Annotated in this window: 55 protein-coding genes, 1 pseudogene and 1 other annotated feature (1 of these 57 cut by a window edge); of the genes and pseudogenes, 29 read left to right on the top strand and 27 right to left on the bottom strand. The window is 53.4% G+C overall.

Translation table 11 applies throughout. The features are described from left to right. The 5 genes in view from VI01_RS06330 to pspA are tightly spaced (at most 60 nt apart) and all read right to left on the bottom strand, a layout consistent with a single transcriptional unit that may run on beyond the window. A protein-coding gene (locus tag VI01_RS06330) for a YcjX family protein (protein ID WP_045814420.1) crosses the window boundary here: on the bottom strand, positions 1-716 show its 5' portion. Its footprint begins 682 nt before the window's first position; 716 of the gene's 1,398 nt are visible here — the first part of the coding sequence; the start codon lies at positions 714-716; the stop codon falls past the left edge of the window. Then, a complete protein-coding gene (gene pspD, locus VI01_RS06325) occupies positions 697-945 on the bottom strand; it encodes a phage shock protein PspD (RefSeq protein WP_045814419.1) in 249 nt (82 codons plus the stop codon). Before pspD ends, VI01_RS06330 begins: the two co-directional genes overlap by 20 nt. 57 nt (positions 946-1,002) lie before the next feature. Then, positions 1,003-1,350 (bottom strand): envelope stress response membrane protein PspC, encoded by a 348-nt coding sequence (gene pspC, locus VI01_RS06320; protein ID WP_045814418.1) that lies wholly within the window; start codon positions 1,348-1,350, stop codon positions 1,003-1,005. Next, on the bottom strand, positions 1,347-1,574 hold the full coding sequence (gene pspB / locus VI01_RS06315; protein WP_034821383.1) for an envelope stress response membrane protein PspB: 228 nt from the start codon (positions 1,572-1,574) through the stop codon (positions 1,347-1,349). The genes pspC and pspB overlap by 4 nt, the downstream gene beginning before the upstream one ends. Positions 1,575-1,634: 60 nt before the next feature. Continuing rightward, on the bottom strand, positions 1,635-2,300 hold the full coding sequence (pspA, locus tag VI01_RS06310; protein WP_045814417.1) for a phage shock protein PspA: 666 nt from the start codon (positions 2,298-2,300) through the stop codon (positions 1,635-1,637). 163 nt (positions 2,301-2,463) lie between these two features. Here pspA and pspF point away from each other — a divergent pair, with 163 nt between their 5' ends. From pspF to VI01_RS06265, 8 genes are all read left to right on the top strand, one after another. Then, positions 2,464-3,462 (top strand): phage shock protein operon transcriptional activator, encoded by a 999-nt coding sequence (gene pspF, locus VI01_RS06305; RefSeq protein ID WP_045814435.1) that lies wholly within the window; start codon positions 2,464-2,466, stop codon positions 3,460-3,462. Positions 3,463-4,003: 541 nt separating this feature from the next. Beyond that, complete coding sequence (gene sapA / locus VI01_RS06295; RefSeq protein WP_045814415.1) at positions 4,004-5,626, top strand: ABC transporter substrate-binding protein SapA; 1,623 nt, start codon at positions 4,004-4,006, stop codon at positions 5,624-5,626. Between the two features lie 2 nt (positions 5,627-5,628). Next, entirely contained in the window at positions 5,629-6,594 is a 966-nt protein-coding gene (gene sapB, locus VI01_RS06290; RefSeq protein ID WP_045814414.1) for a putrescine export ABC transporter permease SapB, read from the top strand. Then, entirely contained in the window at positions 6,581-7,471 is an 891-nt protein-coding gene (gene sapC, locus VI01_RS06285; protein ID WP_045814413.1) for a putrescine export ABC transporter permease SapC, read from the top strand. The genes sapB and sapC overlap by 14 nt, the downstream gene beginning before the upstream one ends. Then, positions 7,471-8,466 carry a putrescine export ABC transporter ATP-binding protein SapD gene (gene sapD, locus VI01_RS06280; RefSeq protein WP_045814412.1) on the top strand — a complete coding sequence of 332 codons (996 nt, stop codon included), beginning with the start codon at positions 7,471-7,473 and terminating at the stop codon, positions 8,464-8,466. The genes sapC and sapD overlap by 1 nt, the downstream gene beginning before the upstream one ends. Positions 8,467-8,468: 2 nt before the next feature. Beyond that, positions 8,469-9,272 (top strand): putrescine export ABC transporter ATP-binding protein SapF, encoded by an 804-nt coding sequence (gene sapF / locus VI01_RS06275; protein WP_038650074.1) that lies wholly within the window; start codon positions 8,469-8,471, stop codon positions 9,270-9,272. Positions 9,273-9,412: 140 nt separating this feature from the next. After that, positions 9,413-10,201 (top strand): enoyl-ACP reductase FabI, encoded by a 789-nt coding sequence (gene fabI / locus VI01_RS06270; protein WP_007892455.1) that lies wholly within the window; start codon positions 9,413-9,415, stop codon positions 10,199-10,201. A 287-nt stretch (positions 10,202-10,488) separates the two neighbouring features. After that, positions 10,489-11,610, top strand: coding sequence for an oxidoreductase (locus VI01_RS06265; RefSeq protein WP_045814411.1), 1,122 nt, complete (start codon positions 10,489-10,491; stop codon positions 11,608-11,610). Here the strand turns inward: VI01_RS06265 and VI01_RS06260 are convergent. Together VI01_RS06260 and VI01_RS06255 are read right to left on the bottom strand one after the other, a co-directional pair. Then, on the bottom strand, positions 11,607-12,503 hold the full coding sequence (locus VI01_RS06260; RefSeq protein ID WP_045814434.1) for a LysR family transcriptional regulator: 897 nt from the start codon (positions 12,501-12,503) through the stop codon (positions 11,607-11,609). The genes VI01_RS06265 and VI01_RS06260 overlap by 4 nt on opposite strands. Before the next feature lie 252 nt (positions 12,504-12,755). Further along, positions 12,756-14,345, bottom strand: a complete 1,590-nt coding sequence (locus tag VI01_RS06255) for a PTS transporter subunit EIIC (RefSeq protein WP_045814410.1) — start codon at positions 14,343-14,345, stop codon at positions 12,756-12,758. A gap of 248 nt (positions 14,346-14,593) precedes the next feature. Between VI01_RS06255 and VI01_RS06250 the strand changes: the two genes are divergently transcribed. The 5 genes from VI01_RS06250 (at position 14,594) to pdeR (ending at position 23,646) form a co-directional block, all read left to right on the top strand. Beyond that, complete coding sequence (locus VI01_RS06250; RefSeq protein WP_045814409.1) at positions 14,594-16,903, top strand: FdhF/YdeP family oxidoreductase; 2,310 nt, start codon at positions 14,594-14,596, stop codon at positions 16,901-16,903. 126 nt (positions 16,904-17,029) lie between these two features. Beyond that, entirely contained in the window at positions 17,030-18,964 is a 1,935-nt protein-coding gene (locus VI01_RS06245) for an exoribonuclease II (RefSeq protein WP_045814408.1), read from the top strand. A 184-nt stretch (positions 18,965-19,148) separates the two neighbouring features. Then, on the top strand, positions 19,149-21,215 hold the full coding sequence (locus VI01_RS06240) for a carbon starvation CstA family protein (protein WP_045814407.1): 2,067 nt from the start codon (positions 19,149-19,151) through the stop codon (positions 21,213-21,215). Beyond that, on the top strand, positions 21,208-21,504 hold the full coding sequence (locus VI01_RS06235) for a YbdD/YjiX family protein (RefSeq protein ID WP_038646713.1): 297 nt from the start codon (positions 21,208-21,210) through the stop codon (positions 21,502-21,504). Before VI01_RS06240 ends, VI01_RS06235 begins: the two co-directional genes overlap by 8 nt. A gap of 156 nt (positions 21,505-21,660) precedes the next feature. Further along, positions 21,661-23,646, top strand: coding sequence for a cyclic di-GMP phosphodiesterase (gene pdeR, locus VI01_RS06230; protein WP_045814406.1), 1,986 nt, complete (start codon positions 21,661-21,663; stop codon positions 23,644-23,646). Between the two features lie 12 nt (positions 23,647-23,658). On the opposite strand, the gene VI01_RS06225 is transcribed toward pdeR, so the two are convergent. The 3 genes from VI01_RS06225 to araD all read right to left on the bottom strand — a co-directional run bounded on the left by VI01_RS06225 (position 23,659) and on the right by araD (position 26,578). Then, the gene (locus VI01_RS06225; protein WP_034821448.1) at positions 23,659-24,525 is read right to left on the bottom strand and encodes a crotonase/enoyl-CoA hydratase family protein; all 867 of its coding nucleotides are present in this window, start codon (positions 24,523-24,525) and stop codon (positions 23,659-23,661) included. Positions 24,526-24,665: 140 nt separating this feature from the next. Continuing rightward, entirely contained in the window at positions 24,666-25,649 is a 984-nt protein-coding gene (gene kdgT / locus VI01_RS06220) for a 2-keto-3-deoxygluconate transporter (RefSeq protein ID WP_038646709.1), read from the bottom strand. Between the two features lie 230 nt (positions 25,650-25,879). After that, on the bottom strand, positions 25,880-26,578 hold the full coding sequence (gene araD / locus VI01_RS06215) for an L-ribulose-5-phosphate 4-epimerase (protein WP_038646707.1): 699 nt from the start codon (positions 26,576-26,578) through the stop codon (positions 25,880-25,882). Positions 26,579-26,906: 328 nt separating this feature from the next. Here araD and osmB point away from each other — a divergent pair, with 328 nt between their 5' ends. Further along, positions 26,907-27,125 (top strand): osmotically-inducible lipoprotein OsmB, encoded by a 219-nt coding sequence (osmB, locus tag VI01_RS06210; protein WP_034821457.1) that lies wholly within the window; start codon positions 26,907-26,909, stop codon positions 27,123-27,125. A gap of 68 nt (positions 27,126-27,193) precedes the next feature. On the opposite strand, the gene yciH is transcribed toward osmB, so the two are convergent. The 5 genes from yciH to pgpB all read right to left on the bottom strand — a co-directional run bounded on the left by yciH (position 27,194) and on the right by pgpB (position 30,798). After that, positions 27,194-27,517 carry a stress response translation initiation inhibitor YciH gene (gene yciH / locus VI01_RS06205; RefSeq protein WP_045814405.1) on the bottom strand — a complete coding sequence of 108 codons (324 nt, stop codon included), beginning with the start codon at positions 27,515-27,517 and terminating at the stop codon, positions 27,194-27,196. Next, positions 27,517-28,224: an orotidine-5'-phosphate decarboxylase gene (gene pyrF / locus VI01_RS06200; RefSeq protein WP_045814404.1), complete on the bottom strand. Its 708-nt coding sequence runs from the start codon at positions 28,222-28,224 to the stop codon at positions 27,517-27,519. Before pyrF ends, yciH begins: the two co-directional genes overlap by 1 nt. Before the next feature lie 200 nt (positions 28,225-28,424). After that, on the bottom strand, positions 28,425-29,594 hold the full coding sequence (gene lapB / locus VI01_RS06195; RefSeq protein ID WP_038646700.1) for a lipopolysaccharide assembly protein LapB: 1,170 nt from the start codon (positions 29,592-29,594) through the stop codon (positions 28,425-28,427). Positions 29,595-29,600: 6 nt separating this feature from the next. Further along, entirely contained in the window at positions 29,601-29,906 is a 306-nt protein-coding gene (locus tag VI01_RS06190; protein ID WP_038646699.1) for a LapA family protein, read from the bottom strand. 127 nt (positions 29,907-30,033) lie between these two features. Next, a complete protein-coding gene (pgpB, locus tag VI01_RS06185) occupies positions 30,034-30,798 on the bottom strand; it encodes a phosphatidylglycerophosphatase B (protein ID WP_045814403.1) in 765 nt (254 codons plus the stop codon). Between the two features lie 229 nt (positions 30,799-31,027). On the opposite strand from pgpB, the gene ribA reads away from it, so the two are divergent. Beyond that, positions 31,028-31,621: a GTP cyclohydrolase II gene (ribA, locus tag VI01_RS06180; protein WP_034821474.1), complete on the top strand. Its 594-nt coding sequence runs from the start codon at positions 31,028-31,030 to the stop codon at positions 31,619-31,621. Positions 31,622-31,661: 40 nt separating this feature from the next. On the opposite strand, the gene acnA is transcribed toward ribA, so the two are convergent. From acnA to topA, 5 genes are all read right to left on the bottom strand, one after another. After that, positions 31,662-34,343: an aconitate hydratase AcnA gene (gene acnA, locus VI01_RS06175; RefSeq protein ID WP_045814402.1), complete on the bottom strand. Its 2,682-nt coding sequence runs from the start codon at positions 34,341-34,343 to the stop codon at positions 31,662-31,664. Between the two features lie 438 nt (positions 34,344-34,781). Beyond that, positions 34,782-34,961: a hypothetical protein gene (locus VI01_RS06170; RefSeq protein WP_034821480.1), complete on the bottom strand. Its 180-nt coding sequence runs from the start codon at positions 34,959-34,961 to the stop codon at positions 34,782-34,784. A gap of 3 nt (positions 34,962-34,964) precedes the next feature. Beyond that, positions 34,965-35,123 (bottom strand): YmiA family putative membrane protein, encoded by a 159-nt coding sequence (locus tag VI01_RS24695; protein WP_071845610.1) that lies wholly within the window; start codon positions 35,121-35,123, stop codon positions 34,965-34,967. A 493-nt stretch (positions 35,124-35,616) separates the two neighbouring features. Next, positions 35,617-36,591 carry an HTH-type transcriptional regulator CysB gene (gene cysB / locus VI01_RS06165; protein WP_034821485.1) on the bottom strand — a complete coding sequence of 325 codons (975 nt, stop codon included), beginning with the start codon at positions 36,589-36,591 and terminating at the stop codon, positions 35,617-35,619. A gap of 191 nt (positions 36,592-36,782) precedes the next feature. Continuing rightward, entirely contained in the window at positions 36,783-39,380 is a 2,598-nt protein-coding gene (gene topA / locus VI01_RS06160; RefSeq protein WP_045814401.1) for a type I DNA topoisomerase, read from the bottom strand. A gap of 370 nt (positions 39,381-39,750) precedes the next feature. On the opposite strand from topA, the gene VI01_RS06155 reads away from it, so the two are divergent. Continuing rightward, the gene (locus VI01_RS06155) at positions 39,751-39,999 is read left to right on the top strand and encodes a YciN family protein (protein ID WP_045814400.1); all 249 of its coding nucleotides are present in this window, start codon (positions 39,751-39,753) and stop codon (positions 39,997-39,999) included. Between the two features lie 26 nt (positions 40,000-40,025). Here VI01_RS06155 and sohB read toward each other — a convergent pair whose 3' ends face one another. Next, complete coding sequence (sohB, locus tag VI01_RS06150) at positions 40,026-41,072, bottom strand: protease SohB (RefSeq protein ID WP_045814399.1); 1,047 nt, start codon at positions 41,070-41,072, stop codon at positions 40,026-40,028. Between the two features lie 174 nt (positions 41,073-41,246). Between sohB and VI01_RS06145 the strand changes: the two genes are divergently transcribed. Next, on the top strand, positions 41,247-42,011 hold the full coding sequence (locus VI01_RS06145) for a YciK family oxidoreductase (protein WP_045814398.1): 765 nt from the start codon (positions 41,247-41,249) through the stop codon (positions 42,009-42,011). After that, positions 42,008-42,595 carry a cob(I)yrinic acid a,c-diamide adenosyltransferase gene (gene cobO / locus VI01_RS06140; RefSeq protein WP_045814397.1) on the top strand — a complete coding sequence of 196 codons (588 nt, stop codon included), beginning with the start codon at positions 42,008-42,010 and terminating at the stop codon, positions 42,593-42,595. The genes VI01_RS06145 and cobO overlap by 4 nt, the downstream gene beginning before the upstream one ends. Before the next feature lie 36 nt (positions 42,596-42,631). On the opposite strand, the gene rluB is transcribed toward cobO, so the two are convergent. After that, positions 42,632-43,549 carry a 23S rRNA pseudouridine(2605) synthase RluB gene (gene rluB / locus VI01_RS06135; RefSeq protein ID WP_045814396.1) on the bottom strand — a complete coding sequence of 306 codons (918 nt, stop codon included), beginning with the start codon at positions 43,547-43,549 and terminating at the stop codon, positions 42,632-42,634. Positions 43,550-43,652: 103 nt separating this feature from the next. Here rluB and VI01_RS25335 point away from each other — a divergent pair, with 103 nt between their 5' ends. Beyond that, positions 43,653-43,892 (top strand): hypothetical protein, encoded by a 240-nt coding sequence (locus VI01_RS25335; protein ID WP_156149337.1) that lies wholly within the window; start codon positions 43,653-43,655, stop codon positions 43,890-43,892. A gap of 476 nt (positions 43,893-44,368) precedes the next feature. Beyond that, complete coding sequence (locus VI01_RS06130) at positions 44,369-45,025, top strand: serine protease (protein ID WP_034821503.1); 657 nt, start codon at positions 44,369-44,371, stop codon at positions 45,023-45,025. Here the strand turns inward: VI01_RS06130 and VI01_RS06125 are convergent, their stop codons facing one another. Together VI01_RS06125 and VI01_RS06120 are read right to left on the bottom strand one after the other, a co-directional pair. Beyond that, positions 45,026-45,646, bottom strand: coding sequence for an L-threonylcarbamoyladenylate synthase (locus VI01_RS06125; protein WP_045814395.1), 621 nt, complete (start codon positions 45,644-45,646; stop codon positions 45,026-45,028). A gap of 12 nt (positions 45,647-45,658) precedes the next feature. Further along, complete coding sequence (locus VI01_RS06120; RefSeq protein ID WP_045814394.1) at positions 45,659-46,543, bottom strand: PHP domain-containing protein; 885 nt, start codon at positions 46,541-46,543, stop codon at positions 45,659-45,661. Positions 46,544-46,697: 154 nt separating this feature from the next. Further along, positions 46,698-46,802 (top strand) — a sequence feature (Trp leader region). A 24-nt stretch (positions 46,803-46,826) separates the two neighbouring features. On the opposite strand from VI01_RS06120, the gene VI01_RS06115 reads away from it, so the two are divergent. The 5 genes and pseudogenes from VI01_RS06115 (at position 46,827) to trpA (ending at position 53,393) form a co-directional block, all read left to right on the top strand. Then, positions 46,827-48,389, top strand: a complete 1,563-nt coding sequence (locus tag VI01_RS06115) for an anthranilate synthase component 1 (protein ID WP_045814393.1) — start codon at positions 46,827-46,829, stop codon at positions 48,387-48,389. Continuing rightward, positions 48,389-49,982: pseudogene (gene trpD, locus VI01_RS25670) on the top strand (bifunctional anthranilate synthase glutamate amidotransferase component TrpG/anthranilate phosphoribosyltransferase TrpD). Before VI01_RS06115 ends, trpD begins: the two are co-directional and overlap by 1 nt. Position 49,983: 1 nt before the next feature. Further along, entirely contained in the window at positions 49,984-51,351 is a 1,368-nt protein-coding gene (gene trpCF, locus VI01_RS06100) for a bifunctional indole-3-glycerol-phosphate synthase TrpC/phosphoribosylanthranilate isomerase TrpF (RefSeq protein ID WP_045814392.1), read from the top strand. Positions 51,352-51,396: 45 nt separating this feature from the next. Then, a complete protein-coding gene (gene trpB / locus VI01_RS06095) occupies positions 51,397-52,590 on the top strand; it encodes a tryptophan synthase subunit beta (RefSeq protein ID WP_045814391.1) in 1,194 nt (397 codons plus the stop codon). Then, on the top strand, positions 52,590-53,393 hold the full coding sequence (gene trpA, locus VI01_RS06090) for a tryptophan synthase subunit alpha (protein WP_045814390.1): 804 nt from the start codon (positions 52,590-52,592) through the stop codon (positions 53,391-53,393). Before trpB ends, trpA begins: the two co-directional genes overlap by 1 nt. Before the next feature lie 45 nt (positions 53,394-53,438). Here trpA and VI01_RS06085 read toward each other — a convergent pair whose 3' ends face one another. Together VI01_RS06085 and VI01_RS25330 are read right to left on the bottom strand one after the other, a co-directional pair. Continuing rightward, the gene (locus VI01_RS06085) at positions 53,439-53,876 is read right to left on the bottom strand and encodes a hypothetical protein (RefSeq protein ID WP_052059399.1); all 438 of its coding nucleotides are present in this window, start codon (positions 53,874-53,876) and stop codon (positions 53,439-53,441) included. A 23-nt stretch (positions 53,877-53,899) separates the two neighbouring features. Further along, positions 53,900-54,181: a hypothetical protein gene (locus VI01_RS25330; protein ID WP_197079571.1), complete on the bottom strand. Its 282-nt coding sequence runs from the start codon at positions 54,179-54,181 to the stop codon at positions 53,900-53,902. On the opposite strand from VI01_RS25330, the gene VI01_RS06080 reads away from it, so the two are divergent. Then, positions 54,126-54,440, top strand: coding sequence for a BON domain-containing protein (locus VI01_RS06080; RefSeq protein ID WP_034828856.1), 315 nt, complete (start codon positions 54,126-54,128; stop codon positions 54,438-54,440). The two genes, VI01_RS25330 and VI01_RS06080, sit on opposite strands and share 56 nt — an antisense overlap. Before the next feature lie 60 nt (positions 54,441-54,500). Here VI01_RS06080 and ompW read toward each other — a convergent pair whose 3' ends face one another. Continuing rightward, positions 54,501-55,133 (bottom strand): outer membrane protein OmpW, encoded by a 633-nt coding sequence (gene ompW, locus VI01_RS06075; protein WP_038646668.1) that lies wholly within the window; start codon positions 55,131-55,133, stop codon positions 54,501-54,503. Between the two features lie 340 nt (positions 55,134-55,473). On the opposite strand from ompW, the gene VI01_RS06070 reads away from it, so the two are divergent. Genes VI01_RS06070 through yciA form a run of 3 tightly spaced genes read left to right on the top strand, consistent with a single transcriptional unit; the run spans position 55,474 to position 57,277 of the window. After that, positions 55,474-56,208, top strand: coding sequence for a YciC family protein (locus tag VI01_RS06070; protein WP_034828852.1), 735 nt, complete (start codon positions 55,474-55,476; stop codon positions 56,206-56,208). A 59-nt stretch (positions 56,209-56,267) separates the two neighbouring features. After that, positions 56,268-56,807, top strand: coding sequence for a septation protein A (locus VI01_RS06065; protein ID WP_045814389.1), 540 nt, complete (start codon positions 56,268-56,270; stop codon positions 56,805-56,807). 53 nt (positions 56,808-56,860) lie between these two features. Further along, the gene (yciA, locus tag VI01_RS06060) at positions 56,861-57,277 is read left to right on the top strand and encodes an acyl-CoA thioester hydrolase YciA (RefSeq protein WP_038646664.1); all 417 of its coding nucleotides are present in this window, start codon (positions 56,861-56,863) and stop codon (positions 57,275-57,277) included. Positions 57,278-57,328: the final 51 nt, after the last annotated feature.

Below are 57,328 nucleotides of genomic sequence, written 5' to 3'. Positions count from 1 at the left end.
ATCTCATCGACCTGTGGCCAAGGGAAGAATTGCAGCGCCGGGGCGCCTGCCATATCGCCCGGCAGCACAAAGCGGCCTGGCTGGATAAAGTGCAATCCCTCGGTTTTGCATTGATGCAGATAATCAGTCCAGGCAGCAGCGATCTCCGCCAGACGATTTTCATCCGCGGGGGCAAAGGGATCGAGACCCTGTGACAAGCTGTGCCAGTGTGACGCCCACTGCTGACGATCGCCCTGCAGCAACCCCATCATCTGTCGCGACCAGCTGAGATAATCCTGCGCCAGCATCGGCAGATCGAGCAACCATTCACCAGGGTAATCGACGATTTCCAGATACAGCGTGGCGGTATCTTTGAAATGGCGCAAAAGCGATTGTTCAGGCCGATAGCGCAGCGCCAGACGCATTTCGCTGACACCACGTGTCGGCGTTGGCCAGACGGGAGGCGTACCGTAGAGTTGCGCAAGCCCTTCGTCATAGGTAAAACGCGGCGTGCCCAGTTCCCGCTGAGGCACCCGTTTGACGCCGAGCAGGCGCTCTTCACGCACCACGGAAAACAGCGGCAAACGGGCGCCGCTGTGTACATTGAGAAGTTGGTTCACCAGCGTGGTGATAAACGCGGTTTTTCCGCTACGGCTCAGACCGGTTACGGCAAGGCGTAAGTGGCGGTCAACACCGCGGTTCATCAACGCGGCCAGTTCATTTTGCAGTCTTTTCATCCATCTCCCTGACGAAACGTGCGGACAGGCGTTTGAATGCCTTACTCAGCAACGGTTCCAGGGCGGCCGCCAGAAGCAGGCGCAACGGGCGACGCGCCACCGATTTCACTGCCCAGCCAGCTAACCCGCCGGGACCATAGGTTACTGCACTGATGATGATGAATTTCCCCGCCGACTTCAACGCAGGTGTTGCGCGGCGGCGCAGAGCAGTCATACGCGGATTGTACATCTCCACTCCTTAAGAATATGCGATGAAGCGGACCCGCTGTGGGCCCGGCGGAAATAATCAGATTTGGCGGAAGCGACTGCGCACGCTGAAGGTCTCTGAAGTGACGTAACGCTCTATATCTCGCACGTTGCGCTCATCACTTTTCAACGATGTTTCCAGCTCATCCAGCAAATCACGTGCCGTTGGCGTGTGTTGATCCGGCGCATCCGCGGGCTTTTCATCCAGCACAAAGCCCAGGATGAAGTACGCCAGCACGGTGAACATAAACAGCCCAAAGAACAGTGACAGCACCACAATCACACGCAACAGGCGCACCGGAATATCGAGATACTCGGCCAGACCGGCGCAAACACCGCGAATTTTCCCCTGCTGCGGGATGCGCCACAATTTGCGGCCATTCATCATGGTTGCCTCCAGTTCGGATGTTCTGCATCCAGAATCGCTTCGAGTGCTTCCACGCGTTCACGCATGCGGCGCGCGTCCTGGGTCAACTGTTGCAGACGCTGCATATCGCCTGATGACAATTCCGCGCCACCGTTGCGTTTGTTGCTGTAGTGCAGCCATAACCAGATCGGCGCTACAAAGAGCACGAAGATCGTCAGGGGTATGGCGAGAAAAAGTGCGCTCATTGACTCTCCTTAATCATTAACACCCTGGTCACGGGGCTCAGCGTAGAGCCCCACGCCCATTTACTCGCTGCGGTTCATTTTGGCTTTCAGCGCCGCCAGCTGCTGGCTGATTTCGTCGTCAGCTTTCAGCTCGGCGAACTCCTGGTCAAGACCTTTTGGCTTACCAAAACGCTGGCTTTCCGCTTCCGCTTCCATGTGGTCAATGCGGCGTTCGAACGATTCGAAGCGCGCCATGGCTTCATCCAGCTTGCCGCTGTCCAACTGACGGCGCACATCGCGGGATGAGGACGCTGCCTGATGACGCAGCATCAATGCCTGCTGGCGTGCGCGGGTTTCGCTGAGTTTATTCTCCAGCTCACCGATCTCACCTTTCATGCGATCTAATGTTTCTTCAACCTGAATGGCTTCTTGCTTGAGTGCTGCAATCAGATCGGTCAGTTTCTGTTTTTCAATCAGCGCAGAGCGCGCCAAATCTTCTTTTTCTTTGCTGATAGCCAACTCGGCTTTTTCCTGCCATTCAGCCTGCTGAACTTCGGCCTGCTCAATTCGGCGCAGCAACTGTTTCCTTTCTGCCAGCGCGCGCGCTGACGTGGAGCGAACTTCCACCAGCGTGTCTTCCATTTCCTGAATCATCAGGCGTACCAGTTTCTGCGGATCTTCGGCGCGTTCCAGCAGGGAATTGATGTTAGCGTTCACGATGTCGGCGAAACGAGAAAAAATACCCATAATGATGTTCCTCTGATTGTCATGTGGTTGTGCGGTGCACGGTTTCTTAATACAAATGGCGTGCCAACTTTTAATTTATTGATTTTACACAGTTTGCACATTTTACATTCGAGTAAGCATCCATTAATGTAGTGAAATTGATTAACCAGTGGCGAAATTCATCATGGCAAATGGCAGTGACAACCTGTTGGGCGAATCAAACAACTTTCTGGAGGTGCTGGAGCAGGTTTCCCGTCTCGCGCCGCTGGAAAAACCGGTATTGGTGATTGGCGAGCGAGGAACCGGTAAAGAGTTGATTGCCAGTCGCTTGCACTATCTCTCCGATCGCTGGCAAGGGCCTTTTGTGTCGCTTAACTGCGCGGCACTGAATGAAAACCTGCTGGATTCTGAACTGTTTGGCCACGAGGCCGGTGCGTTTACCGGCGCGCAAAAACGTCATCTTGGCCGCTTTGAGCGTGCTGACGCCGGCACATTATTCCTCGATGAGTTGGCGACCGCGCCGATGCTGGTGCAGGAGAAATTGCTACGCGTCATTGAATACGGTCAGCTGGAACGTGTGGGGGGCAATCAGTCCTTGCAGGTCAATGTGCGTCTGGTGTGTGCAACCAATGAAGATTTGCCCGCACTGGCTGCGGCAGGAAAATTCCGCGCGGATCTACTCGATCGTCTCGCCTTTGATGTGGTGCAACTCCCACCGTTACGCGAACGTCGCAGCGATATTCTGGTGATGGCCGAGCATTTTGCTATCCAGATGTGCCGCGAACTCGGCCTGCCGCTGTTTCCCGGCTTCAGCGAGCGCGCTCAGCTCACGCTACTCACCCACAGTTGGCCCGGTAATGTACGTGAATTGAAGAATGTGGTGGAACGCTCGGTGTATCGCCATCACAGCGCAGAGCAGGAACTGGATAATATCATCATCAACCCGTTCGCCCCGCGCAGCGCCGTGCCTGAAAGCCCCTCCGAACCCAACACCAGCGGCTTACCCGCCCTGCCACTCGATCTGCGCCAGTGGCAAAACCAGCAGGAGCGCGATTTGGTCGAAGCCAGCTTGCAACAGGCAAAATACAACCAACGCCGTGCCGCCGAGTTACTGCGGGTCACCTACCATCAATTACGCGCCATGATGAAAAAGCACGGCATCCAGGCACGTGATGAGGATTAGCCTAAAAAAAACGCAGTCTGGTGATTATCTGGGAGCACATCGTTGCTTCGCTGCTAACAGATAACTCACCACATCATGGTCTTACCTATCGAAGTGCTTTTAAAGACAGCTCAGGTGTGGGTTGGTTTTCCCGATAGCTTTTGTGCTGATGCAAGGCGGCAAGTGCGCTAATCCCCGGGAGCATACATCAGTATGTGACCGGGGTTAGCGCGCGCAGCTAACGCAGCAGCAGCGCAAAAGATGACGGGAAAAACGACACACAAAAAAAAGCCCGCATTAGATGCGGGCAACTTAATACTGGAAGCAATGTGAGCAATGTCGTGCTCTTCTTCAGTAGAGCCACCGTCGAAGCGCAGAAGAATAATAATCATTCTTATTATCATCTGTAAAGCCCTAATTGAGAATTTTTCTCATTTCCACACTAACATTGTGATTACCTCCTCGCCAGATTGGCGAAAAACAACGCAGAACCATCATGAATTTGGGGAGTGCGTGACGTTTGCGATACACTCACGCTATTGCCTCAGAATCGTTGAGTTCTATGCCAAAATTATTCTCCTCGCTGCTGCTCGGTCTCAGCGTATTGAGTGCGTCTGCGCTGGCCGCGCCAACCAATAACATCCGTAATAGCGGTTTTGTTTATTGCGTCAATGGCACGGTCAATACCTTTAACCCACAAATGGTCAGTAGCGGCCTTGTGGTGGATACGCTGGCGGCACAGCTCTATGACCGCCTGCTGGATGTGGACCCTTACACTTATCGCCTGATTCCTGACCTGGCACAGAGTTGGGAAGTGCGCGATAACGGCGCCACTTACCGTTTTCATCTGCGCAAAGATGTCTCTTTCCAGCACACCAACTGGTTTAAACCCACACGCAAAATGAATGCCGATGACGTGGTGTTCAGCTTTGCGCGCATGTTTGATCGCCAGCATCCGTGGCATAACGTCAACGGTGGCAGCTACCCCTATTTCGATAGTTTGCAGTTCTCTGACTCGGTACAAAGCGTTAAAAAACTCGACAACGACACGGTAGAAATCCGTCTCAATAGTCCGGATGCCTCTTTCCTCTGGCACATTGCTACGCATTACGCGCCGATATTGTCGCAGGAATACGCCGACAAGTTGACGGCGAAAGGCCAGCAGGAGCGCCTGGATCGCGAGCCGGTGGGCACCGGGCCGTTTCAGCTGAGCGAGTACCGTACCGGGCAATATCTGCGCCTGGCGCGTAATCCGCAGTACTGGAAAGGTGTGCCGCGGCTGCAACAGGTGGTGATCGATCTTGGCGTGGGTGGAACAGGACGTCTTTCGAAGTTGCTCACAGGTGAATGTGATGTGCTGGCTTATCCGGCGGCCAGCCAGCTCTCGATTTTGCGTGATGACCCGCGTCTGCGCATGACGCTGCGTCCTGGCATGAACATCGCCTATTTAGCGTTTAATACGCGTAAACCGCCACTGGATCGCCCGGAAGTGCGTCACGCGCTGGCACTGGCCATAAATAACGAACGCCTGATGGAATCGATCTATTACGGCACCGCTGAAACCGCCGCCTCCATTTTACCGCGAGCGTCCTGGGCGTATGATAATGATGCGCGGGTCACCGAATACAATCCGGCGAAAGCCCGTGAAGCGCTGAAAGCGCTCGGGCTGGAAGATCTGCACTTGCGACTGGTGGTGCCTACCACCTCACAATCCTGGAACCCCAGCCCACTGAAAACCGCTGAACTGCTGCAAGCCGATTTGGCTCAGGTTGGCGTGCGCGTCACCATCGCTCCGGTGGAGGGCCGTTTCCAGGAAGCGCAGTTGATGGCGATGAATCATGATCTGACGCTGACCGGCTGGGCGACAGACAGTAACGACCCGGATAGTTTCTTCCGGCCGCTGTTGAGCTGTGCAGCCATCCGCTCGCAAACCAACTTTGCGCACTGGTGTTCACCGGCCTTTGATGAATCATTGCAACGGGCGTTGTTGTCGCAGCAACTTTCGGCGCGCATCGACAGCTACGATCACGCGCAGCAAATTCTGGCACAGGAATTACCGGTGTTGCCGCTGGCGTCATCGTTGCGTTTACAGGCATATCGCCATGATATTAAAGGTCTGGTGCTCAGTCCGTTTGGGAATGCCTCGTTTGCCGGGGTTTACCGTGATGAGAGCAGCGAGGAATAAGCATGATTATCTATATACTGCGTCGCCTGCTGTTGTTGCTGATCACCCTGTTATTATTGTCACTGGTGAGTTTCAGTCTGAGCTACTTTACGCCGAATGCGCCGCTGGAAGGTGCCTCGCTGTTCGATGCATGGTGGTTCTGGTTTAGAGGCCTGCTGCAATTCGACTTCGGTGTTTCCAGCACCAACGGCCAGCTGATCGACCTGCAACTGCGCGAGGTGTTCCCCGCCACGCTAGAGCTTTGCATACTGGCCTTTATGCTGGCGCTGCTGGTGGGTATCCCGCTGGGAATTTGCGCGGGCGTGATGCGCAAAAAATGGCAGGATAAAGCCATCAGCGCACTGGCTCTGCTCGGCTTCTCGATGCCGGTGTTCTGGCTGGCACTGCTGTTCACCCTGTTCTTCTCCCTGACGCTGGGCTGGCTGCCGGTTTCCGGACGCTTTGATCTGCTCTACCCGGTACAAAACGTGACAGGCTTTGCACTGATTGATGCCTGGCTGAGCCCTTCACCGTGGCGCCATGAGATGTTGATGAGTGCCCTGACTCATATGATTTTGCCGGTGGTGGTACTGGCCGTCGCACCGACCACTGAGGTGATTCGTTTACTGCGCAGCAGCACCAGCGATGTGATGGATAAAAACTATGTGAAAGCGGCGGCCACGCGCGGATTATCTCGCTTCACCGTGATTCGCCGCCATGTACTGCACAACGCGCTGCCGCCCGTGATCCCGCGTCTGGGTTTACAGTTTTCCACCATGCTGACGCTGGCGATGATTACGGAAGTGGTGTTCAACTGGCCGGGCATTGGCCGCTGGTTGATCAACGCCATTCGTCAGCAGGATTATGCGGCCATCTCTGCAGGTGTGATGGTGGTAGGCGGTCTGGTGATTCTGGTCAGCGTGCTGTCAGATATTTTGGGTGCGGCGCTTAATCCGTTGAAACACAAGGAATGGTATGCCTTACGATAATATCTATGCAGAGAAGCGGCTGCCCAGCCCGTTTCGTCTGTTCTGGCAGCGTTTTTATCGTGATACCAGCGGCATGATCGGATTGTACGGCTTTGGTACCCTGCTATTCCTGTGCCTGTTTGGCGGCTTATTGTCGCCCTATGGCATCGATCAGCAGTTCCTCGGCTATCAGCTGTTGCCCCCTTCATGGTCGCGTTACGGGGATGTCTCCTTCTTCCTCGGTACCGATGATTTGGGCCGCGATGTATTGAGCCGCCTGCTGAGCGGCGTCGCGCCTACTGTCGGTTCGGCCATCATGGTGACGGTTTTAGCCGCGATTTGCGCCCTGATCCTGGGTGTGTTGGCTGGCGTTACCCACGGTTTGCGATCTGCGGTCATGAACCACGTGCTGGATACCTTGCTCTCCATCCCTTCGCTGCTGCTGGCAATCATTGTGGTGGCCTTTTTAGGCCCACGCCTTGAACACGCCATGCTGGCGGTATTGCTGGCGATCATTCCGCGCCTGGTGCGGGAGATCTATACTGCGGTACATAACGAGATGGAAAAAGAGTATGTGGTGGCGCTGCGTCTGGATGGCGCGCGCAATCTGAATATTCTGTGGAACGCCGTGCTGCCCAATGTCCTGCCGCTGCTGGTCGGGGAATTTACGCGTTCACTCTCCATGGCCATTCTCGACATTGCCGCACTCGGTTTCCTCGATTTAGGGGCACAGCTGCCCTCACCTGAATGGGGAGCGATGCTGGGCGATGCGCTGGAGCTGATTTATGTTGCGCCCTGGACCGTGATGCTGCCCGGCGTCGCGCTGATGGTCAGTGTGTTGATCGTTAACCTGCTGGGCGATGGCATCCGTCGCGCCGTAGAAGCGGGAGCTGAATAATGCCGTTACTGGATATTCGTAATCTCACTATCGAGTTCATGACCTCAGAAGGTCCGGTGAAAGCCGTTGATCGCATTAACCTGACGCTCAGTGAAGGTGAAGTGCGTGGGTTAGTGGGTGAGTCCGGCTCTGGCAAAAGCCTGATTGCGAAAGCGATTTGCGGCGTAACCAAAGATAACTGGCGCGTCACCGCCGATCGTATGGTGTTCGATGATATCGATTTGCTGCGTTTGTCGCCGCGCGAACGACGCCGCATTGTCGGCCATAACGTGTCGATGATTTTCCAGGAACCGCAATCCTGTCTGGATCCCTCTGAAAGCATCGGCCGCCAGTTGATGCAGGCGATCCCACGCTGGACTTTTAAAGGGCGCTGGTATCAGCGTTTGTGGTTCTGGCGCAAAGCGCGTGCCATCGAGCTGTTGCACCGCGTGGGCATTAAAGACCACAAAGACATCATGCGCAGTTTCCCGTATGAATTGACGGAAGGTGAATGCCAGAAAGTGATGATCGCCATTGCGCTGGCCAATCAGCCGCGTCTGCTGATCGCCGATGAGCCGACCAATGCTATGGAACCGACCACGCAGGCACAAATATTCCGCTTGTTGAGCCGACTCAACCAAAATAACAACACCACGATTTTGCTGATCAGTCATGACCTTCGCACCATGAGCCAGTGGGCGGATCGCATTAACGTGATGTACTGCGGACAGACCGTTGAAACCGCGCAGAGTGAAGATTTAATGGATACGCCGCACCATCCCTATACCCAGGCGCTGATCCGCGCAATGCCCGACTTTGGCAGTGCACTGCCGCATAAAAGCCGCCTGAACACACTGTCCGGTGCCATTCCTTCGCTTGAACATCTGCCGATTGGCTGTCGACTAGGGCCACGCTGTCCCTATGCGCAGCGTAAGTGTATTGAGACGCCGCGTCTCACCGGTACCAAATCGCATCTGTTTGCCTGTCACTTCCCGTTAAATGTTGAGGGGCAATGAGCATGGAAACCCTGCTGGAAGTGCGCAACCTGAGTAAAACCTATCGCTATCGCACCGGTCTGTTTCGCAGACAGCATGTTGAGGCGGTGAAAGGGGTAAGCTTCACCTTGCGTGAGAAGCAGACCTTGGCGGTCATTGGTGAGAACGGCTCAGGGAAATCCACGCTGGCGAAAATGTTGAGCGGCATGGTGGCCCCGACGGAAGGTGAGATGCTGATTGACGATCATCCGCTGGAGTATGGCGATTACGGTTATCGCAGTCAGCGTATTCGCATGATTTTTCAGGATCCATCGACCTCACTCAACCCGCGTCAGCGCGTCAGTCAGATTCTCGACTTTCCGCTGCGCCTGAATACCGATCTGGATGATGAAGCGCGGGAGAAGCGCATTATTGCCACGCTGCGTCAGGTGGGCTTGCTGCGCGATCACGCCGGTTACTATCCGCATATGCTGGCCCCCGGCCAGAAACAACGTCTGGCGCTGGCTCGCGCACTCATCCTGCAGCCGAAGGTCATTGTCGCGGATGAAGCGCTCGCCTCACTGGATATGACGATGCGTTCGCAGCTGGTGAATCTGATGCTGGAACTGCAGGAGAAGCACGGCATCGCCTATATTTATGTGACGCAACATATCGGCATGATGAAGCACATTAGCGATCAGGTACTGGTGATGCATCAGGGTGAAGTGGTGGAACGCGGCGGCACGGCTGATGTGTTGGCCTCGCCACTGCATGATCTCACAAAACGGCTGATCACCAGCCATTTTGGCGAAGCCTTAACCGCCGAAGCCTGGCGCAAAGTTCGTTGATTGTTCATCACATCGCGAAAACGCGGTGCGATTTACCGCATTTGAGAGAGACGTGCTAGAATCCGCACGTCGATTAACGTCGGTCGCCTACTATTTAATCATTGCGACCGCCAACAACAATGACCATAAGGATTACAGCTATGGGTTTTCTTTCCGGTAAGCGCATTCTGATTACTGGCGTTGCCAGTAAACTCTCCATTGCCTACGGTATTGCACAGGCGATGCACAAACAGGGCGCAGAACTGGCTTTCACCTACCAGAACGACAAATTGAAAAGTCGTGTGGAAGAGTTCGCTAAAGATTTGGGTTCTGACATTGTTCTGCCTTGCGATGTGGCAGAAGACGAGAGCATCACTGCGCTGTTCACCGAACTGGCAAAAACCTGGCCAAAATTTGACGGCTTTGTTCACTCAATTGGTTTCGCACCTGGCGATCAGCTGGATGGTGACTACGTGAACGCCGTGACCCGTGAAGGCTTCAAAATCGCTCACGACATCTCTGCCTACAGCTTCGTTGCGATGGCGAAAGAGTGCCGTGCGATGCTGAACCCGAATTCAGCCCTGTTGACCCTGTCTTATCTGGGTGCAGAGCGCGCGATCCCGAACTACAACGTGATGGGTCTGGCTAAAGCGTCTCTGGAAGCCAACGTGCGTTACATGGCGAACGCGATGGGTCCTGAAGGTACGCGTGTTAACGCCGTATCCGCGGGTCCAATCCGTACCCTGGCAGCTTCAGGCATCAAAGATTTCCGTAAGATGCTGGCTCACTGTGAAGCCGTTACCCCGATTCGCCGTACCGTCACCATCGAAGACGTAGGTAACTCTGCGGCCTTCCTGTGCTCTGATCTGGCGGGTGGTATCACCGGTGAAGTGGTTCACGTTGATGGCGGCTTCAGCATTGCCGCGATGAACGAGCTGGAACTGAAATAAGTTCTGAAGGCGAGCCTGGTGCTCGCCTTTTTTCTTAGCGAAGTCTCGGCTGTCCTGACCGATTTTCGCCCTGTTCACTTTCGCCTGACTGCTCCCGCAAACTCACCTCTTCCTGCTAGCTACCGCTTGAAATTTCAGGCGTATAGATTCATTCGATCTTAATTATTCCCCTTCATTCTTTTGCCACAGCCAGTGCTTCAGCGACGATAAGCTAGCCTTTTGGTGGCGATGCGCTTTTCAGATTTGCCCGTCGCGTACCCAGACCGTTTTTTGCGCAAGGAATGACCATGGAACAACGCCGTTCTCCCGGCCATGACCACTGGTTTTATGAAAGCCAGACTCGCCCGCACACCCAGGCCACCGCGCCATTAGTGCCCGAAGCCGCCTATCTCGAAGATCGGTTTTTATTAGGTCTGCAACAGGAAGCCACTGCTCTTCAGCCCCTGTTTACTCGCTTCCAGCCGGCGTTACTGGCCGCGCGCGATCTGAGCCAGATTTTGCTGCCGGATACGCTGAGCAACTCGCTCACGCATACCTTAACGCTCTACGATCGCCTCAGTACCGCGCTGACGGTGGCGCAGGTTGCCGGTGTGCAGCGCCTGTGTAATCACTACTCCGCGCGCCTCAATCCACTGCCGGGCCCGGATTCCTCCCGCGAGAGTAACAACCGCCTGACGCAAATCACCCAGTACGCGCGTCAGTTGGCGATGCAACCGGCACTGATCAATGCCACGGGTATCAGCGCCCTGGATGCCGTCGGGCTCACAGAGCCAGATATCGTCACTCTTAATCAACTGGTGGGATTCGTCAGCTATCAGGCGCGAGTCGTCGCTGCACTGCAGGCCATGATGGGCTTGCCGGTACGCTGGATACCCGGCGTATCACCACCCGCGGATGCCGATCCGGCGCTTTTTAACGAAGACACCGCATGGCAGCACGCGCTCAAACCGGTTGAGTTGCGCTATGCCAGTGCCGATCAACTGGCGGCGATAACCTTTTGTCAGGGCATCGAAGGATTAGAGGACGCGATTTGGTTGCTGGTGCATGACGCGCAGGCGCTGTATGGCTTGGCGACTTTGCAACAGCGCATCGGCGAACATCATGACGAGCAATCCGCGTTGGCGCTGGCAACCAGCGCGCGCATCCTGGGTTGTCAGCGCCCGTTCACGCGCCATGCCGCTAGCCAGCGCGAAGCGTTGCTTGCAGATGTCGATAAAGCGGGAGAAGTGCAGCCGGTGATTGGCGTTAGCGCTCAGCTGGTACGTATGCCAGAGCGCTTTAGCGCAGCACACCTGCAGCCATTGCTGAATGCGGGATGGGGAACCGAGCGCATTTTCACGCTGTTGCAGACAGTGGCGTTTGCCAGCTGGCAGGATCGGTTATGGATGGCGCTGGGTGAAACACGTTAATCCGGCAGATGGCGCCGCGCTTCGTCAAAGAAATGTTGAGCCAGCGGCGATGCCCTGCCCGGCTCAGCAATCACTAACGCGGCCTGGCGTCCCATGGGCGCCATCTCAATCGGCCTCCGCGCCAGATTTTGCAGCATCTCCGGCAGTAAATGTCCGCGCGGCGACACCATCACGCCTAATCCCACCTGCGCGCTCTGTAATAGCTGCATAATCGAGGCACTTTCCACAATCACTCGCGGTAACAAACCGGTTTCGCGTAGTTGGCTATCCACGTAACGACGGAAATAGCGCGTGGGTTCGGCAAGGCACAGCGGTTGCTGCGCCAGTTGCGAAAGTGAAACCGTTTCTTGTTGAAGTAAATCCGGGAAGTGCTGAGGATTAAAAATCGCCTCCACGCCGGGGTCTTTTAACAGCGCGGTCTGAAAGTGTAATTCTCGCAGAGCGGTGAGTTCGAAGAAGCCAATGCCACCGTCCACCGTATGGCTATTGAGTGCTTCCAGCAGTTGGTCCGCACTCATGGCGGAGACGCGATAATCCAGCTGCGGATAACGCGTTTCAACCGCTTTTAATAACGCCGGCAAGGCGACACTGCACTGTGGCATCACGCCCAGGCGCAGTGTGCCGTTGACGCCATGCTTCAGCGATTCGACTTCCAGCTTCAGGCCCGAGTAGACCGAAACGATCTCACGCGCCCAGGTCAGCACGCGTTCCCCTTCTGGCGTAAAGCCGTCAAAGTTATTGCTGCGGTTAATCAGCGATAAACCCAGCTCACGCTCAAGGTTTTTTAACCGCATGGATAAGGTCGGCTGGCTGACAAAACTGGCCTCTGCCGCGCGGCCAAAATGGCGCTCACGCTCTAAATTACAGAGATATATCAATTGCTTGATGTCGATTTTGGCATCCACCTTAAAGTCACGATCGCGCTATGGTAGCAAACCCGCACCGCTTTATCCTGTTAACGGCGCAAAAAGCACGAAGGCCGCCCTGCGGCAGCCTTCGATTGAAAGTTAATGCCCCACCCGGCGCTTATCTCCGGCACTCTTAATGGCTTAGCTCTTGAAGGGGCAAATGCATCTTCGCAAATTATGGCGAACTGGATTTAACATTGATTGCTCATTTTATTATTAGCCTGGTAACTAAATGTGTTACGCCACGCCTAATGCGCTTTTCACTTCGTTAGCAATTTTCTCCACCTGCGGACCATAAATCACCTGGACATCGTGCTCGCTGACACGGTTGATCCCGTTAGCGCCGGTGGTCAGCAGCGTTTGATCCACCACCTCTTTCATCTCTTTCACGCGCACCCGCAGGCGTGTGAAACAGCAATCGACGTCCTCTATATTGGCCTCGCCGCCCAACCCGCTGATGATCACCTGAGTGCGTTCATCCGCTGTCACCTGCGCGGTTTGCGGCTCCTCATCCGATTCTCGTCCAGGCGTTTCCACTCGCATGCGCGTGATGACAAAACGGAAGCCGTAGTAATAGATCGGTGCATATATCACCCCCAGCGCTACCGTCCACCACCATTGGGTTTTACTGCCGCCGAGAATACCGAACACCACCAGATCGATCGCGCCGCCCTGCACGTTACCGATCATTAAATGCAGCATCGACATCAGCATAAATGACAGGCCGGTCAACAACGCATGCAGGATATAAAGCACCGGTGACACAAAGATAAAACAGAACTCCAGCGGTTCAGTGATGCCGGTGGTGAAGGAGGTCAACGCACCTGCCATCACTAGCGCTTTGACCCGCTGTTTATGCTCCGGGCGCGCGGTGTGGTAGATCGCCAGCGCAGCCGCAGGTAAGCCGAACATCATCACCGGGATTTTACCCTGAGCCAGGAATTGGGTGGCGCTACGCACCGTCTCATCAGGTATAGCGCCCGGATTGGTGAGCGAAGTGTTGAAGATATTCAGTGCACCGACAATGGTTTGCCCGTCCACCGTCGCCATGCCACCGATGGGGGTGAAACGCACCGTTTCATTGAGGATATGGTGCAAACCCGTGGGGATAAGCAGGCGTTCGCCGGTTCCCAGCAGAAACGCGCCGTACTGGCCGCTTTTCCCAATCATCTTGCCGACCCAGGCAATGCCTTCGCCGATCGTGGGCCAGATCAGCGCCAGCAGCACGCCAATCAGCGGCAAAACGATAACGGTGACGATGGGTACAAAGCGCCGCCCGCCGAAAAAGCTAATCGCCGTCGGCAATTGTTGCGTGTAAAAGCGATTATGCAGTGCCACGGTGACCAGCCCGGCAATCACGCCGCCAAGCACACTCATGTTGTAAGTAAAGATGCCCAGCATTTCGATGTACTCTGCCGAGGTCATCATCGCCGTGGTTTGATCCAGACCTGCTTGCTGCAAGGCCTCTGGGGTAGTGGTAGCCGCCGTCAGCCCTTTGGCCGCCAGCGTAGCACTGATGCCCACATTCATCACGACATAGCCAATGACTGCCGCAAAAGCCGCAGTAGGCTTCTCCGCTTTCGCCAGACCAATGGCGCTGGCAACGGCGAAGAACACGGGCAGATTGGCAAATAAGGCCGCCGCCACTTTGCGGATAAAGCCAATAATCAGTTGTGGTACCTGCAGATGGGCAAAGGCATCGCCGGTGACCGCGGGGTTCTGCATCGCGGCAGCCAGGCCGAGAAAGATACCGGCAGCGGCAATAACGGAGATCGGCATCATTAATGCTTTACCGAAGGCATGAATTTGGCTGGCAAGATTCTTCATGGTGCGCGCCCTTTCATCGATGGAAAGAGCAATTATTAGCCAGTTATTGGATTCTCACGTCGCCGCCCGGTCCTGCCAGCGGGTAAAATTTGAACTGCATCACGCTTCTGCCAGCTTGAGCGCGATAGACGCCGCCTATCGCACCATTAAACCAATCAATTAGACAACTTTTGCTGTCAGTCGCACACTTTCCCACAACAGAAGTCATATTCTGATAACAATTCATAAACAATAAGCCTGCAACGACTATGAAATTTAAACGTAAAATTCAGCCTTATCGTGCCGCTGCTGGCGGCTGGGGCTCTTTGGAAGCAACCACCCGTTTCGTCCTTGATAGTAAAGCCGCCCTGAAAAACATGCGCAATTTGATGCGCATGAACAAAGCGCGTGGCTTTGACTGCCCAGGTTGTGCGTGGGGTGATGACAATAAAAGTACCTTCAGCTTCTGTGAGAACGGCGCCAAAGCGGTGACCTGGGAAGCGACCCGCCGCGTAGTGGAACCTGAATTCTTTGCCCAACACAGCGTGAGCACCCTGTATCAACAGAGCGACTATTTCCTGGAGTATCAGGGTCGCCTGACCCATCCGATGCGCTATAACAGCACCACCGATCACTATGAACCGATCAGCTGGGACGATGCGCTAGCGATGATTGCTCGTCATCTCAAGGCGATGGATCATCCCGACCAGATGGAACTTTATACTTCCGGGCGCGCCAGTAACGAAGCCTCATGGCTCTATCAACTGTTTGGCCGTGTGATGGGCACCAATAACTTCCCTGACTGTTCCAACATGTGCCATGAAGCCAGCGGTACCGGCTTGAAGCGCAGTATCGGCGTCGGGAAAGGCACCATTCGTCTCGATGATTTTGACCACGCCAATGCGATTTTCGTTATCGGTCAAAATCCGGGAACTAACCATCCACGTATGCTGCACAGCCTGCGCCACGCGGCCGATCACGGTGCGAAAATCGTGACATTCAACACGCTGCGCGAGCGCGGGTTGGAACGTTTTGCCGATCCGCAAAAACCGCTGGAAATCGTCACCTCTAAAGCCGGTACGATTAGTTCTGCCTATTACCAGCCCAATCTTGGCGGTGACATGGCGGCCATTCGCGGCATGGTGAAAACCCTGCTGGAAGTCCAGCGTGAGCGTCTGGCGGCCGGTGAACCGGGGATCTTCGACCAGGCGTTTATTGATGCTAATACCCATGGCATTGAGGGTTATCTGGCTGCCGTGGATAACACGCGCTGGGAAGATATCGTGCGTCAATCCGGACTGAGCGAAGCGCAGATTCGGGAAGCGGCAGCGATCTACCAGAGTGCTGAGCGCGTCATCATTACCTGGGCGATGGGTGTGACCCAGCATAAGCATTCTGTTGATACCGTACGTGAAATCACCAACCTGCAACTGCTGTTTGGCCAACTGGGTAAAAAAGGCGCCGGCCTGTGTCCAGTGCGCGGCCACAGTAACGTGCAGGGTAACCGCACCATGGGTATCGATGAGAAACCCAATAAGCCATTCCTCGATGCACTGGGCGCACATTTCGGTTTTGAACCGCCGCGTGAACACGGCCATAACACCGTTGAAGCACTCAGCGCGATGTTGCGTGATGAAGTGAAAGTGCTGATCGCCCTGGGTGGCAATCTTGCTGCTGCTGCACCCGACTCACCGGTGACAGAGGAAGCATTGCAGCATTGCGGTCTGACCGTGCACATCAGCACCAAACTCAATCGCAGCCATTTAGTGCCGGGCCACGAGGGGTTGATTCTGCCAACGCTGGGCCGTACAGAGCGCGATCGTCAGGCCAGCGGTAACCAGTTCATCACCGTTGAGGACTCTTTCAGCATGGTGCATGCCTCAGAAGGTGTGGGCATTCCATTGGCAGACACCCAACGCTCCGAAACGGCGATTGTGGCAGGCATTGCACACGCCACGCTGGGCAGTGACAAGATTGACTGGCTGGGCATGGCCGATGATTACAATGTGATCCGCGATCACATCGGCGCCACCATTCCAGGCTTTGCCGACTTCAATAACAAATGCGATATTCCGGGCGGGTTCTATCTCGGTAGCGCGGCGGCAGAGTTGCGTTTCAATACGCCAAGTCAACGGGCGGAATTCAGCGCGGCGGCCTTGCCCGCTTCACTGTTCCCGCAGTTGGGTAATGATGTCGAAGTGCCGTTCACACTGCAGACCCTGCGTTCACATGACCAGTACAACACCACGATTTACGGCCTCGATGACCGTTATCGCGGTGTCTATGGCCAGCGTGAAGTGGTGTTTATCCACCCGGATGATATGGCGTCACTTGGCTTTAGTGAAGGCCAGTTAGTGGATATCGAAACGCTGTGGAATGATGGCCTGACGCGCCGTGTCAGTGGCTTTAAGCTGGTGCCGTATAACATTCCGCGTGGTAATCTCGCGGCCTATTATCCGGAAACCAACCCACTGGTGCCGCTCTCCAGCTACGGTGATGGCAGCGGGACACCGACCTCGAAATCGATACCGGTCAAACTGGCGTTAACCGCTGCCGTACCGACCCAACGTATCGCCTGAGTCCTCAGCGTTATCAGAAGGTAAAAAGCCGCGTAATGCGGCTTTTTAGCCTGTTTTGGCCTTGCCGCGCGCCCCTGATTCGCGTAAAACTGTCCACCGCTCTTAGGCCACGAAACTAAATATATTATGTTCCAGGATAACCCGCTGCTCGCGCAGCTGAAAGAGAAGCTTCACGCGCAAACCCCGCGCGCCGAAGGTGTTGTGAAAGGCACGGAAAAAGGCTTTGGCTTCCTTGAAGTCGATGCTCAAAAAAGCTACTTCATTCCCCCTCCGCAGATGAAAAAAGTGATGCACGGTGACCGTATTTCTGCGGTGATCCACACTGATAAAGATCGCGAGAGCGCCGAGCCGGAAACCCTGATTGAGCCATTCCTGAGCCGCTTTGTTGGCCGCGTGCAGAAGAAGGACGATCGTTTATCGATTGTGCCTGACCATCCGCTGCTGAAAGAGGCGATTCAGTGCCGCGCTGCCCGTGACGTGACCCATGATTTTCAGAATGGCGACTGGGCCGTGGGTGAAATGCGCCGCCATCCACTGAAAGGCGATCGCGGATTCTATGCTGAACTGACCGAATTCATTGTCACAGCCGACGATCATCTTGCGCCGTGGTGGGTCACCCTGTCGCGCCATAATCTGGAGCGCGAAGCCCCGAAAGTTGGCTTCGGCGAAATGCTGGATGAGCACTTGCAGCGCGAAGACCTTACCGCGCTCAACTTCGTCACCATCGACAGCGCCAGCACCGAAGATATGGATGATGCGCTGTATGTTGAAGAGCAGGCTGACGGCAATCTGCAGCTGACCATCGCTATTGCCGATCCGACCGCTTACGTGGCAGAAGGCAGCGAGCTAGATAAACTGGCTTCTAAACGCGCCTTCACCAACTATCTACCTGGCTTCAACATCCCGATGCTGCCGCGCGAACTGTCTGATGACATCTGTTCACTGCGTCCAAACGTACGTCGTCCGGCGTTGGCCTGCCGCGTTTCGCTCACGCCAGATGGCAGTGTAGCGGGCGAAGTGCAGTTCTTCGCGGCCTGGATCGAATCCAAAGCCAAGCTGGTTTACGACGAAGTGTCAGACTGGCTGGAAAACGCCGGGAGCTGGCAGCCTGAGAATGAGGCGATTGCCGGGCAGATTCGCTTGTTGCATCGTGTGTGCCTGGCGCGCAGCGAGTGGCGTCAAACTCATGCGCTGGTGTTTAAAGATCGCCCTGATTACCGCTTTGTGCTGGGTGACAAAGGCGAAGTGCTGGATATCATTTCTGAGCCACGTCGCATCGCCAACCGCATCGTTGAAGAATCGATGATTCTGGCTAACGTCTGCGCGGCCAAAGTGCTGCAGGAGAAGCTGGGCTTTGGTATCTATAACCTGCACACCGGTTTCGATCTGGCCAATGCGGAGCAAGCCGCTGGCGTGCTTGCCGGTCACGGTATCACCGTTGATCCACAGGCGATCACCACGCTGGAAGGTTTCCGCCAGCTGCGTCGTGAGCTGGATGCCCAGCCAACTCAGTACCTCGACAGCCGCATTCGTCGCTTCCAGAGCTTCGCTGAAGTCGGCACCGAACCGGGTCCGCACTTTGGTCTGGGTCTCGAAGCCTATGCGACCTGGACATCGCCGATTCGTAAATTCGGCGATATGATCAACCATCGCCTGTTGAAAGCCATTGTGCGCGGCGACAGCATTGCGCGTCCAAAGGACGAGTTCACCACCATTATGAGTGAGCGCCGTCGCCTGAACCGCATGGCTGAACGTGACGTGGGTGACTGGCTGTATGCGCGTTTCCTCGCGCCATATGCCGGGACCGATCGCAAATTCAGCGCCGAGATCATCGATGTGTCTCGTGGTGGTATGCGCGTACGTCTGCTGGAGAACGGCGCCGTTGCCTTTATCCCTGCCCCGTTTATCCACGCGGTGCGTGATGAGCTGGTGTGCTCGCAAGAGAGCGGCACCGTGCAGATTAAAGGCGAAGTCGCTTATCATGTGACCGACATTATCGACGTGACCATTGCCGAAGTGCGTATGGAAACCCGTAGCGTTGTGGCGCGCCCTGCTGCCTGAGCATGAATATCTGCGGGATAACAGCCGTTATCCCGCATTTTTCCCTCTACGTTTTATCTGATGTTAAATTTGCCTTCCGCTTCACACTTCTGATTCGATTCCCTGTCGTTAACAATTCATTACATTACTTTTAACTTGTTGTATCCGATCGCCTATTTTCCCGGTCTCTACAAGGAGTTAACTCATGAACAACGTCAAAACCGGATTGATCTGGTTAGCGGTGGCGTTAATTGGTGCGGGTGCGTTTGCCATGCTGGCCCTCAGCCGTGGCGAACACGTCAACGCCGTCTGGCTGGTTATTGCATCCGTTGCCTGCTACAGCATTGCTTATCGCTTCTACAGCCTGTTTATCGCTAAACGTATTTTCGAACTGGATGACCGTCGCCTCACGCCTGCTGAGCGGCTCAATGATGGTCTCGATTATGTGCCGACCAATAAATGGGTACTGTTCGGCCACCACTTTGCGGCGATTGCCGGTGCGGGTCCCTTAGTTGGGCCGATCCTCGCGGCGCAGATGGGCTTCCTGCCCGGCACCATCTGGATTCTGGTCGGCGTGATGATGGCCGGTGCGGTGCAGGATTTCCTGATCCTGTTCATCTCTACCCGTCGTGATGGTCGCTCGCTCGGCGAAATGGCACGTCAGGAGCTGGGGTCGTTTGCAGGCGTGGTCACCATGCTCGGTGCACTCGGCGTGATGATCATCATCCTGTCGGCGCTGGCACTGGTGGTGGTGAAAGCGCTTGCCAACAGTCCATGGGGGCTGTTTACCATCGCCGCCACCATTCCGATCGCGCTGTTTATGGGCGTCTATATGCGCTATCTGCGCCCCGGCAAGATCGCTGAAGTGTCGATTATCGGCTTTGTGCTGATGATGGCGGCGATTATTTACGGTGGCGATGTGGCAGCCGATCCCTATTGGGGACCGCTGTTCACGCTGAAAGGCACTGAACTGACCTGGGTGCTGGTGATCTATGGCTTTGTCGCCTCGTCACTGCCTGTGTGGCTGCTGCTGGCTCCGCGTGACTACCTGTCAACCTTCCTGAAAATCGGTGTCATTATCGGGCTGGCGGTTGGGATTCTGTTCGCCATGCCGGAACTGAAAATGCCGGCGGTGACCAAATTTATCGACGGTAGCGGGCCGGTGTTCTCCGGTGCACTGTTCCCGTTCCTGTTTATCACGATCGCCTGCGGCGCCATCTCTGGCTTCCACGCGCTGGTCTCCAGCGGCACTACGCCAAAACTGGTTGAGCGCGAAAGTCACATCCGCTTTATCGGCTATGGCGCGATGCTGATGGAATCTTTTGTGGCGATCATGGCGCTGATTTGCGCCTCAGTGCTCGATCCCGGCGTCTATTTTGCGATGAATTCACCCGCAGCACTGATCGGCACCACCGTTGAGAGCGCTTCGCAGGTGATTAACGGCTGGGGCTTTGTCGTCACGCCGGAGATGCTGAGCGGCATCGCGCGCGATGTGGGTGAAAGTACCGTGCTTTCCCGAGCCGGAGGCGCACCGACCTTTGCCGTGGGGATGGCGCACATCATCACCGAGGTATTTAACAGCCGGGTAATGATGGCGTTCTGGTATCACTTCGCCATCCTGTTTGAAGCGCTGTTTATCCTGACGGCGGTCGATGCCGGTACCCGCGCCTGTCGCTTTATGGTGCAGGATTTGGTCGGCACCGTGGTGCCTTCCATGGCCAACAACCGTTCATGGCTGGGCAATATGGCGGGCACCACGGTGGCCGTTGCCGGATGGGGCTTCTTTGTCTACCAGGGTGTGGTCGATCCGCTGGGCGGCATCAATACCCTTTGGCCGCTGTTTGGCATTGGCAACCAGATGCTGGCCTCGATGGCGTTGATTCTCGGCACCGTGGTGCTGTTCAAAATGAAGAAGCAGCGTTACGCATGGGTGACGATTTTACCGACCGCCTGGCTGTTTGTGACCTCCATGACTGCAGGGTGGCAGAAGATTTTCCACGAGAAGCCCTCCATTGGCTTCCTTGCGCAAGCCAACAAGTTCCGTAAAGGGATTGATGAGGGTGTGATTATCGCCCCGGCGAAAACCGTGGCGGACATGCAAACTATCGTGTTTAGCAATCAAATTAACGCGGCCCTGTGTGGCTTCTTTATGCTGGTGGCCGTCACCATGTTGATTGCAGCGTTCTTTGTTATCCGCCGTGCCCTGGGCAGCCAGGTCCCTACCACCCATGAGTCCGAAGTCTCCCTGCGTAAGGAGGTGCGGAATGTCTGAGTCCATTCATCGCTGGAAAAAACCGATTGGTGCCTGGCACATTCAGCATTGCTTACCGATCGCACCCCAGGCTACCGGGCAAACTCTTAATCGCTGGCAACGAATATGGCAGGGATTGAAGCAAAGTTTTCGCTTAATGGTTGGCGTTCACGACTATCAAACTTATCTGAAGCATATGCACGAGCACCACCCCGGGCAAACGCCGATGGATGAGCGAGCCTTTCATCGCTACTGCCTTGAGGCCCGTTTTCCCAGCCAGGCGGGCAAGCTCGGCAAGTGTCCTTGCTGACATTTTTGAGCCCCGATTTTCGGGGCTTTTTCGTGCCATTCTTTAGTGAAAACAAAAATATATTTGGTTTGCATCTTGTGCTAACGCAGGAGGTTGAATACTGTTGCTAAAATAATGAGATACCGCCTGCTCAGCATTTCCCCGGAGGAAGTTTCCATGACCGATGAACAAGGGCAAACGTTGCTATACACCCTGTTTGGCACAACCAGCCCTCATTGGCGTTTAACTTCAGATAGCGATGCTTTGCATTTTGCCGAAGATGAGAATGCCAATACCAATTTGGCGGTTCCATTAACCCCCGCGCAGGCCAGTTTGCTGCGTGCGATGACGGTGATCACTTCCAGTATCAACCTGACCCTCTCCCTGCGCGGTGCGCCGGTGCCTATGCACTTTGTCGGCCGCAAGGTGAACCAATCAACATGGGCTGGTACCTCTTCCGCCTGGGGTGATACCTCCTCCGTGGCGCGTGATTTAACACTCGGATTGTCTTTTGCTGAACAAGTGGTCTCCGAAGCAAACTCGGTGATTGTGATCCTCGATCAACGTGGGAATATTCAGCGATTCAATCGCTTAAGCGAAGAGTACACCGGTCTGAAAGAGCAGGAAGTGATCGGCCGTAACGTGTTTCAACTGTTTATGACCAAGCAGGAGGCGCAGGCTTCACGGCGCAACATTTCGGGTTTCTTCCGCGATGGCAATTCTTATGAAGTGGAACGCTGGATCAAAACCAAAAAAGGTCAGCGACTGTTTCTGTTTCGTAATAAGTTTGTGCACAGCGGTAGCGGGAAAAATGAAATTTTCCTCATCTGTTCTGGAACCGACATCACAGAAGAGCGACGCGCTCAGGAACGCTTACGTGTTCTCGCCAACACCGATACGGTGACCGGTTTACCGAACCGCAATGCCATCCATCAACAAATTAGTCTGGCACTGGAATTAGCCAATGGCAGTCAAACTGGCGTGGTTTATCTCGATCTGGACAATTTTAAGAAGGTGAACGACGCCTACGGCCATATGTTTGGCGACCAACTGCTGCAAGCGGTCTCCCTCGCCATTCTCAGCTGTCTGGGCAAAGATCAGACGCTGGCCCGTCTTGGTGGTGATGAGTTCGTGGTACTGGCAGAACATACCAGTCAGGCTGCGCTGGAAGCCATGGCATCACGTATTCTTGAGCGCCTGCGTCAACCCTTCCGCGTCGGTTTGATAGAAGTCTACAGCGGTTGCTCGATTGGCATTGCCCTGGCCCCGCTGCATGGCGAGGATCGGGAAAGTCTGATCCGCAACGCCGATACCGCGATGTATCACGCCAAAGAGAATGGGCGCGGCAAATTCTGCGTGTTCGCCAACGAGATGAATCAGCGTGTTTTCGAATACTTGTGGCTTGATACCAACCTGCGTAAAGCACTGGAACTGGAGCATCTGGTGGTGTATTACCAGCCAAAATTAGATCGTGACGGCGAAGTGCGCAGCGCAGAAGCATTGGTGCGCTGGAATTCCGTAGAGCGCGGTCTGGTGCCGCCTGGCGACTTTATCTCGTATGCTGAAGAATCGGGCCTCATCGTGCCGCTTGGCCGCTGGGTGATGCTGAACGTTCTGCAACAAATTATTCAGTGGCGCAGCGAGGGAATTTACCTGCGCGTTGCCGTTAATGTTTCAGCTAAACAATTGATTGACCAAAGTATTTATACCGATTTAAAGCAGGCGCTGAACGAAGCTGGTCTCACTGATTGTCCTATTGATATCGAGCTCACCGAAAGCTGCCTGATTGAGAACGAAGCCGGTGCACTCACGCTGATGAAGCAGTTCCAGGAACTGGGTGCTCAGGTTCATCTTGATGACTTTGGTACCGGTTATTCCTCGCTTTCCCAGTTGGCTCGCGTGCCCATTGATGCAATCAAACTGGATCAAAGTTTCGTACGTAACATCAACAAACAACCCGTGGCGCAATCGTTGGTTCGTGCCATTGTCGCCGTGGCCAAAACCCTCGATCTGCAAGTCATTGCGGAAGGAATTGAAACCAAAGCCGAAGAGAAGTTTGTTATGACCAACGGTGTCGATGGGCGTCAGGGTTATTATTATGCAAAACCAATGCCCGCAGAACAGCTCGGGCATTGGCTGGCTAAGCATCCTGCCCGCGTTTAACGCTGCTCTCGATTATCCGGCTTTGCGCAGGGATGCGCTATGACGGTTCTGTAGTTGCACCAGTCGTTCCATGTAAGCAATGTCTTTAGGCTCCAGTGTGAAGGCGTAATCCACCCAATCTTCCGTGATATCCATCAGCTCTGCTCGTGAGAGTTGCAGCACGCGCTGGCGCGCTTTCAGCATGGCTCTCACACCATTCAGCTTCGGACGCAAGGTATCGATAAAGGTACGCGTGGTGCGGTAGGCATCGCCTGGCTGGAAGACTTTATCCACCAGACCGCGCGTCTCATACCACTCCGCGCTATGCGACTCCCCTTCACAGATCAGCTCTTCGGCCAGCTTCATGCCAGAACGACGTGCCACCAGTGAATAGCCGCCCATGCCAGGGAACAGGTTAAACGCGATCTCCGGGAACCCCATCCGTGCAGAGTTCTGCGCCAGAATGAAGTGATGGGCCAGCGCGGCTTCAAAGCCACCACCCAATGCACTACCTTCAATCATCGCCAGCGTCACCGCTCCGGTATCAAACCCCCGCGCTGCCGAATGGATGCAATCCACGCAGGCGCGCGCATAGGCCCGCAACGCTTCACGACGGTTGTTACGAATGCACTCCACAAAGAAACGCAAATCGCCACCAGCGTTGAACATCTGCGGCACCAGCGAACCCGTCACCCAAAAATCAATCGGCAAACCCGAACGCTGAGCGGCATAGCTCAGATTCATGATTTCCTCGATTAATTCGTGGTTGAAACTGGGCCGTGGCTGCGCACGCAGCATCATCCACATGGTGTGTCGGCCCTCCTCATAATAGGCCGCCAGCTGGGTAGTTTGTCCGACTTCGGTAAACAATCTGCAAGTTGGTTGGTTAATTACTGTCATAGTCTCATCCTCTAGTTATGTGATGCGTTAAACGCAACATCAGCGTAATCCAGAGTGAGGCCAGACCAAATGAGAGATTGATTTATAAAGTAAAATCCAGAGATATCCCCGACCATAGGGCCGGGGAAAGATAAGCAGGCTTACTTGATGGCAGCGCGCTGTCCCACCGCCACATGAGAACGCTTAACGCGTTTCGAATAGACGGCGGTGATAATCGGCACTAATACAGAAGTCACAATAACGGATGTCGCTACCAGTGCAGTCGCTGCAGGAGCGACCGGTTTAAACTGAGGCAACATCTCTGCAATCAGTACCGGCGTGGCCACTGCCGCGCCTGCGGTGCTGGAGGCTGCGATCCCCGCCGTGCCATCACCACCACCTATCAAGCGGTCGGCAATAATCAGTGGAATACCGGTGATGATGATGACTGCTACACCGAGCAATACGCCCAACAAACCGGTTTGTGCAATCACGGCCAAATCGATGGTGTTACCCAAAGCGAAGGCAAAGAACGGAATCAAGGTATGAACGGCTTTGCCGAAGAACTCGCGTAATTCCGGGTCAAGATTGCCAAGCGCGAAACCGACAATAAAGGGCAACACCGCGCCAACAAACACGTGTGGTTCAAACGAAGCAATGCCTGCAGTCCCCAGGATCACCATGGTCATCAGCGGACCCGATTCCAGCGACATCAGCACAAACGCGCCGGCTTCTTCTTTTGAACCGTATTGCTGCATGATGGAGGCATAAAGGCCGCCATTGGTCATGTCCATGGCAGCAACCAATGCCAGTGTGGATAAACCGGCGAACATACCGACTTCTACGCCATTTTCCGGCATCATGCGGGATGCCACGGCAGCCACGACCCAGGCAACCGCGATTTTGGTTAATACCAGGGTGCCAGATTTACGCAGCACGGTTCCGGTTGCGCTGAGTTTGATCGATGCCCCCATACAGAAGAACCATACCGCCAGAATCGGCACAGTGCCCGTCATCAGGCCGTTAGTAAAAGAGCCAAAGTATTTTCCTGCGCCGGGTGAAAATGTGTGGCAAAGCGCGCCCAAAAACAGCGGGATTAACATCATACCGCCTGGAATCTTATCGATTGCACGTTTGATATGCATAGTTGTGTCACCTTTACTGAGCCAGAAGGAGGTGCGTTATCGTTCGCCGGATGGCATGGCAGGCAAGATAACCACTGACAGTCAGGAAAAAAGTGATCGAATCGATATTAATGAAACGCTGTTTTATTTTTATAGGTTAGGCATTTCTTTTTTATGATGTGCATCGCCATACCAGTGCTAAATGGCAAAAAATTAAGGCGCCCTCAGGCGCCTCAATAAAGTTTCAATGTTCAATTCTGCCCGTACCAGGCATTCTTGCCATGTTTACGCAGATAATGCAGATCGAGTAAATTCTGCGAAATCGGAGGCAGTTCGCTGCGCAGTTGTTCCGTGTGAAGTGCCATGTAAGCCACTTCTTCCAGCACCACCGCACTGTGCACAGCTGCAGCTGCATCTTTACCCCAGGCAAAGGGGCCGTGCGAGTTGACCAGCGCAGCAGGGATGTCGGCTGGCTTAATGCGGCGTTGAGCAAAGCTTTCAATAATCACCTGCCCGGTGTTCCATTCATACTCTTGCTGTATCTCTTCACGCTTCATCGCACGCGTACAGGGAATGGTGCCGTAGAAATCATCCGCGTGCGTTGTCCCCAGCGCCATAATGTCGCGCCCGGCCTGCGCCCAAATTGTGGCGTGGCGTGAATGGGTATGTACGATGCCACCAATCTCCGGCCAGGCGAGATACAGCGCGCGATGGGTGGCCGTATCGGATGATGGGCGAAGCGCCCCTTCCACCACCTTGCCGCTCGCTAACTCCACAACCACCATATCGTCGCGCTGCATATTCTCGTATTTCACACCCGAAGGTTTGATCACCAGCAGGCCATGGTCGCGGTCAATGGCGCTGACGTTACCCCAGGTAAAAGTGACCAGGTTATAGCGCGGTAAGTCAAGGTTGGCTTCCAGCACCTGCTGCTTGAGCAATTCCAGCATAATTATTTCTCCTGCGAACTGTGATAGCTGAATTGTGCTGAACGAGCAGAGAAAACGTTATGGAGCGAATCGCTGTAAAAGCAGCGGAAAGTCGCTGAGACCGGAGAAGTGTGGCGTGAATTCAGAATTTTCTATCTTCGCGGCATTTAGCTTTGCTTCAGGTGGCTAAAGTCAGGAGCGGTACGGTTTCTACCGGTTAATTCGCCCATTAAAGCGCTGTATACAGGCATCAAAGTGAGCAATGAATGACACGCTGGGATGACGTACTTCGTTGCGCAACAACTATACTTACAAGGTTGCCTCTGTACATACAATCAAGGAGAAAGAGATGACGACAACAATGAAACGTATGACCGTTGCGGTATTAGCTGCCACCCTGGTTGTTGCCTTGAGTGGTTGTTCGAACTGGTCAAAACGCGACCGTAATACCGCCATTGGCGCGGGTGCGGGTGCAATCGGTGGTTCTGTTCTGACTAACGGAAGTGCACTCGGTACCGTGGGTGGTGCAGCCGTTGGCGGTATTATCGGCCATCAGGTTTCTAAATAACGATAAAGATTCAGGCTACGCAGCGCATCTACAGCATCACGGGCCGCACAGTGTGCGGCCCGTTTTTATTAACCGCCGGCTAATTTAACCTTCATGCCTTTGGCTTCAAGTAGCGCTTTTAAGAGATCGCGTTTATCGCCTTGAATCTCGATGACGCCTTCTTTGAGTGACCCACCACAGCCACACTTCTTCTTCAGTTCTGCCGCCAGTTTAGTGAGCGCATCATCATCCAGATCAATACCCGTAATCAGGCAGACGCCTTTGCCTTTACGGCCGCTGGTCTGGCGTTGAATACGCACTATGCCATCTCCTTGCGGGCGCGGCGCTTTTTCTTCTTCCTGTGCGATACGGCCAGTTTCAGTGGAGTAAACCAGTCGGTTGTCCTGAGCCATTAGGCCTCCTGTAAACTTTGCAGGATAGTGTGCAGCGTTGCAGCCGGATCATTTGATTGGGTGATCGGACGCCCAATCACCATGTAATCCACGCCAGCCAGTTTTGCCTGCTGCGGCGTCATGATACGGCGTTGATCGCCCGCATCACTGCCTTCCGGACGAATACCTGGTGTCACCAGCGCGAAATCCTGACCCAACACCTGTTTAAAGTGCGCAGCTTCCTGAGCGGAACAGACCACGCCATCCAAGCCACACTCACGCGTCAGGCGAGCGAGACGTTCTGCCTGCTCTGCGGGAGAAAGCGTAATGCCGAGACCTCTGAGATCGTCTTCATCCATGCTGGTCAGTACAGTTACCGCAATCAGCAACGGCGCATCGCTACCAAAAGGCAGCAGCGCTTCACGAGCCGCATTCATCATCCGCGCTCCGCCACTGGCGTGAACATTGACCATCCACACACCGAGATCGGCAGCAGCGGCTACCGCATGCGCGGTAGTATTGGGAATATCATGAAACTTCAGATCGAGAAAAACGTCAAAACCACGCGACTGCAGTGTTTTCACCAGCGACGGGCCAAATAGCGTAAACATCTCTTTGCCGACTTTCAGGCGGCACTGGCTCGGGTCAATGCGGTCCACAAACTGCAGTGCGCTGTCGAGATTATGATAGTCGAGTGCCACCAGAATCGGTGAAGTGGTTACAGGCATAACGTTTCCTCAAAGGCAGGCACCCGCAGGCGCAATGGACAAACGGCAAGCATTCTACCCGTGCGTGCCCTTCCCGACAATCTCACAGCGCGGTTAATACCGATGATAGACTGAACGCTGCACAATGCTGCAGTTTCGGTTGATGAATCAGCCCAATAGTATGTTGTAACTATCTAACAGGATAAATAAAAAAACGGCCGTTACTGGCCGTCGAGTCCACGAATCGGTTTCACCGAAGACCATGCGCGACAGGATGGGCAATGCCAATAAAGCGCATGTGCGGTAAATCCACACTTCTGGCAGCGATAGCGCGGTTTAGTGCGAATCTGTTCACCGACCATATCACGCAGCACCATCAGGCTCTCTTTGGCACGACCGTCTTCTGCTTCGTGCAGGTGGAAATCCATCAAGCGATGGAACACGCGCATGGTCGGATGGCGCTGCAACTGGCGGTTGATATACAGCTGCGCCGCTTCCGGGCCCTGCTGCTGTTCAAGGATGTCAGAAAGGTACAGTTCAGCGGCCGCGCCGGTATTCTCTTCGACGCAGCGTTGTAAAAACTGAGCCCAATCTTCAGGCTGATTCAGTCGCTGATAGCAGGTTTCGAGCATCGATAAGGTTTCGCTCACCAGCTCTTTATCTTGATCCAGTACGCGCTGCAGGCGAGCCGTTGCTTTGGCGTATTCCCCCTGCTCCATAAATATGCGTCCCATCATGATGGAAACGCGTGCACTCTGGTGATCGGCCGATTCGCCTTTCTTCAGCAACGTCATGGCGCGATCCAGATCGTCACTGCTCAATGCCTGTAGCGCAAGCTCACAGTAAAAATGGGCAATTTCACCCTTCTGCTTGTCTTTGCCCAGCTTGACCAATCTTTCCGCCACTTCGATTGCTTTCTGCCAGTCACTGGTTGCCTGATGTATCAGTAGAAGTTGCTGTAATGCACCGATGCGGAAGTCGGTTTCATCAATCAACTGGCTAAACATGTCTTCAGCGCGGTCGTACAACCCTGCGGCCATGTAATCACGTCCCAACTGCTGAATCGCCAGCAGGCGTTGTTCATAGCTCAGGGAAGCGCTTTCCATCAGCGATTGGTGGATACGGATGGCGCGGTCAACTTCGCCGCGTGATCGGAACAGATTGCCGAGCGTCAGATGGGCTTCGACTGTGCCGCTGTCCTCCTTCAGCATATCCAGAAAGAGATCGACAGCTTTGTCCTGTTGATTGGAAAGCAGAAAGTTTACACCGGCAACGTATTCACGTGACAGGCGATTCGCTTCCTGTTGCTTATCCTGATGTGCACTTCGGCGGCCCATGTACCAGCCATATGCCGCAGCAACAGGAAGAAGCAAAAACAGCAATTCAAGCATCGAAACTTAATCCCGACGACCAGCAGTGGAAGAATTTGTCACAGCCGTTGATTGTTCATTCTGCGCTTGCATGCGTTTCAGCTTGCGCTGCGCGTGAGCGAGAGAAACACGTATCCGCAACCAGAAAAGACCGCAAATTGCCCATCCGAGCAGGAATCCGGCACCAAACAGGCTCGCCAGCAATGTGGAGATGCGGAATTCACCCTGCGCCAGCAGATAGTTAAAAGTGACGATTTGGTCGTTATGCGCTCCAAGCGTGACGGAGATGATAAAAATGACCAAAACCACGAGAAAAATCAGCAAATATTTCACAATGCGTCCTGTCGTGAGGTTATCCAGTAGAAGTATGCCAAAAAAGTGCCGTCGATGCTGCTTATCAGCACATCACTTAGCGCATTTTCCGTAAGCGCAATCAATCATATGGGGTCGCGCGCGAAAATTACAATGCATCATCACGCTGTGCGATCTCCTGCTGCTCTTCGCGCGGCACCGTAAGCGGACCACAAAAACGCTGCGCCAGCCATGTGGCCACCGTAACCAGCAGCCAGGAAATCAGAGTGGCCACCACCAAATCGCGCGGCCAATGCATGCCCAGCAGCAAACGACTGCCCATGACCATGGTGGCCCAGGCAAACAGCACCACCACGGTCACTATGTGCCGCCGTGGCCAGAGTAAGCCAATCACCAACAATGCCCAACTGGCGGCAAACATGGTATGTCCCGAAGGAAAGGCAAAGCCCGTTTCATACGCCCAGTGGTTTTTCAGCCATTGCGGCAGTTGAGTATCGTTAGCCAATAATGTCGACACTAACTGACTGCGCCCCTGACGGTTCTGCTGATAAAACGCCGCTTCATCAATACCGTGGCTCTTCTCCAGCCAAACGACATAAGGACGCGGTTCCTGTACCTGCTCTTTAATGAAAGATTTGGTGTACTGACCGACAAGAATTGCGCCATTCATGAAGATAATCAGCAATATGGCGGGTTTAAGCCGGAAGCGTAAGCACCATAAAACCCAGGTGCTGAGGATAATACTGGTCAATATACCCCAGGGGCTGGTGACGGTTTCTGTCATCCAGAAAAGCACCCGCAAAAACGCGCTACTCTCACCTGGCTGCCATTGCCAGCCAGAGAGCCAGACAGCAACGGGCATGACTAATAATAAAAGCATTCCCAGGGTGGTTCGCTGCGCAATTTTTAACATCCGTTTCCTTTTAGATCCGTGGGTAATCGCGTGGGTGGCATAACTTTAGCTGAAAAAAGAATAACATACCCGTTGCGGCTTAGATAATTGTGCTTTATCACTACAATAACTCTGACTGATTAACGGCCCGGGTACAGGTTGTGGCACAATATTGTCAGTTTTGTCGGGCCAGTCGGGCCCGTGCGTTATCATGATGATAGCGCATCCTCTGAAGGTTCTGGAGAGTCACATGCAGCTTAAACGGGTAGCAGAAGCCAAACTGCCCACGCCATGGGGAGATTTCCTGATGGTTGGTTTTGAAGAACTGGCAACTGGCCAGGATCATGTCGCGCTGGTTTACGGTGATGTTAGCGACCACAATCCAGTGCTGGCGCGCGTTCACTCTGAGTGTCTAACCGGTGATGCGCTGTTCAGTCTGCGCTGCGATTGTGGTTTTCAGCTGGAAGCAGCGCTCACCGCTATCGCTGAAGAAGGCCGTGGCGTGCTGTTATATCACCGCCAGGAAGGCCGTAATATCGGTCTGTTGAACAAGATCCGCGCCTACGCTTTGCAAGACAAAGGTTACGACACCGTGGAAGCGAATCATCAGTTGGGCTTTGCCGCCGATGAGCGCGATTTCACCCTGTGTGCAGATATGTTCAAACTGTTGGGCGTCAATGAAGTCCGCCTGCTGACGAACAATCCACGCAAAGTTGAGATCCTGAGCGAAGCGGGAATTAATATTGTAGAACGCGTGCCGTTAGTGGTTGGGCGCAACCCCAAAAATGCTCACTACCTTGATACCAAGGCAGAAAAAATGGGCCATCTGCTGCCAAAAGCGTAATGCAGATAGCAAAAAGCCGGGAAATCTCCCGGCTTTTTCTTTAGTTCAGCATATTACGTATCACATAATGCAATATGCCGTCGTTCTGGTAATAGGTCAGCTCATTGCCGGTATCGATACGACACCGGGTTTCCAGCGTCTCTTTTTTACCATCGACGCGCGTCAGGGTGACATTCACAGTACAACCGGGTTTCAACTGTGAAAGGTTTTCGACATCAATAAACTCCTCCCCGGTTAATCCCAATGTTTTGCGCGTGACGCCAGCGGGGAATTCCAGCGGCAGGATCCCCATGCCGATCAGGTTAGAGCGGTGGATACGCTCGAACGACTCAGAAATGACCACGCGCACACCTTGCAAACGTGGGCCTTTCGCAGCCCAGTCGCGGCTGGAACCTGAGCCATACTCCTTCCCGGCGATCACTGCCAGTGGCACACCTTCTGCCTGATATTTCATGGCCGCATCGTAAATCGCCAGCTGTTCATTGCTGGGGAAGTGTTTGGTGTATCCCCCTTCCACGCCCGGCACCATTTCATTTCGAATACGAATATTTGCAAAGGTCCCGCGCATCATCACTTCGTGGTTACCACGACGCGAACCGTAGGAGTTGAAATCGGTACGCTCAACACCATGCGACAGCAAATAGCGTCCAGCAGGACTTTCCGCTTTAATACTGCCAGCCGGTGAGATGTGGTCAGTGGTGACAGAATCACCCAACATTGCCAGAATGCGCGCGCCTTTAATATCCTTGACCGGTTCCGGCGTTTTGCCCATATCGTCAAAGAACGGCGACAGGCGGATGTATGTCGATCCCTCATCCCAGTCATAGGTTGCGGCTTCACTCACTTTGATTTGCTGCCATTCCGGCGTACCGTCAAAGACCTCCGCATACTCTTTATGGAACATATCGCTGGTCACTTTCTGCACTGCGTCGGCAATCTCTTCAGGTGATGGCCAGATATCCTGCAGGTAGACATCGTTGCCTTGTCTATCCTGCCCGATGGGATCGTTCTGCAGGTTGAGCTTCATGTTACCGGCCAACGCATAAGCCACCACCAGCGGCGGCGATGCAAGCCAGTTCGTTTTCACCAGCGGATGGATGCGCCCTTCGAAGTTACGGTTACCCGATAGCACGGCACCCACGGTCAGATCGCCTTCTTTGATGGCACTCTCGATTTCATCTGGCAATGGGCCCGAATTACCAATGCAGGTGGTGCAACCATACCCCACCAGATTGAAGCCTAATTCATCCAGATATGGCGTCAGCTGGGCCACCGCGAGGTAATCCGACACCACTTTTGATCCCGGTGCCAGCGACGCTTTCACCCAGGGTTTGCGCATCAATCCGCGCTCAACTGCATTTTTCGCCAGCAGACCCGCCGCCATTAAGACGCTGGGGTTGGATGTGTTGGTACAAGAGGTGATGGCCGAAATAACCACCGCGCCGTCTTCCAGCTGATAGTTATCGCCGGTCTCGCTGTCACGATAAGTGACGGTCTTGTGCGCTTTCTGCGCATGATTGACTTCGAGTTCGTTGCTGGCATCAAAAGCGGCGGGCACATCACCTAAGGAGACACGATCCTGCGGACGTTTTGGACCCGCAAGGCTGGATTCAACGTTTGCCATGTCCAGTGCCAGTGAGCTGGTAAACCGTGGTTCGTCGCCCGGATTTCGCCACATCCCTTGTTGCTTAGCATAAGCTTCGACTAACTCGACTTGTTCGGCATCACGCCCGGTCAGGGTCATGTAGCTCAGGGTCACTTCATCAATCGGGAAGAAACCGCAGGTGGCACCATATTCCGGTGCCATATTGGCGATAGTTGCGCGATCGGCGAGCGGCAAATCGGCCAGGCCATCACCGTAAAATTCAACGAATTTGCCCACCACACCATGCTTGCGCAGCATTTGCGTCACGGTTAAAACCAGGTCGGTTGCAGTGATGCCAGGACGCAGTTTGCCGGTGAGTTTGAAACCGACAACGTCGGGGATCAACATAGACACGGGCTGCCCTAACATGGCGGCTTCGGCTTCAATACCGCCGACACCCCAGCCTAATACACCCAGCGCGTTGATCATCGTGGTATGGGAGTCTGTGCCGACTAAGGTATCAGGATAAGCGACCTCTTTACCCTCTAGCGTTTCATGCCAGACGGATTTCCCCAGATATTCCAGGTTAACCTGATGGCAGATACCGGTGCCGGGCGGCACTACGCGGAAGCGGTTAAACGCTTTTTGCCCCCAGCGCAGGAAAACGTAGCGTTCGTGGTTGCGCTCCATCTCCAGACGCACGTTTTCTTCGAAGGCGTCTTCATCCCCAAAATGGTCAACAGTCACCGAGTGGTCAATAACCAAATCGACCGGCGATAAGGGGTTAACTTTGGCCACATCGCCGCCGAGGCGTTTTACCGCTTCACGCATCGCCGCTAAATCGACTACCGCTGGCACGCCAGTAAAATCTTGCATCAACACGCGCGCGGGGCGATAGGCAATTTCCCGGTCAGCATGAGCATCTTTCTGCCAGCCAACCAGAGCCTGAATATCTTCAGCGGTCACGGAATCCTCATCCTGCCAGCGCAGGAGGTTTTCCAGCAACACCTTCATTGATTTGGGTAAGCGATCGATATTACCCAATTGCTGGGCAGCTTTTGGCAGGCTGTAGTAATGATATTTTTTTGCCCGAACGTCCAGCGTATCCTGACTGTGCTCCCGTAACGTTAACGACATAGCTCCTCCTTTTATGGGCCTCTCTTTTAAACCTCAATAACCACAAGGTTTAGCTTAAAGATAGACCACAATTTCGTTAACGATTTGATAACAACACGAAATGACACATAAAGGCACAAAGAAAAATGCCCCGACGTTTGTCAGGGCATTAATAGAAGTCAGTACAATTTGAGTTATTGGATTAGATCATTGCCCACACGGCCGCGGCCCAAAATGCAAAGGAAAAGGCATAAACGCCGAACCATGAAAAAGTCGTTGTATTCATCGAGTCACTCCCTCCCGGATTCCGGGCAAAAAAAGTCCACCGTCTTCAGCGTTGTACTGATGACACCGTTTTTTGAATGCTGAGTGTTAAAGGACGGGCTTTTAAAATGCCCACCGGATAATCCGGTAAAGAGAGGTATGGATGTCTATATATAGAACAGAACGCAGACTGCGTTATTTCGACTTCGGATCCATGAACGATTCGATAAAGTTACGCTGGTTTTCACTCAGTTCCCACGACGCAGGAATCGCCACGGGCTGTTCAACGCTCTTTACTTCTTTCGCTTTGCACGCTGACGTGTTCGGCTGACGCGCAGAAACCGGAGACTTACGGCTGAGTGTATTTGCCCACATGGCTTAACCCCACATACGCCAAATCATCAATGCCACCACTACCCAGAACAGTGCTGAAGCAGCGAAGACGGTCAACCAAGCCTTGCGACGCACATTACCAGAGCGCTCAACCTTGGCGGTTTTAGTACGAAAATCTTGTTGTACAGTCAGTCTAGTATTCATAGTTTTTGATAATCACTCTCAATAAAACGATTGTTGATAACGATTAAGATTTAGGACGAATCCTAAACTTGTTAAGTCCGAAAATCCAGTTATTTTTATTGAGTACAACGATTAACGCTATTTATCAAAACCCAAAATATTGATGAGATAAATTTAATTACTGATCAAACTATTCATCAAATAACTACTTTGTAAATTTGGGTTAAAACAAATTTAGTGCCATTCTAAATTTGAGTTTAATTTTAAGGACCAGACTAAAAGCCCTTTCTCATCAGTTGATAACTGGAGTATGGGAATATTCCTGGCGGTCCGCAAAGCGGCAGCGTAAATTTTGTGTACTGTTTCTCATTTAAGAAATAACAATGAAAAAACATGTGATCGATGTTTCATTTACAAAAAAATAATGAAATTTTTTGAGATTCTTGTGGCGCTAACGAGGGGGGTATTCACAAGATGCCCACTGGACACCTTGTGAAAATAATGAGTTAGGGGATTATTTAAAAGGTAACTTGATATCGCGGAACATCGCTTCGATATCTTCATTTGAACGCAATGCGACCGCGGCATCCACGACATCACGGGTTAAATGCGGTGCAAAACGTTGAATAAAATCATACATATAGCTTCGAAGGAAAGTGCTACGCCTAAAGCCAATTTTGGTCGTGCTATTGGTAAAAATTTCTGAAGCTTCGATTCGCACCAGGTCCGGATCGGAAACCGGGTCCACCGCCATACTGGCAATCACTCCCACGCCCAAGCCCAGACGCACATACGTTTTGATGACATCAGCGTCGGTGGCGGTAAAGACGATACGTGGTGTTAATCCTGCACGATTAAACGCAGTATCCAGCTCTGAGCGGCCAGTGAAGCCAAAGGTATAGGTCACGAGCGGGAAATCGGCCAACTCTTCAATCGTTACATTCGATTTGCCTGCCAGCGGGTGATCTGGCGTGACGACAATCGCGCGGTTCCAGTGATAGCAAGGCAACATAATCAGGTCGTCGTACAAATGCAGCGCTTCAGTCGCAATCGCAAAGTCAGCATTCCCCTTCGACACGGCTTCAGCAATTTGCGTCGGCGAGCCCTGATGCATATGCAGCGAAACGCGCGGGTAACGCTCGATAAACCCTTTGATCACACCAGGCAAGGCATAACGCGCCTGAGTATGTGTGGTCGCCACATACAGCGAGCCTTTATCAGGCCAGGTGTGCTCACCCGCGACAGACTTAATCGCATCCACTTTGGATAATACTTCGCGAGCAATTCGGATGATCTCTTCACCCGCTGGCGTAACCTGAGTGAGATGCTTCCCACTACGCGCAAAAATCTGCACGCCGAGTTCATCTTCCAGCATACGCACTTGCTTACTGATGCCCGGTTGTGAAGTATAGAGACCTTCAGCGGTGGAGGAGACGTTGAGGTTGTGATTAACCACCTCGACGATGTAACGCAACTGCTGCAATTTCATAGTTATATCTTCCCGGTAGCGACAGAGGGTCATCCCTGCAGGCGTGTTTCCGCCTTAATTAAGGTATAGGGAGGGAAAGCATGTCAGCGAAACGAAAAAAGCTATAACCACTATATCAGTTAACGTAAGAATGTAGAACGATTAGCTATAAGGATGAGGAAAAGGCCAGCAGAAGCTGGCCTTGAGGGGAATTACTTCTTCGCTTCCTGCCACTTACCGTCGATATAGAACATCGACCAGCCAGTCGCTTTGCCCTCCTTCTCGGAGGAAACATACTGCTGCTTAGTTTTACGGCTAAAACGCACTAACGTTTTATTGCCTTCCGGATCCGCCGCTGGCGCTTCCGCCAGGTATTTCAGCTTCTCAGGCAGACGGTCAGCAAAACGTTGCAGCTCTTCCACCAGCGGCGCACGCGTTTCACGCGATTTCGGGAAGGTGTTGGCCGCCAGGAATACCCCTGCCGCACCGTCACGCAATACAAAGTAGGCATCTGACTTTTCACACGCCAGCTCAGGCAACGGCACCGGATCTTCCTTCGGTGGTGCAACTTCACCATTGCGCAGAATCTTGCGAGTGTTTTTACACTCGTCGTTGGTGCAGGCCATGTATTTACCGAAGCGCCCCATTTTCAGGTGCATTTCAGAACCACACTTTTCACACTCTACGATCGGGCCGTCATAACCTTTGATGCGGAATTCGCCCTGTTCGATTTCGTAGCCGTCACATTCCGGGTTGTTACCACAGACATGCAGCTTACGCTGATTGTCGATCAGGTAGCTGTCCATCGCGGTGCCACACTTCTGGCAACGACGACGGGCACGCAACGCATTGGTTTCAGCATCATCGCCTTCCAGTACGTTAAGAACTTCGTTTTCCGGAATCAGATTGATGGTCTGTTTGCAGCGTTCTTTGGGTGGCAGCGCATAACCGGAGCAGCCGAGGAACACACCGGTACTGGCGGTACGGATACCCATTTGGCGGCTACAGGTCGGGCAGTCGATCGAGGTCAGCACCATCTGGTTCGGCTGCATGCCGCCCTCTTCAGGCTCTTTCTCGGCCTGACCTAACTGCTGGCTGAAATCGCTGAAGAAGGAATCCAGCACCGCTTTCCACTGCGCTTCGTTATTGGCGACCTGGTCAAGACTGTCTTCCATGCGTGCTGTGAAGTCATAATTCATCAGCTCACGGAAATTCTGTTCCAGACGATCGGTGACGATTTCACCCATCTTTTCAGCATAGAAGCGGCGGTTTTCTACCCGCACGTAACCGCGATCCTGAATGGTGGAAATAATTGAGGCATAGGTCGATGGACGGCCGATACCCCGTTTTTCCAACTCACGGACCAAGGAAGCTTCGCTGAAGCGGGCTGGCGGCTTGGTGAAGTGCTGGCTTGGCATCAGCTCCTTCAGGTCAAGCATATCGCCGACATTGACCGGTGGCAGCGTCAAGTCTTCATCGTTTTTACGCAGGGCTGGCATCACTTTTGTCCAGCCATCGAAACGCAAGGTGCGGCCTTTCGCTTTCAGTTTAAAGTCTGCTGCACCCACCGTCAGGGTGGTGGAGTCATACTGCGCAGGCACCATCTGGCAGGCCACAAACTGACGCCAGATCAGCTGGTACAGTTTCTGCGCATCAGCTTCCATATCTTTCAGCTGTTCTGCCTGAATATTGACATCCGAAGGACGGATCGCTTCGTGTGCTTCCTGCGAATTCTCTTTACTGGCGTAGGTGATCGGTGATTCTGGCAGATACTTTTTACCAAAACTCTGCTCGACAAAGCCGCGCGCCATCGCCACCGCATCCTGACTCAGGTTGGTGGAGTCAGTACGCATATAGGTGATGTGACCCGCTTCGTAGAGACGTTGCGCCATCATCATGGTTTTCTTCACGCCAAAACCGAGACGTGTACTCGCCGCTTGTTGCAATGTCGAGGTAATAAAAGGCGCAGACGGTTTACTGCTGGTCGGTTTGTCTTCACGATCCAGCACTTCGTAACGCGCGTTTTCCAGCACGGATACCGCAGCATAAGTTTGCTCGCGATTAACCGGACGGAACGCTTTATCGCCCTGATGCGTGACTTGCATCGCCAGCGCGTCGCCTTTCGGCGTAGAGAAATCCGCATCGATTTCCCAATACTCTTCCGGCACGAACGCTTTAATTTCGTGTTCGCGCTCAACCACCAGTCGCACAGCCACAGACTGAACACGACCCGCAGACAAACCACGGGCAATTTTCTTCCACAGCAGCGGGGAAACCATGTAACCCACCACGCGGTCCATAAAGCGACGCGCCTGCTGTGCATTAACACGCTCAATATTCAGTTCGCCCGGTTTTTCAAACGCCTGGCGAATCGCATTTTTGGTGATTTCGTTGAACACCACACGGCTAAACCGCTTGTCATCGCCACCGATCACTTCCCGCAGGTGCCAGGCAATGGCCTCCCCTTCGCGGTCAAGGTCCGTTGCGAGGTAGATGTGGTCAGCATCGGCGGCGAGGCTTTTCAGTTCGGCTACGACTTTTTCTTTACCCGGCAGAATCTGATAGTCCGCTTCCCAGCCATGCCAGGGATCGACACCCATGCGACTGACCAATGCGGCCTTCTCATCCTTCTTAACCTTTTTTCCTGTTTTCGCCTTTTCCCCGTCGGTAGTTTTACGGGCAGTTGAACCGCTGGTCGGCAAATCACGGATATGACCGACGCTGGATTTCACCACGTAGTCATTACCGAGGTATTTATTGATTGTTTTGGCCTTTGCCGGGGACTCAACGATTACGAGTGCTTTACCCATATGTACCTTTACCTAATTGAAACGTCCTGATAAACGGGAGAGGATTCGGTGCCCCAAAACCCAACGGGTTCAATATTGCTGCCAACTTTTCACATTTCAAGGCAGCGGGGATAATCTCAGGTCAGATTGCATCGACTTATGCAACTTTATGATTAGAAGCGGGTTTTCCATCTGACAGCACCACACATCCGGGTGTGATCTCCCTGAAAGCTGAATCGCCCACACTCTACCTGATAAAATCCGTTACGCAACTTAATTAGCATTCTGATTAATTTTGCGCCAGTTTTGCTGACGGACGTTGATTTGATGAACAGCCCAACTCGCTAGTAATATAGAAGGAGAACGATTGCTGTCAAAAAAGAGGTGAACAATGTCAGTAGAAACGGAATCCATTTCACGCCAGGCGTTACTGGAATTAGCCAATCAAATGATCAAGCAGCACGACGATTATTTAGCCGGGATGGAAGCCAATGACGTGACACAGCAGGGCAACGTTTTGGTGTTTCGTGGCCCCTGGTTCCTGGATGATGAAGGCCTGCCGAGCGCGAAAACTACCGCCGTGTTTAACGTGTTTAAATCCCTTGCCGTTGAACTCTCCTCACGCTATCACCTGGCATAAAAAAGCCCGGCATTTGCCGGGCTCGCTTACAACAGCGGCTTATCACCGCGCTGCCATATTTTCAGAATTAACCGCTCGGCCGCCAGACTGGCGCTGTTGGTGAAACGGTCCATCATTTTCTTCTTCCGTGCATAGTGCACACCCAACACATTGAATCGGTCCATCTGTTTGATGATTAACGCATCGCTGGTGCCGATTTCATCAATCAGGCCTAAATCCAGCGCCTGGCGTCCATACCAGTGTTCACCAGTGGCCACTTTTTCCAAATCCAATGTTGGGCGCATCTGCTGAACGAACTCTTTGAACAGCAGATGAGTTTCGTTGAGATCTTCCTGGAACTTCTCACGGCCTTCGTCGGTGTTTTCACCAAACAAGGTCAGCGTGCGCTTATATTGACCCGCAGTGTGCAGTTCAACGTCAATATCATTGCGTTTCAGCAGGCGGTTGAAGTTGGGGATCTGCGCGACCACACCAATTGAGCCAATAATGGAGAAAGGCGCCGCAACAATACGGTCCGCAACACAAGCCATCATATAGCCACCGCTCGCCGCCACTTTATCGACGACTGCGGTCAACTGCAGGCCCGCGTCACGCAGGCGCTGCAACTGAGATGCGGCCAGGCCATAACCGTGCACCACGCCACCCGGACTTTCCAGACGCAGCAAGACTTCATCTCCCGGCACTGCCACCGCCAGCACAGCGGAAATTTCCTCACGTAAAGAGCTGACTTCACCCGCATCCATGCTGCCTTTAAACTCCAGCACGTAGAGAGTGGATTTAGTGGCTTCGCTCACTCCGGCTTTGGCATTGCGCTTCTCGATTTTGGCTTTTTGCTTCTCTTCTTTTTTATGCTGCTTCAGCCACACTTTTTGCGCCTGTGGCTTCATCTTCGCCAACTGCAGGTCTTCCTTCATTTCACGATAATCATCGTCGAGATGAGTCAAGCGCAGTTGACCACCGCTGTGGCGTTTACGCATCGCGGCATTGAGCACAATAAGAACAATAGTTGCGAACGCCACCACCACGGTGACGGCCTTGGCCAGAAATAATCCATAACTGGAGAGTAAATCCATTCTGCCGCCTTATTAAACAGTGAATTACAAACAAAGGCTGAGTTTAACCGCTTTAGCGACTTTCGTCGCCTGAAATGCCCGCAGGCGGCACAGATTGCGAGGCGCGATGATTGCACCTGACGCCAAATTGAGGCATAAAGCCAAAAACCCTCTGACCTGCCAAAGGACATCGCTGTGCATTATCAACCGAAAAGCGATCTGCTGGAAAATCGCATTATCCTCGTGACCGGTGCTTCAGACGGCATTGGCCGTGAAGCAGCACTGACTTATGCGCGCTACGGCGCACGTGTCATTTTGCTGGGCCGCAATGCCGAGACGCTGCAACAAACGGAACATGCCATCAATCAACTGAATAAGCAGCCCGCATCACATTTGCTGCTGGACTTGTCGCATGCCACACCAGAAAACTGTGCCGAGGTGGCCAATCAGATTGCCGCTTTGGTGCCAAGGCTCGATGGTGTGCTGCACAATGCCGGGATTCTGGGTGAAATCGTCCCGCTGGCTGAACTCGATCCTCAGGTCTGGCGCCAGGTGATGCAGATCAATCTTGACGCCACCTTCTACTTAACTCAGGCATTGCTGCCGCTACTGCTAAAATCAGACGCCGGTTCACTGGTGTTTACCACGTCCAGCGTGGGTCGCACCGGCCGTGCGGGATGGGGAGCCTATGCGGTGTCGAAGTTCGCCACCGAAGGCATGATGCAGGTGCTGGCCGATGAGTATAAAAATCGCCATCTTCGGGTGAATTGCATCAATCCTGGTGGCACCCGCACTAAAATGCGTGCCAGCGCTTTCCCGGAAGAAAATGCCAGTTTACTGAAAACGCCTGCCGATTTGATGCCGCTTTATCTTTATTTAATGGGCGATGATAGCCGTCGCAAAACCGGCATCAGTTTTGATGCACAGCCGGGACGCAAACCGGGGCCTGCCAGCGCATGAGTGACCGTCATCAGCAGCGACAGCAGCGTTTAAAAGAACAGGTTGATGCGCGCATTACCGCCGCGACAGAAGCGCGCGGCATTTTGATGGTGTTCACCGGCAATGGCAAAGGCAAAACCACCGCCGCCTTTGGTACAGCTTTACGCGCTTGCGGACACGGTAAAAACGTTGCCGCCGTGCAGTTTATTAAAGGTGAATGGCCAAATGGTGAGCGCAATTTGCTGGAGCAGCATGGCGTGGAATTTCAGGTGATGGCCACCGGCTTTACCTGGGATACCCAGAATCGGGAGACCGATACCACCGCCTGCCAACAAGTTTGGCAACAGGCAAAACGTATGCTTGCCGATGAGCATGTGGATTTAGTGATCCTCGATGAAATCACCTACATGGTCAGCATGGATTATCTGGATCTGGATGAACTGGTGCGCGTGCTGGTACAACGTCCGGTTCAGCAAAGTGTGATTATCACTGGTCGCGGCTGCCATCGAACCTTGCTGGAGATGGCGGATACCGTGACCGAGATGCGCCCGGTTAAGCATGCGTTTGATGCAGGCATTCAGGCTCAGCAGGGAATAGATTGGTAAAACAGTGACGCCGCTGCATGCGGCGTCACGGGCATATCAGGAACCGCGCTTGTTGGTTCCACTGGTCCGCGTGCTGCTGTTGCGGCTGCTACTGCTGCCACCGCGACGTGGGCTGCCGCTCACATTGCTATGACGTTTTACCGCACGACGAATCTGATTGGCTTTAGTACGACGACGGTCTTTTTCAACCGCGACTTTCGTCACCGTCTCTTCCGGCATATCCACCAGCGTACGCAGATAGTTAACCGACGGTAATTCCATCTCCATCCAGCCACCGCGTGGTAAGCCTTTTGGCAGCTGAATATCGCCATAACGGACGCGCATCAGACGGCTAACCTGCACACCTACGGCTTCCCACAGACGGCGGACTTCACGGTTACGACCTTCGGTCAGGGTGACGTTGTACCACTGGTTGATGCCTTCGCCGCCAGCAAACTTAATGGTTTTGAACGATGCCGGGCCATCTTCTAACTGCACACCTTTACTGAGCTGACGAATTTTATCGTCATCCACTTCGCCGAATACACGCACCGCATATTCACGCTCAACTTCACGGCTTGGGTGCATCAGGCGGTTCGCCAGTTCACCATCGGTGGTGAATAACATCAGACCACAGGTGTTAACGTCCAGACGACCCACAGCGATCCAGCGTGAACCGCGCAGACGTGGCAGACGGTCGAATACCGTCGGGCGCCCTTCAGGATCGTTACGGGTACAGAGTTCGCCTTCTGGTTTGTAATACGCCAGCACCCGGCAGACTTCGGTTGCGGATTCAGCAATTGAAACCAGATGGCCATCAATACGAATTTTCAGGGATTTATCATTTTCAATGCGATCGCCCAGCGTCGCCAGTTTGCCATCGACGCTGACGCGTCCGGCTGAAATCATCGTTTCGATTTCGCGGCGTGAACCGTGACCGGCGCGCGCTAATACTTTTTGTAGTTTCTCACTCATGGAGATGCCTCGTTGTCGCCTTCCCAGGCGTCGTGGTAAGAAGAGGTACGATACGGGGATTACCAGTTCCCATATCAGAATCTGTTACCGCTGAGCATAGCGCATGCCATCTCAGGCGGCCCGCGATTTTACACTAACGCAAGTTTCGTTAACACCTTTTCCTTTGCTGCCGATAATAAAGGCCAAAGGCTGCGTCACTCGTTTAGTGCCCTATGCCTATACATTTACGCTGCTGATAGATACACCAACCGCACTTCTCTTCTTCATGCGCCAAGTGACTGAATTTTTATCATTTGCTGCTGGCAATATAAACCTGGTTATTACCCCCACTTTAGACCCGTGATACATTAGCGCTTTTCAAGACTGGTCTGCTAGCATTGCGCACCACGCTTAAGGATAATCCCAAACATAAAATCTAAACCCAAACTGCAAAACAGGATAAACCACTAATTAACCGGGATAAATTAGGCTCATTAATCCAGTAAATTTAAATTACCAGTTAATTGGCACTGCAGGTTGGATTAAGTCTGTATTTTCGCATTATTTGATTCAGATTAAATTTGATGAATTGTTCTGATTTAAAAATTGTGTAAAATTTAAGTCTGAAACAGAGTGTGCCGTATTTATAAAAGCGTAACCTTTACTATTTACACTCGTTTCTCTAACAAGCCTTTAACGAAATCACTGTGGCATTGTTGATAATATAAACCGGCGCACGCAGGAATTGACGCGTTTATTCATTCACGGAATGAATTTAATTTGCATGTCGAAAGTCTTCACCAGGGATTTTCCTGACATGCTTAAAAGAAGATGACTATCATGAAAACCTCTCTGCTTTGGCCTGCCCTCGCGGCGCTGGCACTGAGCGGCTGTTCCGTGGGCCATACTGAGTATAGTCGCGCGGCGCTTGAACACGTGGATATGAGCGTGACAGGCATCCCGACGGTACTGGGTCTGGGTATCCTTGGTACAACCATCCCCTTAACGCCAGAGTACAGCCTGACAGCTGCGCACGTCGCCACCACTGCCGTGCAGCGTGTTAAGGCTTATCATCCTTATTGCGACGTCGCGATTATTTATCATAAGAATAGCCCGGAAACGCTGGCAAAATTCCGCACCAGTAAAGTGGGTGAGCCCATTAAGATGTACGGTTACAGCTTTATTTCTGCTATGCCCGTGGAATCAAGTGGCGTTAATTTAGCGCGCACAGCGATTACCAATAAATGGAATAAAAAACCGTGCATGGCAATGGCATCAAATGCTGGCGTTGTGCAGGGAATGTCGGGGGGCGCGGTATATAATGCTGACCAGACAATTGGCGGAGTGATTGTGGGCTACAGCCATGAAATTTCCAATGTGCGCAGCAAACAAGTCATCCTCAAAGATGTTTCACTGTATATTCCGTACGGTGATTTTAAACATTGGTTAGAAAAAAATATTGGCCAGACGACGTTAACGCCGCCTGACCACGCGTGATTAGAGGAACGGGCGCGTGTCGCCGACCCCTTCACGAACCACAACCGGGACATCGCTGGTGAGATCGATCACCGTCGTCGGCTGCTGCCCTAACGTGCCGCCATCAATGATCAGATCCACCAGCTTACCGATGCTGTGCTGAATCTCTTCCGGATCCGATTCCGTGAAGTCATTACCGGGCAACATCAGCGAAGTAGACATCATCGGCTCATTCAATCTCTCCAGTAACGCCAGCGCCACCGGGTTGGAAGGTACGCGCAAACCAATGGTTTTACGTTTGTCATTCATCAAACGACGCGGCACTTCTTTGGTCGCTTTAAGAATGAAGGTGTAACTGCCCGGCGTATTATTTTTCAGAATACGAAACGCGGTATTGTCCACCTGCGAATACGTCGAGAGCTCAGACAGATCGCGACACATCAAAGTAAAGTTGTGGTTGCCATCTAACTGCCGGATACGGCAGATACGCTCCATGGCGTTCTTCTCTTCCAGTCGGCAGCCCAGCGCATAACCCGAATCAGTGGGATAGACAATCACGCCACCTTTATTGAGATAATCGACCGCCTGATTGACGAGGCGCGGTTGCGGGTTATCTGGATGAATGTGAAAAAATTGACTCATAAAAACCTCATGTCACCTGTCTGCAAGAGTTACGGCGGGCGCTAGCGCAGGAAAGCGCTCCCAGATGGGTTCAACGCCGCCTGGCAACCATAATTTGCGCCCCAGTTCTATCCACGGACAGGGTTGGTGAAAATCTGATCCCTGCGATCCCGCCAGCTTATTGTCGCGCGCATATGTCGCGAGCTGCGTGCGCTCGTTGGGTGCCTGCTGACACTGCGCCACTTCCATTGCATCACCACCGACCTCGGCGAAATGGGCAATCAGTCGTTTAAGCCACTTTGCAGACAATCCATAGCGGCCCGGATGTGCGAGTACCGCAACGCCGCCAGAATGATGAATGGCATCAATAGCTTGTTTAATTGTACACCATTGCGGCGGCACATAGCCGGTTTTCCCACGGGCAAGATAGTTCTTGAACACTTGCGCCATGTTATCGGCTTTACCGATCTCGACCAAATAACGGGCAAAATGACCGCGGGTGATGACACCGCCCTGCGCCAGGCGTTGCGCCCCAACCCACGCGTCAGGAATGCGGGCACGTTCGAGGCGTTCTGCGATCAGCTGAGCCCGTTCAACACGGCATTGATGCTGTTGCTCAAGAAACGAGGTCAGCGCCGGGTGCTGGCAATCCACATTCAAACCTACGATATGAATTTCGTGGTTTTCCCACAATGTAGAGGCTTCTAATCCGGCTAGAATACGAATCGGTAGATTCTGTTGCAGCACGGCGGCTTGCGCTTCTGCCACGCCAGCAATGGTGTCGTGATCGGTAATCGCCAGTACCCCTACTTTCATTTCGACGGCACGTTGCACCAACTCGGTTGGGGTCAGCAAACCGTCAGACGCCTGGGTATGGCTGTGTAAATCGTAAAGGGGAAAACGGGCAATATCCGACAAGGTAACTCCAGCAGCAACTTAACTCGGCTGGCATGATAACGATTTTGCCCCTGACTGAAAAAGGGTATTGACTTTTTTCACCTGAACCAGTTAACTAGTACACAAGTTCACACGTAACGGGTATCTCATCATGGCTAATTTTGGTACGCATGCAAAAGGTTGGTGGCGCGATAATCCTTTAAACGGGCGACGTCGTCGTGCACAACATGCGTAACCACTGTGCAGATACCTGAGCCCGCCACCGAGCGGGCTTTTTTTTGAGCGAAATTCAGAGATGACAATAATGGCTAATGCGAAACCTACATTGAAGTTGATTACCGGTACCGCGCCCTACCGCGAAGATCCGGCCGCAGTGTTCCATCAAATTTGCGGCGCACGTCCGGCAACTCTGCTGCTTGAATCGGCCGATATCGACAGCAAAAAGAATCTGAAAAGCTTACTGATTGTGGATAGCGCCCTGCGCATCAGCGCACTGGGCAACGTGGTGACATTGCAGGCGCTGTCAGAAAACGGCCGCACCATTCTGCCGCTGCTGGATGAAGCACTGCCGCAGGATGTCAGAATTGAAGCACGTCCGGATGGCCGCGTGCTGCATTTCCCGCTGCCTCAGGGCCTGCACGATGAAGATTCACGTTTGAAAGCCTTGTCCGTTTTCGACGCGCTGCGCCTGATTCCGCAGTTGGTGAACAGCCCGGCGGAAGAGCGTGAAGCGATGTTCCTCGGCGGCCTGTTTGCTTATGACCTGGTGGCCGGATTCGAAGATTTACCTGAACTGCGTAACGAGCAAAGCTGCCCGGATTACTGCTTCTACCTGGCTGAAACCCTGCTGGTGATTGATCACCAGACGCGCAGCGCTCGTCTGCAGGCGAGCTTGTTCAGCCCGTCCACCAGCGAATTCCAGCGCTTGCAGAGCCGTGTTGAGCAACTGCGCGGTCAAATGACGCAGCCTGCCCCGGCGTTGCCAGTTCAGCGCGTTGAGCAAATGGCACTGAGCACCAACCAGAGCGATGAAGAGTATTGCAACGTGGTGCGTGAAATGCAGGAAGCGATTCGTATCGGCGAAATCTTCCAGGTGGTGCCATCGCGCCGCTTCTCGCTGCCGTGCCCTTCTCCGCTGGCCGCTTATGACACGCTGAAGCACAGTAATCCCAGCCCATATATGTTCTTTATGCAGGATCAGGACTTTGCGCTGTTTGGCGCTTCACCAGAAAGCTCACTCAAGTATGACGCCACTTCACGTCAGATTGAGATCTACCCGATTGCCGGTACGCGTCCACGTGGCCGTCATGCCGATGGTTCACTGGATCGCGATCTCGACAGCCGTATCGAACTGGAAATGCGCACCGACCATAAAGAGCTGGCAGAACATCTCATGCTGGTGGATCTGGCGCGTAATGATCTGGCTCGCATCTGCGTTCCCGGTAGCCGCTATGTGGCAGACCTGACCAAAGTCGATCGTTACTCTTTCGTGATGCATCTGGTCTCTCGCGTGGTCGGCACGCTGCGTAACGATCTTGACGTCCTGCATGCCTATCGCGCCTGTATGAACATGGGCACCTTAAGCGGCGCACCCAAAGTGCGTGCTATGCAGTTAATCGCTGAGAAAGAAGGTACGCGTCGTGGCAGCTATGGCGGTGCGGTCGGCTATTTCACCGCACACGGCGATTTGGATACCTGCATCGTGATTCGCTCCGCGTGGGTGGAAGACGGTGTTGCCACCGTGCAAGCCGGTGCCGGTGTGGTACTGGACTCTCAGCCTCAGGCTGAAGCGGATGAAAGCCGCAATAAAGCGCGCGCGGTATTACGTGCCATCGCCACAGCCCATCATTGCAAGGAGATTTTCTGATGGCCGATATCCTGTTGCTCGATAATATCGACTCCTTTACCTATAACCTCGTTGATCAGCTGCGTACCTTTGGCCACAACGTGGTGATTTACCGCAATAACGTCCCTGCTGACGTACTGATTGAACGCCTGCAGCAGATGGAGAATCCGGTGCTGATGCTGTCCCCTGGCCCCGGTGCACCGAAAGATGCCGGCTGCATGCCTGCGCTGCTGCAAGCCCTGCGAGGTCGCCTGCCGATTATTGGCATCTGCCTCGGTCATCAGGCGATTGTTGAGGCTTATGGTGGTCATGTAGGCCAGGCCGGTGAGATTCTGCACGGCAAAGCCTCTTCGATTAATCATGATGGCGAAGCGATGTTTAGCGGCCTGAGTAATCCGCTGCCGGTGGCCCGTTATCACTCGCTGGTGGGCAGCAATACACCTGCCGAATTGACCGTTAACGCCAGCTACAACGGCATGGTCATGGCCGTTCGCCATGATGCAGACCGTGTGTGTGGCTTCCAGTTCCACCCCGAATCGATTCTCACCACCCAAGGTGCTCGTTTGTTAGAGCAAACGCTGGCCTGGGCGCTGGCGAAATAATAGGGAGATTATGATGCAAACTATTCTGGAAAAACTCTATCAGGCACAAACCCTGAGCCAGGCGGAAAGCCACCAGCTTTTTAGCGCCATTATTAAAGGGCAGCTGGAGCCAACCCAATTAGCCGCCGCGCTGATTGCCATGAAAGTCCGTGGCGAACGCCCGGAAGAGATTGCGGGTGCCGCTACGGCACTGCTGGAAGACGCGAAACCGTTCCCCCGTCCGAATTACACCTTTGCCGATATCGTTGGCACCGGCGGTGACGGCAGCAACAGCATTAACATCTCCACCGCCAGCGCCTTTGTCGCGGCAACGTGCGGGTTGAAAGTGGCAAAACACGGCAATCGCAGCGTCTCGAGCAAATCCGGCTCTTCCGATCTGCTGGCCGCTTTTGGGATCGATCTGGATATGCCGGCGGAAAAAGCGCGTAAGGCACTGGACGATCTGAACGTCTGCTTCCTGTTCGCCCCGCAATATCACAGCGGATTCCGCCATGCGATGCCGGTGCGTCAACAGTTAAAAACCCGCACCTTATTTAACGTGCTGGGCCCTTTAATTAACCCGGCACGGCCTCCTCTTGCGGTCATCGGCGTTTACAGCCCGGAACTGGTGCTGCCGATTGCTCAAACTTTGAAAGTGCTCGGTTATCAGCGTGCGGCAGTGGTGCATGGCGGCGGAATGGATGAAGTGGCGCTACACAGTCCGACCCAGGTTGCTGAGCTGCGTGACGGTGAAATCACCGGTTATCAGTTAACGCCAGAAGACTTCGGCTTTGGCTTCCATGATAAAGAAGCACTGGCGGGCGGCACGCCGGAAGAAAACCGTGACATTCTGGCGCGTTTGCTCCAGGGTAAAGGCCAGCCGGCCCATGAGCAGGCCGTTGCGGTGAACGTCGCAATGTTGCTGAAAGTATTCGGAAATGAAGATTTGCGCGACAACGCTCAGCGCGCCATCACTGCAATTCGCAGTGGTCAGGCTTACGAACGCGTTGTTGCTCTGGCAGCGAGAGGATGAGATGAGTATCAAGGGCACCGTTTTAGAGAAAATTGTTCAGGATAAAGCCGTCTGGGTTGAAGCGCGCAAGGTACAGCAGCCGCTGGCAACCTTCCAGAACAGCTTGCAGCCTGCAGGACGCCACTTTTACGATGCGCTGCGCGGCACACGCACGGTGTTCATCCTGGAATGCAAAAAAGCGTCACCGTCGAAGGGTTTGATCCGTGAAGATTTTGATCCTGCGACCATTGCCGGGGTTTATCGTCATCACGCCTCGGCTGTTTCCGTCTTAACTGACGAGAAGTATTTCCAGGGTGATTTTGACTTTCTGCCCATCGTCAGCGCCGCGATTACTCAACCGGTGCTGTGCAAAGACTTCATTATCGATCCCTATCAAATCTACCTGGCGCGCCACTATCAGGCCGATGCCATCCTGCTGATGCTGTCGGTGCTGGATGATGAGCAATATCGTCAGCTCGCCGCCGTGGCGCATAGCCTGAAAATGGGCGTACTGACTGAAGTCAGCAATGAAGAAGAACTGGAGCGTGCCATTGCGCTGGAAGCGAAAGTCGTGGGCATCAACAACCGCGACTTGCGCGATCTGTCCATCGATTTGAATCGCACCCGCCAACTGGCACCACGTTTAAGCCACGGTGTCACGGTCATCAGCGAATCGGGCATTCATACCTACGCACAAGTGCGTGAGCTGAGCCACTTCGCCAACGGTTTCCTGATTGGTTCCGCGCTGATGGAAGAAGCCGATCTGAATGCTGGCGTGCGTCGCGTATTGCTCGGTGACAACAAAGTCTGCGGCCTGACCCGACCTGAAGATGCGCGTATTGCGCACGAAGCAGGAGCGATTTATGGCGGGGTGATCTTTGCTGAGGGTTCACCGCGTAAAGTCAGCGCCGAACAAGCGCAAAATGTGATAGCGGCTGCACCACTGAAGTATGTCGGCGTATTCCGCAATAACACTGTAAGTGACGTTGTCACGCACGCCACGTCACTTAAACTTTCTGCTGTGCAATTGCATGGCGATGAAGATCAGGCGTTCGTCGCAGAACTGCGCAGCGGCCTGTCAGAAGAGGTGAAAATTTGGAAGGCGCTGAGTATTAGCGGCAGCCTTCCAGCCCGCGATTGGCCGCATGTGGATCGTTACGTGTTCGATAACGGCCAGGGCGGCAGCGGACAGCGATTTGACTGGTCACTGCTGCAGGGTGAAGACCTGAGCAATGTGCTGCTGGCCGGCGGATTAAGCGCCGACAACTGCGTAGAGGCTGCACAACTGGGCTGCGCCGGACTGGACTTTAACTCTGGCGTTGAATCCGCGCCTGGCATCAAAGATGCCAGTAAAGTCGCGGCGGTATTTCGCACGCTGCGCGCCTATTAATTTCGCTCGCCCGCCAATGTGCGGGCCGCATAAGGAAGATGAAAGATGACTACGTTATTGAATCCCTACTTTGGCGAGTTTGGCGGTCAATATGTTCCACAGATTTTAATGCCCGCTCTGCGCCAGTTAGAAAGCGCCTTTGTTGAGGCGCAGCGCGATCCCGAATTTCAGGCTGAATTTACCGATCTGTTAAAAAACTATGCTGGCCGTCCCACTGCATTAACGCTTTGCAGCAATCTGACCAAAGGCACGAAAACCCGCCTGTATCTGAAGCGTGAAGATTTGCTGCACGGTGGTGCACACAAAACCAACCAGGTATTGGGCCAGGCGCTACTCGCTAAGCGCATGGGCAAAAATGAAATTATCGCTGAGACCGGCGCCGGGCAGCATGGCGTGGCTTCAGCGCTGGCGTGCGCGCTGCTGGGCATGAAGTGTCGCATTTACATGGGCGCAAAAGATGTTGAGCGCCAGTCACCCAACGTGTTCCGTATGCGTTTAATGGGCGCAGAAGTGATTCCGGTGCACAGTGGTTCGGCTACGTTGAAAGATGCCTGTAATGAAGCGCTGCGCGACTGGTCTGGTAGCTATGAAACCGCGCACTACATGCTCGGCACAGCAGCCGGTCCGCATCCCTTCCCGACCATTGTGCGTGAATTCCAGCGCATGATTGGCGAAGAGACCAAAGCGCAGATTCTGGAACGTGAAGGCCGTCTGCCGGATGCGGTGCTGGCCTGTGTGGGTGGCGGTTCAAATGCCATCGGCATGTTCGCTGACTTTATTGATGACACCAGCGTCGGTCTGATCGGCGTTGAGCCCGCGGGTCACGGCATCGAAACCGGCGAACACGGCGCGCCACTTAAGCACGGTCGCGTCGGTATCTACTTCGGCATGAAAGCGCCAATGATGCAGACCGAGGAAGGCCAGATAGAGGAGTCCTATTCCATTTCTGCTGGCCTCGACTTCCCTTCTGTCGGCCCACAGCACGCCCATCTCAACAGCATTGGTCGCGCCGAGTATGTGTCGATTACCGATGATGAAGCGCTGTCAGCCTTCAAAGAGCTGTGTCGTGCAGAAGGCATTATTCCGGCTCTGGAATCCTCTCATGCTCTGGCGCACGCGCTGAAAATGATCCGCGAGAATCCTGAGAAAGAGCAGTTGCTGGTGGTTAACTTGTCCGGTCGCGGCGATAAAGACATCTTCACCGTTCACGATATTTTGAAAGCTAAGGGAGAGATCTGATGGAACGTTATAATCAGCTGTTTCAATGTCTGTCGGCGAAGAAAGAAGGCGCTTTTGTTCCTTTCGTCACCCTTGGCGATCCGACCCCTGAACTGTCACTGAAGATCATCGATACCCTGGTAGCAGGTGGCGCCGATGCGTTAGAGCTGGGCATTCCATTCTCCGATCCGCTGGCGGACGGCCCAACAATTCAGGGGGCAACCTTACGTGCCTTCGCGGCGGGTACCACTGTCGCGCAGTGTTTCGAGATCCTTGCCGCCGTGCGCCAGAAGTATCCTGAACTGCCGATTGGGCTGTTGATGTACGCTAATCTGGTGTTCAGCAAAGGTATCGACAACTTCTACGCGCAGTGTGAAGCCGTCGGCGTCGATTCCGTGCTGGTGGCGGATGTACCGGTTGAAGAGTCTGCGCCGTTCCGTCAGGCTGCAATGCGTCATAACGTTGCGCCGATCTTTATCTGCCCACCGAATGCGGATGATGATTTGCTGCGTGAGATCGCCTCACACGGTCGCGGTTATACCTATCTGTTGTCGCGCGCGGGCGTGACGGGTGCAGAAAATCGCGCCAGCCAACCGCTGAATCATTTGATTGAGAAGCTGAGCGAATATCACGCTGCCCCCCCGTTGCAGGGATTTGGTATCTCAGAAGCAAGCCAGGTGAGAGAAGCCATCGCGGCGGGCGCGGCGGGTGCTATTTCGGGATCAGCCATTGTGAAGATCATCGAACGTAACCAGAACGATCCCGACACGCTGTTAGCTGAACTAAAAGCGTTTGTCAGTGATCTGAAAGCCGCTACGCGCTAAATCTTTAAGACCTTATTCGCGGTTGCGAATAAGGTCTTCCCTTGATTATTCCAGCCTGAACGTTTGCTCATCTCCCGAACCATCAGGATATCTCAGCTTCATCGTCAGCATGTCGTTTCTGATTTGCCACGTCAGCCTCTCGTCTTCTGGCCCCTCACGCCAGCGTCCGCTGCTATCTGGATTATCTGACATCAAGATAACTCTCTCGCCCTGGATCCGGCAGCGCACGGCCCAGCGTGATTGGTCGGATGGCCGGATATAGTGCACCCACGCCACGCCCTGCTCATCCACCTTGTCCAGCTGCATAATTTTGAAGTTGCGGCCAAAACTCAGCGCGGTAGCCGCCTTGCACAGGGTACCAAGGTGTGGATTGATCAACGGTTCTGCCTGTGCGCTGGGCACCGGCAAAATTTGTGAAGCAAATAGCTGGAGGTAGGACAGATAGCTAATCGTCGCTATCGCCAGAATGGCACGCTTTTTCATTATTGTTTTCCCTGCCTGATGCTTCAATTTGCACCTGTCGGCTTATCGTCTTGTTGTTTTATTGTTAGTTTTGCCCTGCTCTTCCAGCTTACCGTTTGCCTTGCTGCCTTCATTGGATCAATAAGTGGTAAAAATCGCGTATTTCCATCTTTTTCACCCCAGGCGATTTGCCGATTTGAAAAGGGCATACCACAATTAATCGCACCGTCTCGTTGCGGTGAAACACCATCTAAGACAGGGAGATAACCAATGAATTTTTTCAAAGTCGTTGCAGGATTATTAATGGCTGCGGTAATGGCGATCACACTGAGCGCCTGTGCACCAACAGCAACAAAGGAAGGGACCGGGGGCTATATCGATGATACGGTGATCACCACCAAGGTTAAGGCACAGTTGTTGAATGACGACTCGCTGAAATCCACCGAGATCAACGTCGAAACCTTTAAAGGAAAAGTGCAGTTAAGTGGCTTTGTCAGTTCTCCGCAGATGGCGAACCGTGCAGTGACGGTGACCCGCAGCGTGGCAGGCGTTAAATCTGTGGTTAACAATATGCAGATTAAGTAACAGCGTACCCATCATGCAGCGGGCGGCCTTCGGGTCGCCCGTTGTGTTTCGGTTGTTGCCTCAGAAACGGTAGCCCACACCAAAGAAGAACACCCACGGATCGATGCGCGTGTTAATGTTCTGCTGCTCACCGTTGGCTTTAAATTTCACGGTAGTATCAATGTCCATGTACCACAGGGATGCGTTTAGCATCCAGTCACGGTTGATTTGATAATCCATCCCCACCTGACCCGCCACACCCCATGAATCTTTGACGCTGAGATCGCTTAAGCCTGCGTCCTGGCCGGTTTGATTAAATTTGGCATCGTAGAACGTGGTGTAGTTGATACCCACCCCAACATACGGACGCACCGGGCTTCTGCTATCGAAGAAATAGTACTGTGCCATTAGCGTTGGTGGCAGCTGGCGCACGGTAGCGAGATTTCCGGTGGCACCAAGGCCAACTTTGTGACGGAACGGTGTCGCCGCCAGCAGCTCAACACCGATGTTGTCCGTCGCCATGTAGGTGAAGGTCAAGCCAAGCTGGGTGTCGTTGCTCACGCTAAAGCCGCCCATACCCAGCACATTGTCAGAGCCTTCGGTTGGACGAACAGTCGCGCTGCCGGCACGCATGAAGAAATCACCCGCCTGATGGGCCAGTGCCAGTTGAGGAATAGCCAGAGCCATGAGCAATGCGCATTTTGCCAGTTTCATAATCACTCCTTTGCAGAAAAGTAAGGTCTTAATCGGGTTTGCGGCACAAGATCTAACCCTTTTTTGGTAAAAGATCATCTGCATCAATTCAAATTAATCACTTAAAAAACAATGGATTGATTCAGATCAATTTCCGGCATTACACGTCAAGAAGAAAAACCGCTGAGGAGGGCTTGAACGCAGATCAAGTGGGTTTGCACCTTTTATGAACCGGTTGCGAGTGACAATTTCCTATTCTTTACCAGAGATGACACAAAGTTATGGTCTTCCGGGTGCCCGCCAGCCCACAGAACATGTACAATCGCCGGGTTAATTAACCCGGTTCCATCAAGGAGAGTACATGTCTATCACGGCAAGCTCGTTATACCGTGACACAGGAAATTTTCTGCGTCATCAGCTGGTTACTATTGTGCTGATGGCGTTGCTGACGTCGTTCATTACGGTGATTGTCGGTCATGCATTAACCCCAGGCGAAGACCAGTTATCGCTTCTTAGTCAGGCTGACGACAGTGCAACCTCACTGTTTGAACTGGTACAGAATATGTCACCGGATCAGCAACGCATCTTGCTGCGCGCTTCGGCTGCCGGCACCTTCGCTGCCCTGATCGGCAACACGCTGCTGCTGGGCGGTATGCTGTGCCTGATCCCGCTGGTTTCGAATGGCCAACGTGTGAGTGCGCTGCGAGCGATCGGTGCCTCCGCGCCACTGCTGCCGAAACTGCTGCTGCAGACCTTCCTGATTACCCTGCTGGTGCAAATCGGCTTTATGGTATTGATGGTGCCTGGCGTGATTCTGGCGATTCTGCTGTCACTGGCACCGGTGATGCTGGTCAGCGAGAAAATGGGCGTGATTGGCGCGATGCGCGCCAGTATGAAACTGGCATGGAAGAACATGAAAGTCATCGCCCCCGCCATTGTGTTGTGGTTACTGGCGAAGATTGTGCTGATGTTCCTTATTTCATCACTCACGGTGCTACCGGTGAACATCGCATCGGTGGTGATGAATGCGCTGGGTAATCTGGTCTCCGCGATTCTGATTATCTATTTGTACCGACTGTATATGCTGTTACGTTAACAGCAGTGGCGCTCTGCGGAGCGCCTTAATTGAATGCTCCTGCCCTAACTGGAAACACTATGAAGCAGTTACTTGATTTTCTTCCCCTGGTAGTTTTCTTCATCTTCTACAAGCTGTACGACATCTTTGTCGCCTCTGGCGCCCTGATTGTTGCTACGGGCCTGGCGCTGGTCGTCAGTTGGGTGCTGTATCGCAAACTGGAAAAGATGACGCTATTCACCTTCGCACTGGTGACGGTGTTTGGCACATTGACGCTGGTGTTCCATAACGATGAGTTCATCAAATGGAAAGTCACCGTGATCTATTCCCTGTTCGCATTGGCCCTGCTTTATAGCCAGTTCTTTATGGAACAACCGCTGATTCAACGCATGCTCGGCAAAGAACTGCAGCTGCCAGGCGTTGTGTGGCGTCGATTGAATATTGCCTGGGCCATCTTCTTCTTCGTCTGCGGCCTGGTAAATATCTATGTTGCGTTTTGGTTATCACAAGAGTTTTGGGTTAACTTTAAAGTGTTTGGTCTGACCGGCCTGACCCTACTGTTTACTCTGTTTAGCGGCGTGTACATCTGGCGACAGATGCCGCAACAAAAACAAAAATAAGCCACTCCGCCCGATACTGTCGGGCTTCTCTTCACCTGCAGAAGAACTGAGCAATGGACGAAAAACATAAATTGCCGCAAGGCGAAATGGTGTCGCGCACCCTGGCGATGCCAGCGGATACCAATGCCAATGGGGATATTTTTGGCGGCTGGTTGATGTCACAGATGGATATGGGCGGTGCCATCATGGCCAAGGAGATCGCCGAAGGTCGTGTGGTCACCGTACGTGTTGATGGCATGTCGTTCCTGAAACCGGTAGCCGTGGGCGATGTCGTGAGCTGTTATGCGCGTTGCATACGTACCGGCAACAGTTCAATGACCATCAATGTAGAAGTGTGGATCAAGAAGGTTTCGTCTGAGCCAATCGGTCAAACGTATTGCGCCACTGAAGCGGTATTTGTTTACGTTGCCGTGGATAACACCGGGAAATCCCGTCCGCTGCCACCTGGCAAAGCCAATCTTGCCGATTAACAGCGATAAAAAAAGCGGTCAATGACCTAATGCTTGTCAGTTAAGATCTTA

Origin of the sequence: Pantoea sp. SM3, assembly GCF_000963995.1 — a bacterium.
GTDB classification, from domain to species: Bacteria; Pseudomonadota; Gammaproteobacteria; order Enterobacterales; family Enterobacteriaceae; genus Pantoea; species Pantoea rwandensis_B.
The sequence above is the reverse complement of the archived record's forward strand: the minus strand, read 5'-3'. Positions and strand labels throughout refer to the sequence as shown.

Coding starts and splice junctions, on each gene's coding strand:
- pspD (WP_045814419.1), bottom strand. CDS start 945: ATGTACAATCCGCGTATGACTGCTCTGCGCCGCCGCGCAACACCTGCG.
- pspC (WP_045814418.1), bottom strand. CDS start 1,350: ATGATGAATGGCCGCAAATTGTGGCGCATCCCGCAGCAGGGGAAAATT.
- pspB (WP_034821383.1), bottom strand. CDS start 1,574: ATGAGCGCACTTTTTCTCGCCATACCCCTGACGATCTTCGTGCTCTTT.
- pspA (WP_045814417.1), bottom strand. CDS start 2,300: ATGGGTATTTTTTCTCGTTTCGCCGACATCGTGAACGCTAACATCAAT.
- pspF (WP_045814435.1), top strand. CDS start 2,464: ATGGCAAATGGCAGTGACAACCTGTTGGGCGAATCAAACAACTTTCTG.
- sapA (WP_045814415.1), top strand. CDS start 4,004: ATGCCAAAATTATTCTCCTCGCTGCTGCTCGGTCTCAGCGTATTGAGT.
- sapB (WP_045814414.1), top strand. CDS start 5,629: ATGATTATCTATATACTGCGTCGCCTGCTGTTGTTGCTGATCACCCTG.
- sapC (WP_045814413.1), top strand. CDS start 6,581: ATGCCTTACGATAATATCTATGCAGAGAAGCGGCTGCCCAGCCCGTTT.
- sapD (WP_045814412.1), top strand. CDS start 7,471: ATGCCGTTACTGGATATTCGTAATCTCACTATCGAGTTCATGACCTCA.
- sapF (WP_038650074.1), top strand. CDS start 8,469: ATGGAAACCCTGCTGGAAGTGCGCAACCTGAGTAAAACCTATCGCTAT.
- fabI (WP_007892455.1), top strand. CDS start 9,413: ATGGGTTTTCTTTCCGGTAAGCGCATTCTGATTACTGGCGTTGCCAGT.
- VI01_RS06265 (WP_045814411.1), top strand. CDS start 10,489: ATGGAACAACGCCGTTCTCCCGGCCATGACCACTGGTTTTATGAAAGC.
- VI01_RS06255 (WP_045814410.1), bottom strand. CDS start 14,345: ATGAAGAATCTTGCCAGCCAAATTCATGCCTTCGGTAAAGCATTAATG.
- VI01_RS06250 (WP_045814409.1), top strand. CDS start 14,594: ATGAAATTTAAACGTAAAATTCAGCCTTATCGTGCCGCTGCTGGCGGC.
- VI01_RS06245 (WP_045814408.1), top strand. CDS start 17,030: ATGTTCCAGGATAACCCGCTGCTCGCGCAGCTGAAAGAGAAGCTTCAC.
- VI01_RS06240 (WP_045814407.1), top strand. CDS start 19,149: ATGAACAACGTCAAAACCGGATTGATCTGGTTAGCGGTGGCGTTAATT.
- VI01_RS06235 (WP_038646713.1), top strand. CDS start 21,208: ATGTCTGAGTCCATTCATCGCTGGAAAAAACCGATTGGTGCCTGGCAC.
- pdeR (WP_045814406.1), top strand. CDS start 21,661: ATGACCGATGAACAAGGGCAAACGTTGCTATACACCCTGTTTGGCACA.
- VI01_RS06225 (WP_034821448.1), bottom strand. CDS start 24,525: ATGACAGTAATTAACCAACCAACTTGCAGATTGTTTACCGAAGTCGGA.
- kdgT (WP_038646709.1), bottom strand. CDS start 25,649: ATGCATATCAAACGTGCAATCGATAAGATTCCAGGCGGTATGATGTTA.
- araD (WP_038646707.1), bottom strand. CDS start 26,578: ATGCTGGAATTGCTCAAGCAGCAGGTGCTGGAAGCCAACCTTGACTTA.
- osmB (WP_034821457.1), top strand. CDS start 26,907: ATGACGACAACAATGAAACGTATGACCGTTGCGGTATTAGCTGCCACC.
- yciH (WP_045814405.1), bottom strand. CDS start 27,517: ATGGCTCAGGACAACCGACTGGTTTACTCCACTGAAACTGGCCGTATC.
- pyrF (WP_045814404.1), bottom strand. CDS start 28,224: ATGCCTGTAACCACTTCACCGATTCTGGTGGCACTCGACTATCATAAT.
- lapB (WP_038646700.1), bottom strand. CDS start 29,594: ATGCTTGAATTGCTGTTTTTGCTTCTTCCTGTTGCTGCGGCATATGGC.
- pgpB (WP_045814403.1), bottom strand. CDS start 30,798: ATGTTAAAAATTGCGCAGCGAACCACCCTGGGAATGCTTTTATTATTA.
- ribA (WP_034821474.1), top strand. CDS start 31,028: ATGCAGCTTAAACGGGTAGCAGAAGCCAAACTGCCCACGCCATGGGGA.
- acnA (WP_045814402.1), bottom strand. CDS start 34,343: ATGTCGTTAACGTTACGGGAGCACAGTCAGGATACGCTGGACGTTCGG.
- VI01_RS06170 (WP_034821480.1), bottom strand. CDS start 34,961: ATGTGGGCAAATACACTCAGCCGTAAGTCTCCGGTTTCTGCGCGTCAG.
- VI01_RS24695 (WP_071845610.1), bottom strand. CDS start 35,123: ATGAATACTAGACTGACTGTACAACAAGATTTTCGTACTAAAACCGCC.
- cysB (WP_034821485.1), bottom strand. CDS start 36,591: ATGAAATTGCAGCAGTTGCGTTACATCGTCGAGGTGGTTAATCACAAC.
- topA (WP_045814401.1), bottom strand. CDS start 39,380: ATGGGTAAAGCACTCGTAATCGTTGAGTCCCCGGCAAAGGCCAAAACA.
- VI01_RS06155 (WP_045814400.1), top strand. CDS start 39,751: ATGTCAGTAGAAACGGAATCCATTTCACGCCAGGCGTTACTGGAATTA.
- sohB (WP_045814399.1), bottom strand. CDS start 41,072: ATGGATTTACTCTCCAGTTATGGATTATTTCTGGCCAAGGCCGTCACC.
- cobO (WP_045814397.1), top strand. CDS start 42,008: ATGAGTGACCGTCATCAGCAGCGACAGCAGCGTTTAAAAGAACAGGTT.
- rluB (WP_045814396.1), bottom strand. CDS start 43,549: ATGAGTGAGAAACTACAAAAAGTATTAGCGCGCGCCGGTCACGGTTCA.
- VI01_RS25335 (WP_156149337.1), top strand. CDS start 43,653: ATGCCATCTCAGGCGGCCCGCGATTTTACACTAACGCAAGTTTCGTTA.
- VI01_RS06130 (WP_034821503.1), top strand. CDS start 44,369: ATGAAAACCTCTCTGCTTTGGCCTGCCCTCGCGGCGCTGGCACTGAGC.
- VI01_RS06125 (WP_045814395.1), bottom strand. CDS start 45,646: ATGAGTCAATTTTTTCACATTCATCCAGATAACCCGCAACCGCGCCTC.
- VI01_RS06115 (WP_045814393.1), top strand. CDS start 46,827: ATGGCTAATGCGAAACCTACATTGAAGTTGATTACCGGTACCGCGCCC.
- trpCF (WP_045814392.1), top strand. CDS start 49,984: ATGAGTATCAAGGGCACCGTTTTAGAGAAAATTGTTCAGGATAAAGCC.
- trpB (WP_045814391.1), top strand. CDS start 51,397: ATGACTACGTTATTGAATCCCTACTTTGGCGAGTTTGGCGGTCAATAT.
- trpA (WP_045814390.1), top strand. CDS start 52,590: ATGGAACGTTATAATCAGCTGTTTCAATGTCTGTCGGCGAAGAAAGAA.
- VI01_RS06085 (WP_052059399.1), bottom strand. CDS start 53,876: ATGAAAAAGCGTGCCATTCTGGCGATAGCGACGATTAGCTATCTGTCC.
- VI01_RS06080 (WP_034828856.1), top strand. CDS start 54,126: ATGAATTTTTTCAAAGTCGTTGCAGGATTATTAATGGCTGCGGTAATG.
- ompW (WP_038646668.1), bottom strand. CDS start 55,133: ATGAAACTGGCAAAATGCGCATTGCTCATGGCTCTGGCTATTCCTCAA.
- VI01_RS06070 (WP_034828852.1), top strand. CDS start 55,474: ATGTCTATCACGGCAAGCTCGTTATACCGTGACACAGGAAATTTTCTG.
- VI01_RS06065 (WP_045814389.1), top strand. CDS start 56,268: ATGAAGCAGTTACTTGATTTTCTTCCCCTGGTAGTTTTCTTCATCTTC.
- yciA (WP_038646664.1), top strand. CDS start 56,861: ATGGACGAAAAACATAAATTGCCGCAAGGCGAAATGGTGTCGCGCACC.